Here is a 57,671-nt window from a genome sequence, read left to right as displayed (position 1 = left end):
GGCGTTGGGGCTGAGGTTCCGGGCGCGGCTAAGCGGCATGCCGGAGCGCACCCCGTGGGCGCGCGCCTCGTAGGAAGCGGAGCATACAACCGAACGGGGTCCCAGCGGCGCCACGATAATGGGTTCGCCACGCAGAGCGGGGTTTTCGAGGAGCTCGACGTTGACAAAGAAAGCGTCCATGTCCAGGTGCATAATGACGCGGCCGTTCCTTGAGCCGCTGTTCTTGCTGGTTCGTGCCTGCCCCATGTCGCCTCCTCTCATAGCTTCTACGCCTACCTACCGAAAATATAGCACATTTCTACGAAAAATAGAGGCAACTTACCGTAAACGTGTTCGCAAATGCGTTCTCTTGGGCTTTTCTCCACTAAGCTAGAAGAAGTGCACACCGCACCGCATCAGGACCGTACACAGCGACCATCAGCGAGGATAGTATGACTCCCCCTTCTCCTTCCGGAGCACCCACTCCCCAGGCGACCGAGAGCCTCACCGTAGCGGCACCGAATATCCAGGCGGATTCTGTACACCTCGCTGAGCGCATTGCTGAAGAACAGCGAGCCTACCTGCACGCTTTTGACACCCTCATGGCGGAGTTTTTTGCCCGCCAGCGCGAGCTACTCGAGGGCATTTCTGCCGAAACTCTACCTCTACTTGAGGCTATTGAGTCCCTCTCCACCGGCGGCAAGCGCCTGCGTGCCCTGCTGAGCTACTGGGGTTGGCGTGGTGCGGGCGGCGCACCTGTAACCGAGAACCGCGCATCCTGGTCTATTGTGAAGGCCGGCATGGCGGTGGAGCTGTTCCAGACCTCCGCACTGATTCACGACGACATTATCGACCGCTCCGATACCCGCCGCGGCGCTCCCTCCGTGCACAAGCGTTTCGAGGCGGCGCACGAGCAGAATGGTTGGCGCGGTGATGCTTTCAACTACGGTCTGACCGGCGGTATTCTTGCCGGCGATCTGACCCTGGCGTGGTCTGCCGAGGTTTTCGCGTCCCTGGGTGAGGGAGCGATTTATGGCGCTCCTGCGCGTACCATTTTTGACCGGATGCGCACCGAAGTTCTGGCGGGTCAGTACCTGGACGTCTACTCCGAGGTTCTCGAAACCGAGGACGCTCAGGCGGCTCTGCAGCGTGCCCTGAACGTGATTCGTTTCAAGTCCGCCAAGTACTCGTGCGAGCACCCCTTCACGATTGGTGGCGCTCTGGCTCTGCAGGCTGCCGCGCTGGAGAGCGGTGCCGATGCCGTGAGCGAGCAGCACCCGGTACTTGCCGGTTACCGTGCGTTCGGCCTGCCGCTGGGTGAGGGCTTCCAGCTACGTGATGACGAGCTGGGCGTCTTCGGCCAGCCCGAGGTGACCGGCAAGCCCGCTGGCGATGACCTGCGTGAGGGCAAGCGTACCGTGCTGGTGGCGCTCACCTCCGCTGCTCTCGATGAGAAGGACGCGGCGCTTTTGCACAATAGCTTGGGTGATTCCGAGCTGAGCGATGAGCAGGTGGAGCGCATCCGCGAGCTGATGGTTTCTTCGGGTGCTTTCGCCAAGCATGAGCAGCTGATTGAGCAGAAGTCTCAGGCTGTGTTTGAGGCGCTGGAGGCGATGAACCTGGACGAGCTGGCGCATGCGGCGCTGACCGATATTGTGGGCCGCGCGCTGCGTCGTAAGGCGTAGAAGTTCAACGCAGTTATAAACGTTAAACACGTTGAGGCGGCATACCGGAGTATGCCGCCTCAACGTATTGAGCTATCGTGCCGAGCCGATATCACCAAGCCAGATTACCAAGCCAGTGCCTGTGCACGGCGACGGATTTCAGTCTTACGACCGTCAATCAGTGCGTCGATGGGACGACCGGGCAGGGAATCATCATTGGTGTACAGCCACACGATGGCTTCTTCATCGCTGAAGCCGGAGTCCTTCAGGACAGCGAGGGTGCCCTTGAGGGATTCGAGAACTCGCGAACCGTTCAGGAACAGTGCGGGTACCTTGCGCACGTTGGTTTCCGGGTCGCGCAGCGCGATGAGCGTACCGTCAGAAATCAGGTTGTGTACGCGGGTCACCTTCAGGTCGAGGGCCTGCGCAATTTCGGGGATAGTTACCCACTCGCCGACGAGGGCGAAGGTCTGAGCAATATTTTCGTTAGTCACCTTTTAAGAGTGCCAGAGCCAGCACGTATTTACCACTTTTGACCCGCATCTGGCGCGGGAGCTCTACTGCGAACCTTTCCTTTTTACGCATTGCCGGCGGTTCTTGAGCTGGGTGCGGAGCCATCGGCACTTCTTAAGAATTCGCTGAGTGTTCACCTGCCCGGCTCCCTTTGGCATCGCTTCTGTCCAGGTGGGCGGGCTAAAATGTTGAGACGTATGAATACTCCCAGCCCACGCCGGACTTCTCCCGTGAACCCCCAAGCTTCCTCTTCTTCAAAGACTTCTATTCCTCCCGCCACTCGCCCCGCTGCCCCGGATACCGCTATCGGTTCTTCGCAGTGGCTCAGTGGCGCCATTATTGAGGGTCATTACCAGGTGGGTTCGCTCATTGGCCGCGGCGGCATGAGCGAGGTCTATTATGCGCTGGACCTGTGGTCGAATAACCCGGTTGCGCTCAAGGTTCTCTCCCCCGCTTTGGCTGAGGATGCAGCGAACCGTCAGAAGTTCCACCGTGAGGAACGCTCGATGCGCCAGGTGGGCGGCGGCGGGCATACGGTGGGTGTGATTTCGTCGGGTACCGAATATTTTTCGGGCGAGATGGTCATGTACATCGTCTTGGAGTATGTGCACGGTTGCACCCTGAGCCAGCTGTTGCGTGTGCGTAATGCCCTGTCCCTGGGTGAGGCTCTGGATATTCTCATTCCGGTGGTGGAGGCGCTCTCGGAGGTGCACGCGAACCGCTACCTGCACGGCGATATTAAGCCGGGCAATATTCTTCTCGACGCTAACGGTCAGGTGAAGCTCACGGACTTTGGTCTGTCCCGCCGTGACGATCAGGTGGATGCGGGCGCGCCCATGGGCACCCCCGCCTACGTTGCGCCGGAGGTCCTTGATCCGAAGGTGAAGGTCGGCGCGCAGGCTGATATTTTTGCGCTCGGCGTGATGATGTACCGCATGCTTTCGGGTCGTCTGCCCTTTGTGGGTTTGGAGAATGACCAGCAGGTGCTCTACCACAACGCCAACATTGAGATGCCCGCCCTGACGGATGTGGCGCCGGGTGCGGACCGCGATATTGCGGGGCTGATTTCGTGGTGTACCCGCAAGCAGCCTCACGCCCGTCCCGAGGATGCGACCGAACTATTCACTGCCCTGCTGGAGATTTCTGAGTCGCTGGGTGAGTCCGAGCGTGCTTGGCGTGCCCCCTCGTGCCCGGAGCCGGAGCTTCCCCTCTGGGAGGCTGTTGCCGATATTGCGGAGCGTAGCGGTGCCGCGCAGATGGTGCGTAACACCCCGATTAGCGCGTTTAGCGATGCCCGCGACCTGCTGGTCTACGATGTCTACTCCCCCGACAGCCTCGTGTACGACGCATCGGCGGCTGGTCAGGGTGTGCACCTTGCCGACGTTGACGCTGAGGACTCGGTGCTAAACCGCCAGGGTATTCCGCCGCTGGTCAGTTCTGCCTCCGATGCTGACGACTCTGAGGATGAGCCGGACGGCGCAAAGGGCAAATCCGGCAAGCGCGGCCTGGGCTCGTTCATGGGCCGCCGCGCCGCAGCTGCGAAGGGCCCGCTCACTCAGTCCGTTGGTATTGGCCCGCAGACAGAGCAGGAGTTTATCTCAGCTCACGGCGAGTACGCACCGATTCATGCCGAGCGTTCGTTGAGCCCCTCGGGTTCGCGCCGTTCGAAGGCTAAGAGCTCGGCGAGCGCTTCTGAGGCTGAGGAGTCTGCGGGTATTTCTGATGATTCCGCTCAGTCTTCGAAGAAGGATCCTCGCCTGCCCGCTAAGCAGTTTAGGACTCCGCCCTCCGGTATGGCGGTGGGCGGTTGGGCTCTCGCGCTCATTCTGCTGGGTATGGGTTCGAGCTTTACCGGCTGGTGGCTTGCGACCTCGCTCGTGCAGTCTCAGTGGTGGCGCAATATTGAGGCGTTCCTGACCTTCTAGCAGCGCGCCTTCCTGAGCGTCTTTTCCCCGTTTGTACCGCGCGCTACTTAAACGCACGTGCCCGGGTCTTCACTCAGTGTGAGTGAAGACCCGGGCATTGTCGCGTCTGCTACTCTCCGCCACCTATCGCGGCGAAAAGCGTGAGCGTTTTATGCGCGGTTCTTGAGGTACTCGGAGACCAGGAACGCGATTTCCAGGGACTGCGAGTGGTTCAGGCGCGGGTCGCACAGGGACTCGTAGCGGTCTGCCAGTGCTGCCTCGTCGATGGCGTCGGAGCCGCCCAGGCATTCGGTTACGTCGTCGCCGGTCATCTCCACGTGGATACCGCCGGGGAAGGTGCCCAGAGCCTCGTGCACCTCGAAGAAGCCGCGAACCTCGTCGAGCACGTCGTCGAAGCGGCGGGTCTTGTAGCCGGAGGGCACGGAGATGGTGTTGCCGTGCATCGGGTCGGTGACCCAGACGACCTTCGCGCCTTCAGCCTGCACGCCCTCAACGATTGCGGGCAGCTTCTCGCGGATGTTCTTTGCGCCCATGCGGGTGATGAAGGTCAGGCGGCCGGGTTCGCGGTTCGGGTCGAGCTTATCGATCAGTGCGAGTGCATCCTCTGCGGTGGTGGTCGGGCCCAGCTTCACGCCGATGGGGTTGCGGACCTTGGAGAGGAAGTCCACGTGTGCATCGTTGACGCCGCGGGTGCGCTCGCCAATCCACAGGAAGTGTGCGGAGGTGTCGTAGGGCAGCTGGGTGCGCGAGTCGATGCGGGTGAGGGCACGCTCGTAGTCCATTACCAGGGCTTCGTGGCCGACGTACATGTCGGTGGTCTTGAGTGCTTCGAAGTTAACGCCGCAGGCTTCCATGAACTTGAGGGCGCGACCAATTTCGCTGGCAGTCTTCTCGTAGCGCTCATGCGCGGGGTTGGAGGTGAAGCCGCGGTTCCACTGGTGTACGGCGCGCAGGTCTGCGAAGCCGCCCTTGGTGAAGGCGCGCACCAGGTTCAGGGTGGAGGCGCTGGTGTGGTAGCCGCGCAACATGCGCTTGGGGTCGTGCACGCGTGCTTCGGGGGTGAAGTCGAAGCCGTTGACGGTCTCGCCGCGGAAGGAGGGCAGGGTGATGTCGCCGCGGGTTTCCATGTCTGCGGAGCGCGGCTTGGAGAACTGACCCGCCATGCGACCCATCTTCACCACGGGCATGGAGGCGCCGTAGGTGAGCACTGCAGACATCTGCAGGATGGTCTTGACGCGGCCGGAGATCTTGTCGGCGGTTGCACCCGCGAAGGTTTCTGCACAGTCGCCGCCCTGCAGGAGGAATGCGCGGCCTTCAGCAACCTCACCGAGTGCCTGGCGCATGGCGTCGACCTCACCGGCGAAAACGAGCGGCGGTACCGAGTTCAGCTCGGCGATGGTGCTCTCAAAATCTTCGTGCTCGCTCCAGGTAGGCTGCTGGTCAATGTGCAGCTGACGCCAGGTGTCCAGGCCGTGGTCGGGGGCCTGCGAGGTGCTGAGGTTTTGATTGCTCATCTTCACTCCATTGGGATGGTCTTGTGCGTTTTCTGATTCAGCCGCCGTTTCGGGTGCTCGGCGCGCCGTGTGCGGCGTGCTGGCTTGCGATTCTTCAGGCTGAATAGACCTAATTGTACTCTTGCTTGCTTCAACACCTAACCCTGCAGTCAGGTACATCTCACATGTTTAGATGGCGCCACCTGGCGGCGGCGATAAGCGGGTTGATAAGTGCCGTTGCAGAACGGCATACGAAAGGGCGGGATGCGGCATGTACCGCATCCCGCCCTCTGGCGTATGTGCGCACCCGTTTGGGGTGCTGTCTCAATGTTTAGTGCAGCAGGTTTAGTGCTGCAGGTGTGCAACTGCCTCATCAGCGCTCATGTTCTTATCCGCCATGAGCTTCTTGACGCGGTCGGCGTACACGTCCACGTATTCCTGGCCGCTGAGGGCACGGATCTCGGAGCCAATACGGTCGGCGATTTCACGCTGAACGCGGTGGCTCAGGTCTGAGCCGTCGGTGTATTCCTCGAAGGTGAGGGGCTTGCCGATAATGGTACGCACCTGGATGGGCTTGCCGTCATGGCGCAGACGGATACGGTTCGAGCCGGAGGGCTGAATCAGGTCGGTACCGATCTGTCCGACGGGCACTACGGGCACGCCTGCTTCAACTGCGAGGCGGGCGACACCGACCTTGGGGCGGTAGCCGCGTCCGTCGGGGCTACGGGTGCCTTCGGGATAGATGCCGATGATGCCGCCGTCCTTGAGGACCTGCGCGCCGGCATTGAGGGATTCCTGGCTCTTCTGGCCGCCGGAGCGGTCCATGGGAAGCTGGCCGACGCCGCGGAAGAACGCCGCCATGGCACGGCCCTTCACGCCGGGGGTGGTGAAGTAGTCGCTCTTGGCGAGGAAGTTCACGGTGCGAGGCATGGCGAGAGGAATGAAAATGGAGTCACAGAACGCCAGGTGGTTGCTTGCGACAATGTAGGGACCCTCGGGCAGATTCTCAAGGCCCACCACGTCATGGTGGTACAGTCCCTGCAGCAGGGGGGAGCCAAGAATCTTGAGCGTTGAATAGAGGGCGGCGTTAGGCATGGGGTCTCCTCTCTGAATGTTCCCGGCTCAATTCTAGCGTGTCTGGAGAGGCGCGAGAGAACGCGCGATAATTAAAGAAAAGAGAACGATTTTTCTGCGCACCGGTGTATTGGGTGCGCTGGAGGCGATATACCAGCATCGGCGCTGTGCCCGCGGTAGCCGGTCGGGGTACGCTATAGAGCCTGCACCTGCGTTCATATTCGCGCAGGTTGGCTAAGGAGGACCATGAGCATTTTTGATAACTCGTTGGAGCCGCTCAAGCGGATGCACCGCAAGGCTCGCGAGCGCCGGCTTCTAGCAACCCAAAATGTTAAGGACTCCCTGGCGCGTCGCCTCGAGGGCGACCAGGAAGCGTTCGATCACTCCCCCGTTTCTTTTAGTCCTGACCCGGCGCAGCATTCTGTGGGTATTTTGCTGGTGCACGGTTTTACGGGTTCACCGCATAGCATGCGCCCGTTGGCTCAGCATTTTATGGAGCTCGGGTATGCGGTGGAGATGCCGTTGCTGACCGGTCACGGTACTCATTGGAAAGATTTGCGCGATAGCACCTATGAGCAGTGGCTAGCTTCTGCCGAGCAGGGGTACCGTCGCCTAGCCGATCAGGGTCTGCGTGTGGTGGTCGTTGGTATGTCGATGGGCGGCACGGTGGCGACCCATCTGTCGGCGCGCCTGCCGGTGGCGGGTACGGTACTCATCAACCCCTACATGGTGGATGTGAACCCGATGATGCGTCACGCCGGTAAGGTGTCGAAGGTTCTGCCGGTGCTCAAGGCGATCGGGTCTGATATTGCGGTTCCGGGTGTGAGCGAGGGCGCGTATTCTATCGTTCCAACGGCAGCAGTGCATCAGCTACATCTTTTGGGTGCTGAGACTCGTGCTCTGATCCCGCAGTTGAAGTCGCCGGTTCTGTATTTGCGTTCACTGGGCGATCATACTGTGTCGGATAGCTCCCATAAATATTTTCTCGAACATTGTTCAGTTCCTGTAGAATTTAGGTGGCTGACCCGCAGCTACCATGTGGCAACGCTCGACTACGACGCCGAGTATCTTCTCTCTACTGTTCAAGCTTTTGTCGCATCACTAAACCACTAAATTCTGACAGTTCCGCCCGCTGCACACCGGCGAATGCATCACCCGCCGCGGTGGACAGAACACTCAGAAAGCCATCACGGCACCTCGAGAAATCGAGGACAGCCCGCGGCACCGGACCGCCCGAGCTTACGCCCTGATTTGAAAGGCGCATTATGAAAGTCTTCTCCACTCCCGCTGAGGTTCTTGTCGACCCCTCGCTGAACCTGACAAGCATTGTTGAGCGCCACCGAGCCGATAGCTCCAACCCGGTGCTGTACCGCCGTCAGATGTCGCCGGGTAACTGGCAGCCGGTTCGAGCCCAGCAGTTCCACCAGATGGTGACCGACCTGGCTAAGGGCATGATTGCTGCGGGTATCCGCCCGGGTGACCGTGTGGGCATTATGAGCCGCACCCGCTTCGAGTGGACCGTCATTGACTTCGCCATCTGGTATGCCGGTGCTGTCTCCGTGCCGGTATATGAGACGAACGCTGCCGCCCAGGCTGCATGGGCGCTGTCCCATTCTGAGGCTGTCGCCATCTTCGTCGAGGATGAGAAGCTCCTGAATCGTGTGGCTGAGGCTGAAGAATACGCCGCTTCCACTTCTGAACCGTGCCAGCTCAAGCACCGCTGGGTCATTGAGAACGGCGACCTTGATACCCTCAGCGCTCGCGCGTCCGAGGTGAGCGATGAGCAGCTGGAGCAGGTACGTTCCGCTGCCGGCTGTGATGACATCGCGACCATTGTGTATACCTCCGGCACGACCGGCCGCCCCAAGGGTTGCGCGCTGACTCACGGCCACTTCCTAAACCTGAGTGTCAACACCAAAATGGTCGAACCCGAGATTGCGAACTCCCGCAACTCCTCCATTCTTTTCTTGCCGCTGGCGCACGTTCTGGCGCGTCTGATTCAGGTGCTGGCACTGGATGCCGGTCTGGTCATCGGTCACTCCCCCAATATTAAGAACCTGGCTGCTGACTTGGATAGCTTCAAGCCGACCATGCTGCTGGTGGTGCCCCGCGTCTTTGAGAAGGTGTACGAGGGCGCCATGGCGAAGGCGGCTAAGGGCGGCAAGTTCAATAAGTCGCTCTTTGAGCGTTCCACCGATATTGCGGTGCGCTGGTCACAGGCGAAGGTTGAGGGCCGTGTCCCGCTGAAGCTGGCGGCGCAGTACGCTCTCTACGACAAGCTGGTCTACTCGAAGCTGCGTGCGGCTCTGGGCGGCGAGCTGCGCTACGCGGTCTCCGGCGGCGGTCCCCTCGGCGAGCGCCTGGCGCACTTCTTCCACGCGGTGGGTGTGCAGGTGGTTGAGGGTTACGGCCTGACCGAGACCTGCGCCCCGATTGCGGCTGGCCGCATCAACCCGTACCAGATTGGCATGATTGGCCCGCTCATCCCCGGTTCCGAAGGCTATATTGCTGAGGACGGCGAGCTTCTGGTTCGTGGCGTGGGCGTGATTAGCAGCTACTACAAGAACCCCGAAGAGGACGCTCAGGCGTTCACTGAGGACGGCTGGTTCCGTACCGGTGACCTGGCTCATTTCGATGAGCGCGGCTACCTGAAGATTGTGGGCCGCAAGAAGGAAATCATTGTCACCGCCGGCGGTAAGAACGTGATTCCGGGTATTGCGGAGACTCATCTTCGTACCTCTCCCCTGGTTTCTCAGGCGATGCTGGTAGGCGATGAGAAGCCGTTCGTTGCGGCTCTGGTGACCCTGGATCCGGATACCCTGCCCGAGCAGTTGGAGCACTTGGGTCTGCCGCGTTCGCTCTCCATCCCGGAGGCTGCTGTTCACCCGGCGGTTCGTGCTGCAGTTCAGAAGCTCGTGGACGAGGCGAACCAGTTGGTTTCCCGCGCTGAGGGTATTCGCGAGTTCCGCATTATGAACCGCGATCTGACCGAGGCGGACGGCTATCTGACTCCTTCGCAGAAGTTGCGCCGCGCGAAGATTCTGCAGGACTTCTCCTCCTACGTGGATGAGATGTACGGCAAGGTTTCCGATAGCACGTCGGATTCTTTGGCTCGCCTGCAGGAGTACGCGGCGGAGCAGTCTGAGAAGTTCGCTGAACTGCGTGAGCAGGCTGCCGAACGTCTGCACGAGTACGCGGATCACCAGGCGGAGCGTCTTGCCGAGCTGCGTGAGCAGGCGGCTGAGAAGTTTGAGGAGCTGCGTGAACAGACCGCCGAGATGATGCAGAAGCCTCAGGAAGAGGAGGCTGAAGAGGTAAAAAAGGCTGAGAAGTCTTCCGCTAATGCTCCCGCTGAGAAGCCCGCGCAGACTGAGAAGAAGACTGTTGCAGAGCAGAACCCGCAGAAGTCTGACAGCGACAAGGCATAACCGGCTCTGGCCACCAATAACGAGAGGAGGGGGTCGTACCGCTTAGGTACGATCCCCTCCTCTCTGTTTGTTCGCTAGAAACCTCGATTTTCGGACGTTATCTAGCCGTCGTTAGATGGCGGGTTCTTAGTTTGCGGGCTCGTCGAATTCCAGACCGAGTAATGCGTTCTCAACGACTTCGGTCAGTGCCGGGTGGATCCAGTACTGGCCGCGTGCGAGGGTGCGCGCGTCCATGCCGAAGCTCATTGCCTGCAGTAGCGGCTGAATGAGCACGGAGGATTCTTCACCGACCAGGTGTGCGCCGAGCAGCTCGCCGTTGTCCTTGCGGGCAATGAGCTTGCACAGGCCGATCTTGTCTTCCATTGCCCAGCCGTAGGCGGTGTCGCCAAAGTTCTGCGCCTTGACGGTGATCTCAAAGCCTTCACGTTCAGCCGCCTGGCGCGCCTGCTCTTCGGTCATGCCGACCACGGCGATCTGCGGGTTGCTGAAGACCGCAGCCGGTACGTAGCGGTGGTCGCTGGCACGCAGGTCCTCGGGGTGGCTGAGGTTGTGCTGCACAACGCGTGCTTCGTGGTTTGCCACGTGCTTGAGCTGGTAGCGGCTGGACACGTCGCCGAGGGCGTAGACGCCGGGTACGGGCGCGCCGTTGTAGAGTACGCGCTGGTACTTATCGACGCTGAGCTGACCGCCGTCCTGCACGTCGAAGTAGTTCTTCGCGTTGAGGGTGTCGGTGTTGGGGCGGCGACCGGTTGCCACAAGCACAGCGTCTGCCGGGATTTCGAGCAGTTCTTCACCGTTCTCGGTAGTGTGCTTCGCTACAACGGTCACGCTGCCGTCGGCGTTCTCACGGATTTCGGAGAGAGACGCATTCTTGACAATGTTCCACTGCTTGCTTGCGGCTTCTTCGAAGCGTGCCACAACCTCTTCGTCCACACCGCGCAGCAGGCGGGAGGAGCGGTTCAGCTGGGTTACTTCGGTGCCAAATGCGGAAAAAACGTGGGAGAATTCTGCCGCAATCACGCCGCCGCCGATGACGACCATACGGGCGGGCAGCTCGTCCATGCGCATAACGTTGTCGTTGGTGTAGACCTTGGAAGAGTCGATACCGGGCACGGGAGGCAGCACGGCGCGCGAACCTGCCGCAACGACAATCTGGCGGCCCTGCAGGCGGGTGCCGTCGGTCAGTTCGACGGTGTGGGAGCCGACGAAACGCGCGTACTGGTCGTAGAAATCGACGTTGGGCAGACCGGCACGCCAGTTGCGGCCGCCTTCAACAATCTGGTCAATGCGGGAGGCAAAGATACGGTCACGAATCTGCGCCCAGTGCACGGCGTCTACGTGTGCGTCGACGCCCAGGTGCTTGACCTCGCGGGTCTTCTGCGCGATGGTCGCCGGGTAGACGTACATTTTGGTGGGGATGCAGCCAACGTTCAGGCAGGTGCCGCCGAAGATACCGCCGTCGATGAGGGCGACCTTCTTGTCGTCCCATTCGGGTCCGATGAGGGTGTTGCCGGATCCGGAGCCGATGACGATGAGGTCGTACTGTGCTACGCCGTCAATGCGTTCTACGTTCTCGATGCTCATGTGGTCCTCTCGTTGATGATGTTGAGGCTGGGCTCGTTCCCAGCGTGCCCCTCGATAGCGGGGTTATTTCTGTTACTGCCACTATAACGCGTGGAGGCTACCGGCTATTCCCACTATCTGGTGTCAATGTTGACGGATATGCGAAAGGTGCGCCGTCCCAAAGAACCACAGCGCTGAGAACACAGCGGTTCTTTGAGAAGACGCACTCAAGCGTTGAGACCTCAAGCGTTGAAACTATGTGAGCCCGCGGATTAGTGACGATTAGATGTCTGCGCTTAGAGGTCAGCCATGAGCCCAGCCAGCAGGCGGGTGAAGTCCATGGCGGGATCAACCGATTCTTCGTCGGGCCAAAAATGAATCGGGTACGCGGCACCCTGGGCGCGCTGCAGCACGGGGCTTTCAGCGAGCACGGGTTCTGCCACGAGCTCGCCGAAGAGGGAACGCATTTCGTCGCGTCGGTAGCGGTGTTCGCTGTCGTTGGGGCGCATCTTGTTGATAACTACTCCCGCACCGTCAATGCTGATGCCGCTTTCCTGTTGAAAACGCACGATGGCGCGCAGGGTTCGTTCGGTGCCCGCCACGGAGAAAAGGGAAGGCTCTGCGACCGAAAGGATGCGCTCGCTCACCGCCCAGCCCATCGAAGACAGGGTTCCGAGGAACGGCGGGCAGTCAATCAGGATGACGTCGTAGGCGTCCGCAGCCGCCTCCACCATGCGCTTGAATCGGCGGATGAACGGTGCCGCTTCCTGCCGGTCCACGAGGGTGGAACGAGCCGAACCGCGCGCCACCTTCACGCTACCGGTGGTCACGGGGTTATTGGTCAGCAGGGTGGGTTTGCCGACGAGCGAGTTCCAAGAGGAGCTACCGGCTTCCTCCGCGAAGGCACGCTCATTGGAGCTGGCGATCAGGGAGGCGACGTCGGGGATGGTTTCATCCACTGCCAGGCCGGTGCTGGCGTCGCCGTGGGGGTCGAGGTCAATAACGAGTGTGGAGAGTCCGCTGTGTAAAGCTGCGGACGCGAGCCCCAAAGTGATGGACGTTTTGCCGACGCCACCTTTGAGGCTGCTGATACTGACGATGCGGGGCATGCAGGTCCCTTTTATGAGTGAGGTGTAATGCCCCTTTATTTTAGCGAATCTTCGCTTTTCTTCCGGGTCTGACAGGGGTTTATCTTGAGTTTTTTCTCAAGTGAGCAATGAATATTCCCTCGGGTTTAAAACTTCTGCCCGCGCTCGCTACCCGATAGGTAGTGAGCGCGGGCTGATTCACGTTTTGTGTTTTATGCCTGTGCGCGGCGGGCACGGCGGGCGGCGAGTTCGTCGCCTTCGAAGTTTTCGTGCATCTCTTCGCCGGGCTGACCGTTGAGGTTCATTTCGATTTCGCGCCAGACGCGGCCGATAGCGATACCGAAGACGCCCTGACCGGCCTGAACCAGGTCAATGACCTCGCTCGGGGAGGTGCATTCGTAGACGGTGGTGCCGTCACTCATGAGGGTAATGTTCGCGAGGTCATCAATGCCGCGGGTACGCAGATGCTCGATGGAGGTACGGATCTGCTGCAGGGACACGCCGGTGTCAAGCAGTCGCTTCACAATCTTGAGCACGAGCACGTCGCGGAAGCTGTAGAGGCGCTGGGTGCCGGAGCCGGATGCGCCACGCACGGTGGGTACGACAAGATCGGTGCGTGCCCAGTAGTCGAGCTGGCGGTAGGTGATGCCGGCTGCCTTGCAGGCGACGGCGCCGCGGTAGCCGAGGTTTTCCTCGACGACAGAGACAGGGTCGGTGAAGAGTACGCCCTGTTCACCGCGCGGAGGCGGTGCTACGGGGAAGAGGGTATCGAAGCCGTCCAGGGGCTGGTCAAAGCCCTGGGGTGCGTGCGTGGTTGCGGCCTCGCCTGCATTTTCGGCTACCTGCTGCTCTAGCACGGTCCCTCCTTTTCGTTAAACCCTTTTAAGTGCTTCACCGCGCCCTATCAAATGCGGTCGTTATCGTTCCGGTGTAGCCCCGGTTGTCGGGGTGAGATTCTAGGGGTGAGCCTTAGAATCTGCGTCTATGACTCGCGTGGTCCCTCTCGGTTCCGGCGCGGTTTTCAATGCTACACATTGGTTCGACAATACGATTCGCGGAACACGATTCGATAGTGCGACCGATGCGCGATAGGCGCGGTTGTTCAATCTATTTTAACTGATAGAGGGCTCTACTTAAAATTGAACCCACCGGAGCGAATGATCTTTTCGCTATTCTTCATCCCTATCCTTCCCCTTATCCTTGGCCTGCTGTTCTATACATTTGGCGGGTCTATATACTCCGCGGGCGGCTCAGGACATCAAGGGTCGCGGATTCTAACGGGTTAAAAAGTGAATGCGTACGAACAGTGTGGTTCGTACGCATTCACAGCTGAGTTGAGTGAATAGCCTTGGCAGGCCGGGAGCCCCCTTGGTGAGAAAGCTCTTCGTGTTGGACGAAGGGGTAGAATTCCGAGCGTGCCGGCGTCGGCTTCGTCCAAATCTAGGGGCCGCTACCCCGCTGGCGCGAGATAGAGGCTAGAGGGATTCACCGTGGTCAGCGGTGCATCCTGTAGGGAAAACCCCGTTCGGGGTGCGGTAAAACCGCGGGATATGCGGGCAGGCTGTCCGGTAGCCTGCCGCATCGTACGCCTATTCGTAGGTAGGCATTGCCGATTCGACGAGCGTTGCGTGCAGCTGCAGGCACAACTTGCGAATCTTATCGGCACGTTCCTGCGCCTGAGCCTGGGAGGCTGCGTCGCGGCGCGATGCCAGCGGAGCCACCGCGATTTCCACGAGGGAGATTTCGCGGTCTGCTGCAGACTTGAACGCGCGCAGGTGGCGGGGCTGAATACCGTGCTGGGTCAGCTCTGCGCTCACGCGGGCAATCAGCACATCGTAGTCGGTGTACTCCACATCCGAGCCATCTTCGAGCAGTCCGAAATCAATCAGTTCACGGATCAGCTCGGGGGTGGTGTTAGCGTACTCTGCCAGCTCGCGCAGGGTGTAGGTGCGACCTTCCTGCTCATCCGGTCCAAGGACGCTGTCCAGGACGTCTTCGCTAACGGTGGCAGGCATGGAGTTCAGCACGCGACCGGCTTCCAGATCCTCCAGATGCTGACGGATGACCTTGAGCGGCATGTAGTGATCGCGCTGCATGGTGAGAATGTAGCGCAGGCGCTCAATGTCCGTCTGGGAGTACTTGCGGTAACCCGTTTCGGTACGGCTGGGGTGCACCAGGCCGCGCTCCTCCAGGAAGCGAATCTTGGATGCACTAATACCGGGGAACTCCAGGTCGAGCTGGCTAAGAACCTGACCAATGGTCCGGCTCTTAACGTCACGCGGGTTACGGTCAGAGTCGCCGTTCTCCACGTCCTCTAGTTCAACCTCAGCGTTAGTGAGGTTTTCATCGATGCGTGAGGTCATCTATGTCTTTCGGGTACTTTGTTCAGCCGATGTCGATACGAGCCGAAATTTGAGTGAGTGGCTCGTTCCCCCGGTCGGGAGTCTCGCTTCGTGCCGAACATCTTTGCTTAGTGTTGAGAGTGTGATAGATAAGTTCAGTTGTTTATCACGAAATGATAAACCGCAAACCTTCGAGACAATCTTATAGCCTCACAAGGCATTTTGCTATTCAGTTCGCCCTTTTCAGGCGCATTTTGAACCCAAAAATAGCCACACAATCAAACACTATCCAGTAGAGACAGTACCAATTTTAGCAAAATTCCAATGCTTCAAACACGTATATCTCATATTGGACTGCTTTACGGGGAAAATTTTATCTTCTCGCGATAGTTGAAGTTTTCATCACATTTAACTTGAAAGAGGCTCCCACTAGGGGTTTAGCCTTCTTTCAAGCCCCTCAGACGGCTTCAGAGACCCTCAAGATGAACCTTATATGCGCCCGTTTATTTGCGTTTGTGTGCACTTTAAATGAAAAACGGCGAGACCAATCGGTCTCGCCGTTTCAACACTACGTACCTCTTACACGAGGCCGGTAGAAAACTAGACGTCTATCGGCTTAGAGCTTGTCCAGCTCAGCCTGGTAGCCCTCTGCGTTCAGCAGGTTAGCCAGGTCGTCAGCGTTCTCGGGACGAATCTCAACGATCCAGCCCTCACCGTAAGGATCGGAGTTAACCAGTGCGGGGTCATCCTCCAGACCCTCGTTGACAGCAACAATCTCACCGGAGATGGGAGCAAAGAGGTCAGAGACAGACTTGGTGGACTCAATCTCACCGAAGCTATCCTCAGCAGCTACAGAGTCGCCAACGGAGGGAAGGTCGACGTAGACGACGTCACCCAGTGCATCCTGAGCGTGGTCGGTAATACCAACACGGACGGTGCCCTCAGCGGTGAGAGCGGAAACCCACTCGTGCTCAGAAGTGTAAGAGAGTTCTGCGGGAACGTTGCTCATAGCAGCGGTGTCCTTTCAGTGTGTTCTTGCGTAGCGCGGACCTTCCCGCGCACGGTTCCGTTCCGCGTGTGGGATTGCGAAACGTCCTACACCAATTATCACATAAGAAGTAACGCGGGGCACGTCCAAACACCCCCGTACCATTTCTATGACGCTATTTTTCCTCTTCTTACTCGTGCACCTAAGCATCCGTCTCTTATCGACCTCTAGGCGCCTCTCTATTAATCACTTTTACGCCCCTGGGTCCACTCCCCTATATCGGGGAGTAGCAGAGACGCAAAAAGCTCAGGACCCCACATCACAAGGGTGCAGGGCCCTGAGCCTAAAGACTAGAGAGCTAAGCTCTCACAGCGTCTTAGCGGGAAGAAATGACGCGCTCGGAGAAGCGGTTCGGGTTACCGAAACGGTGTGCGGTAATCGAAACAGCCTGCTCGCGGAGGAAGGGCAGCATCTCGATACGGCCAGCCTCGGTGACCGGTGCGAAGTACACTGCAACATCCGGGCGACCACCCAGTGCCGAGTAGATGGACTTCACATCGTTACCGATGTAGCGGATACGGGTGCCTTCCAGCGGGGTACCAGCCAGTGCGCGAACCGGGGTCTTAGCGTTCGAAGCCAGGTACTCGCGGAACTGAGCGTCCGACTTGACCTCGTACTTGATGCCCTTGTTCTCCAGAACACCACGGACGTCGACCGGCAGGTCCTTACCGACGGACAGAGCAACCGGTGCGTTAGCTGCCAGACCGGCGAGCACAACGCGCAGGGTCTCTGCTGCGGATGCGGACTCGTCTGCACGAACCAGAACCTGAGTGGGTACGTAGCGCAGGATGTTGCGCTCGACGCCCAGCTTCGAGGGATCGTGGCCGAAGCCGAACTCGGTGTCCCAAGCGTGTGCGTCAGAGGAGACGCCGCGCTTGATGAATGCGAAGTCATCGCGCTTGCCGAGCTCAGAGTTCTCGATGGTAGCCAGGGTCTCGCGGACGGTCACCGACTGGGTGGTTGCGGTCGCGGTTGCCTGTGCGGGCTCCCAATCGGACAGAGCGATCAGGTAGCTGGGGCCACCAGCCTTGGTACCGGAACCCACGGTGGACTTCTTCCAACCACCGAAGGGCTGACGCTGAACGATTGCACCGGTAATTGCACGGTTGACGTACAGGTTACCTGCCTGGACCTTGGAGAGCCACAGCTCGAGCTCGTCAGCATCCAGCGAGTGCAGACCTGCGGTCAGACCGTAGTCGGGTGCGTTCTGCAGCTCGATTGCCTCTTCCAGGGTGTCAGCGGTCATGATGCCCAGGATGGGGCCGAAGTACTCGGTCATGTGGTACTCAGAACCGGGCTTGACGCCTTCGCGAACACCGGGGCTCCAGAGGCGACCGGTCTCGTCCAGTTCCTTGGGCTGAACGAGCCAGCGCTCGCCCGGGCCGAGGGTGGTCAGACCGCGCAGCAGCTTCTCTTCCGGCTTCTGAACAACGGGGCCCATCTGGGACTCAATGTCCTGCGGGTGTGCCACGTGCAGCGAGTTGACGGAGTCAAGCAGCTGACGGCGGAAACGCTCAGACTGTGCCACGGAGCCAACCAGGATGACGGTCGAACCAGCGGAGCACTTCTGACCTGCGTGGCCGAATGCCGAGTAGACGACGTCCTTGACAGCCAGGTCAATGTCAGCGTTCGGGGTAACGATGATGGAGTTCTTACCCGAGGTCTCACCGAACAGGGGCAGATCATCACGCCAGGAGCGGAAGAGCTCAGCAGTCTCGTAACCACCGGTCAGGATCAGGCGGTCAACCTCGGGGTGCGAGATGAGCAGCTTGCCTGCAGCGCGGTCAACAACCTTGACGAGCTTCAGAACTTCCTTGGGAACGCCTGCATCCCACATGATCTCTGCGATCAGGGCACCGGTGCGAGCGGTGATGGTTGCGGGCTTGAAGATGACAGCAGAACCTGCAGCCAGACCAGCCAGAACACCACCGGCGGGGATAGCGGTCGGGAAGTTCCACGGGGGAACAACCAGGGTCAGGTCAACGGACTTGGGCTTTGCGCCGTCGATCTTCTCGAGGTCCTCAGCCAGCATTGCGTAGTAGTATGCGAAGTCGATTGCCTCGGAGACCTCGGTGTCGCCCTGCTCCAGGGTCTTGCCAGCCTCAGCTGCCATAACCTCCAGCAGGTCGCCACGACGCAGGGCGATAGCCTTACCGACCTTGCGCAGAATCTCTGCACGCTCGTGGCCGGAGAGCTTACCCCATGCCTTGCCAGCCTCTTCGGTTTCCTTGATCAGCTTCTCTGCGTCAGCTTCGCTGGTCAGCTCGTTAGCCTTGAGGGTGTCGATGCCCAGCTTGGTGGTCTTGGAGCGCTCGAGGATTGCGCGGCCCCACTCGCGGTTACCTGCCAGTGCGGGGTCGGTGTCGGGGGTGTTCTCGAAGCGGCCTGCCGGTACGAAGACGTTGTCCTCGTTCTCGGTCAGACGGTTCTGGGTGCGCTTGGATGCGGGAACCTCGTCGGTGACGGAGTTCAGTGCACGCATGAAGCGGTCCTCTTCGCGCTTGAAGATGGACTCGTCGGTTGCCAGGTCGAAGATACCGGACATGAAGTTCTCGGAGGAAGCGTTCTCCTCGAGACGACGGATCAGGTATGCGATAGCAACGTCGAATTCCTTGGGGTTCACGACGGGCACGTACAGCAGCAGGTGGCCAACGCGGCGGCGGATAATCTCTGCCTGCTGCTCAGCCATACCAATCAGCATCTCGAACTCGACGCGGTCCTTAACACCGCGGTCCTCGGACAGCAGCAGTGCGAATGCAACGTCGAAGAGGTTGTGGCCTGCAATACCAAGGCGGATGTTCTTCACGTGCTCGGGGCGCAGTGCGTAGTCCAGAACGCGCTTGTAGTTGGTGTCAGCAGCCTGCTTGGTGTCCCAGGTGGTCAGCGGCCAGCCGTGCATAACAGCTTCCACAATCTCCATGGAGAGGTTTGCACCCTTAACCAGGCGGACCTTGATGCCTGCGCCGCCAGCAGCAACGCGCTTAGCAGCCCACTCCTGCAGGTGCTGCATTGCAGCCAGGGTGTCGGGCAGGTATGCCTGGAGCACGATACCGGCTTCCAGGTCCTTCAGGTGAGGCTGGTCCAGAATCTTGGTGAACACCTCAATGGTCAGGTCGAGGTCCTTGTACTCCTCCATGTCCAGGTTGATGAACTTCTTGGGGGAGGAAGAAGCAGCCAGCTCGTACAGCGGGGTCAGGCGGCGAACAGCGGTCTCGACAACCTCGTCGAATGCCCAGTGCTGGTGGGGGCCAGAAACAGCGGACACCTTAATGGAGACGTAGTCAACGTCGTCGCGTGCCAGCAGGCGCTTGGTCTCAGCCAGGCGGTGCTCTGCTTCCTTGTCACCCAGAACTGCCTCACCGAGCAGGTTAACGTTCAGGCGGTTACCGGTCTTGGTCAGCTCTGCGATAGCGTCGCCCAGCTTCTCCTCGGAAGCGTCAACGATCAGGTGACCGACCATCTCGCGCAGCACGCGGCGTGCAACAGGAACGGTGGGCCATGCGACCTTACCAGCCAGCTTGCCACCGAAGCCAACAGCGGACTTCATGTACCAGGGCAGGAAGGAAGGTGCCAGACCGGAAATGCGGGAGAGGTTGCGACCGGAGACGTTGTCATCCTCGGGGCGAATAACGCCATCAACAAAGCCGACGGTGAAGGGAAGACCATTGGGGTCCTTCAGAACACCGGCGAGCTGCTCAGCCGCGAAGGTGGGCTTGATCGACTGGGACTCGTTTACCCACTGACGAACAAGCTGACGAGCTTCCAGAGCCATCTTCTGGTAGTGCTCAGATGCGAAAGGATGGGTCATCCTTGACTCCTAACTATCTTACTGTGTGCGGTGCACACCACGTTTGGCGATGTCTCTATTTCACCACAAAAGGGTAATAAATACCTCATTAGAAAAACTGAATGTTTTTTCCAAAATCCATTTAGTTTTTCTAAATAATTGTGCGGCGTGGTTCCCGCCCGGCATCCCTCCGAACACCGAGCCCAAAGAGAAGAAACGAAGACCATAGCAACATCGCTATCCATCCCTCTCAGGCTAGCACTTTCAGAACGCAAATACCGAACCGATTTCGTAACAATCGAACACTTCAAAACCATTCCCAAAAGCATCTTCGACCCTGAGAATCATCACGTTCACGCAAAATACCCGCCACACAAGCCAACACGCGCATCCACAGCTCCCGCCGTCTCAAAAAGAGCCACAACAAAGCCCACGCGGTACCATAGACAAGAGTCCACAATGAGAGACGCACCACGGAAGAGTTCGGGAGCGCAACCCACCCGAACAACCGGGCGCATCAGGGAGGAAAAACGTGTCAATCTACGACATCCGACGCATGCAAATGCTCCTCGAAATCCAAGAACGCGGCACCATCATCGCCGCCGCAGAAGCGCTCAGCCTCACCCCCTCCGCCGTCTCCCAGCAGATTGCCACCCTCGAAAAAGAAACCGGAACCCCGCTGTTGCAACGCATCGGCAGGCGCGTACAGCTCACCAGCGCCGGACTCATCATCGTCGACAGCGCCCGTAGCATCCTGCGCGAACTCGACCGCATGCAAACCTCCGTCGCCAACCTCACCGGCGAACCCGCAGGCATGGTGCGCCTCGCCATCTTCCAGTCCGCTGCCTTCGCGCTACTGCCGGAAACCCTCAGCTACCTTGCAGAACACGCACCCTCGCTCACCCTGCAGGTACTGCAAATCGACCCCGAAACCGGCACCTCCCTGACCCGAAGCCGCGAATACGACATGGTGCTCTCCGAAGCCTACCCGCACCACCACATCCCCGAATACCCCGAGCTGCACTCCGAACTGCTCACCGAAGACCCGCTCAGCCTGATTGTGCCTAGCACCTCCACCATCACCTCCATCGAGGAGGCGCACGCACTCCCCTGGGTTCTCGAAATGGAGCAGAACACCTCCCGCAGCTGGGCGCTCAACCAGTGCCGCACCGCGGGATTCGAACCGGTCATCCGCTACAGCGCCAACGACATGATCACGAACTCCAACCTCGTCAAGGCTGGATTCGCCGTCACCATCGTGCCCGGATTCATCCTCTCTTCCCTCTCCACCACCGAGGGGCTACGCATCGTGGAGCTCCCCGGCAAGCCCTCCCGCAAAATCTTTACCGCCGTACGCCGAGAGTCCGCCGCCAACCCCGCCATCGCCATGGTGCGTGAAGCGCTGCACCACGCGGTCAAGGTAGCATTCGGTGAACACGACGCCACCGAAACCGCATAGGAAAAATCAGCCGCCGCACATGCCGGCACACTAGACAACGCAAAGGTCGGGGCCGTTCCCACGAACGACCCCGACCTTTCACTATGCCTTTTTGAACAGGCGCCTATATATATGAGGTATAAAAGTACAGGCAGCGGAGCTACTCCCCCGCCGTGCCCCTCCTTCGTAGGAGCTATAGGAGCCAGCTTAACTGCTAGTTCAGCGAAGCAACCACAGCCGAGCTCTGAACCTCATAGAACGACGACGACAAACCAGCCGCAGCCATATCCAGCACAGCGCTCACATGAACCTGCTTCAATGCAGAACCGGCAACACCCGAAGCCACCTGATAATTCAGCTGAACATCCAGACGGTGACCGCGAGGAATAGCAGTACGCAACTCCAGAACGCTCTCACTGCCAGAACCAGCCTGACCGGTCTGCTCGCTACGGCGCACCGCATCAAGATTCAGCGCATCCACCGGAGCCACCAGGGCCGAAGCACCCAAGTTGCCCGAAGGCAGCACCGCCTGACCAGAGGTCACGCGAAGAGTCACCGCAGGATTCAGCAACAAGCCGGTCTTCGGATCCTGCGCGCGAGCGCGCACCATCAGGCGAGTACCCACCGGCAGGGTCGAATTACCCTCATTAATAATGCTCAGGCGAGTCGGCAGATTCTTGAACGCAACAGTACGCGCAGGCTGGCTCTGCATAGACACAGCCTGTACACCGGACGCCGCCTTCAACTCCAGGCGGATGCACGACTCGTTATAACGCATCGGCACCTGCACCAGCGCGGAGCTCGCCGCGCCGCCATGCTGTCCACGCTGGCCACCACGATGTCCGCCGGGACGCTGAGTCACCGGAGTACCGTGCGCGCCGCGCCTGCCGCCCGAACGAGTTGCCGCCTCCGCAGCGCTCACGCCACCAGCTACCAGGGCAGCCGAAGCACCCGCAACCTTCAACGCGGTACGGCGAGAAGCGTTCATCAGATTATTCTTAGTCATTTTCTACTCCCCTAAGCCTTCGCGATACGGTACACGCCGCTAATCGTGCCTTGCCACCAGGTGCCGTAACGGTCAATCGTGCCCACCATCTGCAGGGTGTCACCGCCACCAAGCAGCAGGCTCACATGCTGAGGCAGGCGCTGCTCGTGCATCGTCTTACCGGTTTCCATATCAATCGCGACAGCCCACGCGTAGGCACCATTCGCCAAACCAGCAGGACCACGGCGACGCTCACAGGTGTAAATCAGCCCGTCAGCCGTGGAATAGCGAGGAACAGCCGAAGAGTAAACGTCCTTACGGTCCCAAATCTTACGCAGACCACGGTTGGTAATATCCCAACGCTCCATACCGGGGGCAAAAAGCGCATTCGCAGGAACCGACGGGCCGGCGCCCTCAGGGTACTTCGGGTAGGGGTAGCCGTAGGTGCTTGCACCGACCATCGTGTTACCCACACCGATCATGGAATTCTCAGTGCCAGAGGTACCGGCAGTAAACAGGCCAGCGCTACCGACCTTCACACCGTTATCAGTGCGGTACACAATGACCGACTCCTGAATATCAGAGTTATCGGTCAGCATCACGTAATCCGAACCGTTCGGGCCAAAGAACGTCGGGGAGGCGCCGGAACCCCACGCGAGCTTACCGGGCTTGCGGGCGCTACCTCGATCGTACGCATGCCACCACTTGAGGGTGGGCGCACCGGTTGCGGTAGCGTTCAGCATATAAATAGCGTGGGAAGTAACCACACTCACGCCCTGCGGGCACGCCGAAATCGAGTTATCGATACGTTCACCCGCAATCGACGCCTTATTCAGGCGCATCGAGCGAATCGTGCCGCGGGCAGAATCAATCACCGCAATGTAGCCGTTCTTCGTCGCAACCCAAATGCGACCGGACCAGTCGGGTACCAGGCCAACCACAGCGTCATTGGCGCTCTGGGCGAGCATGCGGCTCAGGTCAATACGCTCATCAACGCGGATGCTGCGTCCGTCAGCAGAGTGGGAGAGGCGCAGCAGGCACTGAGAGCCATCCACCAGAACCATACGGTCCTGCGCGTCAAGGTAGGCGTACACACCACCGAGCAGCGCGCCCTTCGGGATGTCCAAGTGGGAGAGCTCGCGGCCGGTATGCGGGTCAAGGATAGAGAGCTTCGGGGTGATGAACTCGCCGTGGGCGAAGACCTGGGTGCAGAGCACCTGAATGAAGCCGTCACGTCCGGCAAGAATCGTCGGGCAGGCGCCGCCGAGCTTCGTGCCGGTAATCTTCCAGTCACCGGCGCCGGGGCCGGCAAGAGGAGTAGCGTCGGAAGACTGGGCATCACCGTGCATGGTGGTAATGCCGGGTGCGCCCAGGTGCGGATTCGCCTGGGCGTTATAGGTGGGGGTCATGGTTGGTTCTTTCTAACGGTGAGTGGCGCACACCTTCAATGGAGTGCACAAATATGCGCTTTCACATGCGCAAACGTTTCACATTGTAGGGTCAGAAAGCAGTTTTTGACGACACTAAAGGACACCTTGAAACATTGTTCAGGCGACGCTTGAGATCTTCACCTGGAAAGCTCTCAAGCACTACCTTTCAGATTCAAGGCGCCCCTTTACCCCATCACCACGGACTCTCATACCCGCGGCGATTATTTTTAGCTATTTCTCCATGAGCGCCTTTGCCAGGGCATCATCAAGAACCAAGTCAGTAATTGCGCCCGTACGCAACGCGCCGCGCAAAGCACGCACACGGTGAGTACCGGACGCAACGCAAATACGGCGCGGAATGCGGGCAAGCTCCTTCGGAGTCGGACCGGACGCACGCTTATTCAACTCAAGATCAGCCCACGAGCCGTCCTCACGCAGAAGAATCGTGCACATATCCCCCACAACGCCCAGCTCACGCAACTGACGCTGCTCCTGCACCTCAAAATAGCCACCCGAATACACGTGAGAAGGAATAGGTCCACCAAAAGCACCCACGCCAAAAATAGCGAGGTCAACATTCTGCTGGGCATGCAGATTCTTCTGCACGCTACGCTCACGCCACATGGCGGTCTTCGTGTCCGCATAGTCAAAGAACGCGGGAACCGGAAAATGGATAGTCTGCGCATCATAGGCATTCACCAACTGCCCCAGCAGGGAACCCAGGTACGGAATGCCCGAATGGTGCGCGTTACCGGCACCATTCATCTGCACCACAGTCACGCCCTTCAGAGGGCGGCGCGGCAGATGACGAGAAATCTCGGTCATCGTTGAACCCCACGCCACACCCAGGCTCGTTCCATTATCAATCAGGGAATCAAGTAGAGCCGCCGCAGTACGGGATACCTGGCTCATGCGGGCGATGGGGGTGGCATCCGAACGAACATTCACGAGAGTAACGCGCACCTTATAGCGCTCGCCGATGCGGCGCTCCAGTTCGCTGCGGGTACGGAAGGATTCGTCCAGGCGGATCTGCACCATGCCGCTTTCACGAGCACTTTTGAGCAGACGCGATACAGTGGCTCGAGAGACCCCCAGACGGGCCGCGATAGCGTCCATCGTCATGTTGTGGATGTAGTACAGCTGCGCCGCCTCGTAGGTATGGTTAGCGCGTTCGTTCATAGGTCCCAGACCCCCATTGAAAATCCGTTCATATGGCTTGGTTATTATTTCACCATTGGGTTTTACTATTTGCAAGATGAAACCCCACGCCGCTCACGCGGCACGACAAGAAAGAGCACTACATGAGCTCCCAGCACTTTGCACAGCAGTCTCAGCTGACTGCTGAGTCTCGCGCCCAGGCACTCAAGAGCATGGTCAACGAAGAACTCGACGTCCTGGTCGTCGGTGGCGGCATTACCGGTGCAGGTATTGCCCTCGACGCAGCAACCCGCGGTCTGCGCACCGGCATCGTCGAAGCAGGCGACTGGGCTGCAGGCACCAGTGCATGGTCCTCCAAGCTCGTCCACGGCGGCCTGCGCTACCTCTACAACCTCGACTTCAAGCTCGTGACCGAAGCACTGACCGAACGCGGCCTGCTGCTGAACAAGATCGCTCCCCACCTGGTACACGCACAGCCCTTCCTGTGGCCCCTGAAGATGCCCGTCATCGAGCGCGCATACTCCGCAATCGGCATTGGCATGTACGATACCCTGGCGTTCCTCGGCTCCCGCGGTCACAAGGGCGTTCCCTCGCAGCGTCACTTCACCAAGGCAGGCACCAAGACCGTCTTCCCCGACATCAAGGACTCCGCATTCAGCGGCGCAATCCAGTTCTACGATGCACGCGTTGACGACGCACGCCTCGTCATCGACGTCGTCCGCACCGCTGCAGGCTACGGCGCACTGGCTGCATCCCGCACCCAGGTTGTCGGCTTCACCAAGGACGCATCCGGCCGCGTCATCGGCGCCGAGCTGGCAGACCTGGAAACCGGCGAGCGCCTGAACGTGCGCGCAAAGCACGTCATCAACGCAACCGGCGTGTGGACCGAAGAATCCGAGTCCCTCGCTAACCCCGAGGGTGGCCTGGAGGTTCTGGCATCCAAGGGTATCCACATCGTGGTTCCCCGCGACCGCATCAACGCAACCAGCGGTATCTTCACCAAGACCGAGAAGTCCGTTCTCTTCATCATCCCCTGGCAGCGTTACTGGATCATCGGCACCACCGACACCCCCTACTCCGAGGACCGCGAGCGCCCCGTCGCAACCAGCAAGGACATCGACTACGTGCTGATGCAGGCTAACAAGCTGATCGCTAACCCGCTGACCCGCGAGGACATCATCGGCACCTACACCGGTCTGCGCCCGCTGCTGCAGCCCAAGGTCAAGGACGGCGCAGCATCCACCAAGGTTTCCCGCGAGCACACCGTGACCGAGGTTGCACCCGGCATGAGCGCAATCGCAGGCGGCAAGCTCACCACCTACCGTGTCATGGCTGCCGACGCTGTCGACTTCGCACTGGGCGAGCAGGCTAAGCAGAACCCCTCCGTGACCGCAAACATCGGCCTGGTCGGTGCAGACGGCTACCACGCAATCGCCGCTAACCGCGCACGCTACGCAGAGCGTTACGGCTGGGACGAGGACCGCATCACCCACCTGCTCGAGCGTTACGGCGCACAGATTGAGGACCTCGGCGCTCTCATCGATGCTGACCCCTCCCTCGGCGCTCCCCTGGCTAAGGCACCCCAGTTCCTGCGCGCAGACGTCGTCTTCGCTGTCCGCTACGAAGGTGCACTGCACCTGGAGGACGTGCTGGTCCGCCGCGTACGCCTCGACCTCGAGCAACGCGACCGCGGCCTGGCAGCGGCAGAGGAAATCCTCGACATCATGCGTTCCGAGCTCGGCTGGGACGACAAGAAGGTCAAGGAAGAGCGCGACCTCTACGCAGCACGCGTACAGGCTATCCGTGAGGCGGAGTCCACCTCCACCGACGCTGAAGCATCCGCAAAGATTGAGGCTGTCACCCCCGTGGCACCCCGCGTGAAGCTCTAATCCTTAGAGTTTTCACACACCTTTCGTGGCCGGTTATCTGGTACGAACCGACCGTTCACCCCTCACCGAGCATGGGTTAGCTCATATTCTTCGGTGAGGGGTGAGCGGAAGGTTAAATAACCGTTTACGATAATCCCCTGCATAAGAAGCCGCGAGCTAAATACAGGGTTAGCCCACTGGTACGATCTGCTTCTCAACCAGAAACATCTATCAACTTTTCGTAGCAACCGCTACACATTTCAGCACAGCGTTGTGCCCCGATCCGCCCGTGCGGTGAGGACGCACGGGAACACGCAAGCAAAGGTTCGCTTGCCTTCCAGGCGCTTCGTCTTCAAGGAGCATCAATGTCTCTTCTTGCTTCCGCAGGAACTGTACTTGCAGCCGGCTCTTCCGCTCTCGTGGATGCATCCGGTGCCCCCACTACCCTCGGAATCTTCGCTTCCGAGTTCTTCGGCACCTTCATCCTGATTCTGCTCGGTGCCGGCGTATGTGCCGCAGTGACCCTCAAGAAGTCCTACGCTAAGGACGCAGGCTGGGTTGTTATCACCTTCGGATGGGGTCTGGCAGTGTTCACCGCCGTGTACCTCTCCTTCCTCTCCGGTGCGCACCTGAACCCCGCAGTGACCGTTGGCCTGGCAACCGCAGGCAAGGACCTGGCAACCGGCGTTCCCGCAACCCCCGGCAACATTGCCCTGTACATCGTCGCTCAGATGCTCGGCGCAATGGCCGGTGCAACCGGAGCGTACCTCACCTACAAGAAGCACTTCGATGAGGACCCCGGCGACCGCCTCGGTATCTTCTCCACCGGCCCCGCCATCAAGTCCTACGGCTGGAACGTCGTCACCGAGATTTTCGGTACCTTCGTCCTGATCGGCTGGATCATCGCATCCGGTAAGACCCCTGCACAGCTCGGCCCCCTGGCTGTTGCCCTGGTCGTTGTTTCTATCGGTATGAGCCTCGGTGGCGCAACCGGTTACGCTATCAACCCCGCACGTGACCTCGGCCCCCGTATCGCCTACACCTTCCTGCCCATCCCCGGTAAGACCGGCTCCAACTGGTCTTACGCATGGGTTCCGGTTGTTGGCCCGATCATCGGCGCAATCCTCGCCGGCCTGATCGTTCCGGCAGTCCTGCCCCTCTAAACCTCTCTAAAACCTCCGTTCTTTTGTTCTAAGGAAAAATCAATGACGACTTCTCTGCACTCCGCAACCCTCAACGTCGAGCGCAAGTACATCCTCTCCATCGACCAGGGCACCACCAGCTCCCGCGCAATCCTGTTCAACAAGGCAGGCGAGAACGTAGCGCACGGTCAGCTCGAGCACGAGCAGATCTTCCCCAAGGCCGGCTGGGTCGAGCACAACGCAACCGAGATTTGGCAGAACGTCCGTAAGGTCGTAGCAATGGCTATGGCAAACGGCGAAGTCAACCACCACGAAATCGCTGCAGTCGGCATCACCAACCAGCGTGAAACCACCGTCGTGTGGGACAAGAACACCGGTGAGCCCGTCTACAACGCAATCGTCTGGCAGGACACCCGCACCCAGGAAATCGTTGAAGAGCTCGCAGGCGAAGAGGGCGTTGGCAAGTACCACGACATCGTCGGCCTGAACCTCTCTACCTACTTCTCCGGCCCCAAGATCAAGTGGATCCTGGACAACGTTGAAGGCGCACGCGAGCGCGCAGAACGCGGCGACCTGCTCTTCGGCAACACCGACACCTGGCTGGTCTGGAACCTGACCGGTGGTGTTGACGGCGGTGTTCACGTCACCGACGTAACCAACGCATCCCGTACCCTGCTGATGAACATCCGCACCCTCGAATGGGATCCGCAGATCGCTGCAGACATGGGCATCCCCATGAGCATGCTGCCCGAAATCAAGTCCTCCTCCGAGGTGTACGGCTTCGGCCGCGCAACCGGTCTGCTCGCAGGCACCCCCATCGCGGGCATCCTGGGCGACCAGCAGGCCGCAACCTTCGGTCAGGCTTGCTTCGAGAAGGGCATGGCGAAGAACACCTACGGTACCGGTAACTTCATGCTCATGAACACCGGCAACGAGCCCGTCTTCTCCAACAACGGTCTGCTGACCACCGTCGCATACAAGATTGGCGACGCAGCACCCGTCTACGCTCTGGAAGGCTCGGTCGCAATGAGCGGCTCCCTGATCCAGTGGCTGCGCGACAACCTGCGCATGATTGAGCACGCTGCAGAGTCTGAGGAACTGGCTACCTCCGTCAAGGACTCCGGTGGCTGCTACGTTGTTCCCGCGTTCTCCGGCCTGTTCGCACCTCACTGGCGTTCCGACGCTCGCGGCGTCATCGTTGGTCTGACCCGCTACGTGAACCGTGCACACATCGTGCGTGCGGCGCTGGAAGCAACCGCATTCCAGACCCGCGAGGTTCTGGACGCAATGAACGCTGACTCCGGTGTTGAGCTCTCCGAGTTGCGCGTGGACGGCGGCATGACCGCTAACGAGTTCCTCATGCAGTTCCAGGCTGACATCCTCGGCGTTCCCGTAATCCGCCCGAAGGTTGTTGAGACCACCGCTCTGGGCGCAGCATACGCTGCAGGTATCGCTGTTGGTTTCTGGAGCGGCGAGCAGGACGTTGTGGACAACTGGGCTGAGGACAAGCGCTGGCTGCCCTCCATGGAGCCCGCAGAGGTTGACCGCCAGTACCGCCTGTGGAAGAAGGCTGTCTCCCGCACCCTCGAGTGGGTTGACGAGGACGTTCCGACCGCCTAATCACAGCACCCGTTGCCTAACGGCACGGCCCGCGTACTAGCGACGCCCCGGCTGCTTCTCCCCCGCTATGGGGTTGAAGCAGCCGGGGCTTTTCGCTGTTTTATGACGCTCAATTCAGCGTTTATTGCGGCGTAATTTCTACAAAAATTAGTGCTGGGGTACGGTGGGTGATTGTAAATGCAGTATCTTCCGCCGGCTGCTTCCCGCGGTATTGTTCGTGAGGTGTCAGTACCGTGCAGGATCCCGTTGACATATTCTGGGTTTCCTCACGCAACCAGCGGTTCGCGCTGATACTTATTTACGCTCCTATCACCGTCCGCCGTGGTTCCGGATACCGCGGCGGACGGGCTTTTAGCTCTTGTTACAGGCTTCTCTGTATTAACGATGAGTGGGGTTTCGCTTTTCTTGGTGCAGTTCTCACCGTAAAAATCACTCGTTTTATGTCTCTTCTTGAGATACCCGTTCACCTGGCATGTGGGGTTTATCTAATGGTGTTTGTACGCCTTTTATGTCTACTTCTCGCGCCGTATCATAGATGTATAGGCTTATTGGTCCTACTCTAACCGCGAAGATGGCGGTTAGTTAAGCATCTGGCACCTACCCGGTGCTCACGAGAGCGGAGGTACGCTCCGCTGGAAGGAGGGAGCGGGTTATCCCGCACCGATTATGGTTGATGTCCGTCGCCGCAAGCTTGCAATTATTGCTATGAACGTTTCGGTTCTTGCAGCTGCTCTCTCCTGGTTGCTGGTGCTCTTCTCCGCCCTGTACTCTGCCGCGGCTGTGCCGTGGGCTCTGGGCGTTGCTATCGTGCTGACGGTGATTGGCGCCTACGCGCTGTACCGCTACTACTCCAAGTACTCGCACGTGCTCCCGAACGAAGACCCGGATGCGCACGATGTGCTTGGCCACGACCTGCACTCGACCCATCTGCCGCACCTGCACCACACGGAGGGCAATACCAACGGAGTAGCCGCTAAGTAGCGAGCTCCTCATCCCCCAGACAATATAAATGTGCCGCCTCACTGATACCGGTGAGGCGGCACATTTGCATTAAAATCGCGGTTCAGAGTCCGACCCTACACTCAAAATTATTTCTGGTTTGAGTCAGTGCTCCGCTGCGCTTCAGCTTCGGCTCTGGCTAGTTCTATCTTTTTGTTCTTTTCGACGATCAGAGCGTTATATTTCCAGCCGGGGATTCGTTCAAAAAGCCACCCAACCCAGAGAAGCGCAGCGGTAATGAGAGTGACAGGAATCAGAAAAATGAGGGCTCTCGGGTCCCGGGTGTGGTCTGAGGTGCTCCCCGCGGTAAGTTCCCACAGCGCAAGGATTGGTACCGCCATTATAGGCATCACTATAAAAAGAATGAGGGCATAGTAAATGCCCATCTTACTGCCGGGTTTACCTCTATTCATACGAGCTTGGGTAACGGCTCTCTCCAGGCGTTTGTATTCCTGCAAGGTTTCGCCGTCTAGAAGCGAAGCGTTAGGGATCTTGGCCATGACGTACCGTACGGCTTCTAAATCTGAGGGCGAGCAAATAAAGATATGTCCCTGGGACGTAACGGTATATTCTTTCGCAATGTCGAGGCACGCCTGCGCGTAACGGTTATTGAGTTCTCGACTCTCCGGGTTTTCCTTGAGTTGCCGGCGGATGTCTTTCAGCTCTTCCATGTTTCTCCTTGCAATTTCAGTCGTCGTTGAGCCCATCGTTGAGGCACGAGAAACACAGGCCATCCCCTACCCGCTGCGGGGTGGAGAAGCCGGAGTATTGAATTGCGGTGTATCGGTGTGTACTTCACAGAATGCCAGCTCTTCAGGTTCAGGCAAAATTGACGGGGCATCCTGAGATGCTTCAACGGCGGTGCATACATCTCATATATAGCGGTCAGTTATAGACAAAACCCACTACGGGTACGGTACGGAGGCACCCCTCCCCTATGATGGTTGAAAGGGATATTTATCTCTAATACCATCTGCAGTACACGCCCTGGAGCCAACGAGGAAGAGCATGACCAAAGCGACCGATTCGCCGCAGCCGCCGGAAGCGCTCGCGCGCTGGTACACTCGCTATTCGAGCCCCGTCGGCGTGCTCTACCTTGCCGCCCGTGCGGATGCAATTGTGGGTATCTGGTACGAGGATCAGGTGCACTTCCCGCTCCCCCATGAGCTTGGTGGACTGATTGAGAATCCTGACGCCTGTCTGCGGGAGCACGGCGTCGCAGATGGTGAAGAGCCAGCCGGTGAGTATGCTGCGGCGCGGCTGCTGTCGCGTGCTGAGGCAGAGCTCTCCGAGTATTTTGAGCGCAAGCGCACTTCTTTTACGTTGCCGCTAGATCCTGAGGGCACCGATTTTCAGCTGATTGTGTGGGAGCATCTGAAGACTGTTCCTGCCGGGTACACCACCACTTACGGCGAGATTTCGCGTGCGGTTGGTCCCGGTGCTCCGGCGCAGGCTGTGGGCCAGGCGGTCGGCCGCAATAAGGTTTCTATTATGATTCCGTGTCACCGCGTTATTGGTGCTGATGGTAGTTTGACCGGCTACGCTGGCGGTGTTGAGCGTAAGCAGTTCCTCCTCGATCTGGAGGAGCCGGAAGAGGTGCGGGAGGCGCGGCTCTTCTAGCGTCTGCCGGCTAGTCTTCGAAGCTCATGACGGGGTGGGGTATGCATCGGATGCGTATCCCGCCCTTTTTCGTACCTGTTTTCGGTTTCAATGCCCTGCAACACGACATGAAATCGAATATAGTTGCGATTACCACAGGTTGGGGTTAGTGTTTAAGTAGAACATGATTCCGAAATACTCGGATAAGCCCAGTAATCTCAGAGAGGAGAAACCATGACCTCGCAACCTACTATTCCCGCCGACCCCCTCGAAAACGCCCCGAGCTACCCCACGTGGGTGACCGATGAGCTTCTGCGCGACTACTATGACACCGAATGGGGCATGCCCGTCACCGACGAGCGTGGACTCTTCGAAGCCCTGAGCCTTGAAGCTTTTCAGGTGGGGCTCTCCTGGCGCACGATTCTTGCCCGCCGCGAGGCTTTCCGTCGCGCTTTCGAAGGTTTCGATCCCGAACGCGTGGCTGCGTTCACCGACCAGGATGTTGCGCGCCTCCTTCAGGATGAAGAGATTATCCGTAACGAGAGGAAGATTCGCGCGGTCATCTCCAATGCACGGCTGACCCTTCGGATGCGTGAGCTTGCGACGACACCACACGACGCTTCAGCTGATGAGGTTGTTCTTCCCCTCATTACTCCAGTGTCTACCTCAGCTAATGCAGACAATACCGAAGCGGTAGCCACTCGCCGCGGCCGAGTTCGTACGCTAAGCCACGAAGACTTGGACCGGATGCGCGAGCGTACCCTATCTGACGGCACACGGGTGCCGAGCGGACTGGCCGCGTGGCTGTGGTCCTTCGCACCGAGCGAGACTATCACTCCGCATACTTTGGAGGATATTCCCACCGATACCGCTGAGTCCGCGCTTCTTGCAAAGTCTTTTAAAGCTCTAGGAGGGGTGTTTCTGGGACCGGTGACCGCCTACGCACTCATGTGTGCGGTCGGCATGGTGGACGCTCACCTGGTGGGTTCGCATCGGCGCGGCTGTTCGAGTCTCTTCGACTAAGCTTTTGAGTCTCTGGTGCGAAGGCCGCTCCCGGGCGTAGAAACCCGTGCATAGAAACCCGGGGCATAGAAAAGCCGCGTGCTACTTCCTGAGAAGCAGCACGCGGCCCCAAAAACTCGGAGGTTCCTCTCCGCATAGCTAGGTTGCTGGCTCTATTAGATCGTCACAAAGAGGAAAATCAGAGACAGCAGCGGCGGGGTCAGCTGGATTAGCGCGGGCTTGCGCTTTGCCGGGGAGGTGAGGAACAGGTAGATACCTGCAATCGCCATGGAACCCAGGCCTGCGAACATGAGCGCCACGCCGACCTGCGGGGAGCCGAACCAGAAGGCAAGCAGGCCGGTTGCGGCGATCCAGGCGAGCATCAGGTTGTACAGGCCTTGGTTTGCTGCCATCTCCTTGGTGGACTCGGCGAATTCTTCGGTCATGCCGAAGGTTTCGCGGCCCTTGGGCTTAGCCCAGAGGAAGGACTCGATGATCCAGATGTACACGTGAATAGCGATTGCGACGAAGGCAAAAACGGTGGTGACCGTTGCGAGTGCCTGCATTGTTTCTCCTTAAGCAGTAGGTGTTCTATTAGGCACCTGCCCGTTCTTTATTCTGGAGCACAACCTGTGGTGATGTTCAGAATCATGCAGGAGCAAGCACAAGAAGTAATTCTACGCTTCTTCCCGGTTTATCGGAATTTCCCTGAATATGCGTGAAACCCCTCGATTCGTCGTCTGCAGAGAAATTTGCAGGGTTCTCATCGAGGGGTTTCTTACGCGGGGTTACGCTGAATCCGGTATCGGTCTTTAGCCCATCATGAGTGAGAGAGCAAAGGACCAGACGCAGACCAGGCCCAGCAGAATAGCGCTGTACTTGATGGACATGGAGGTGATCTTCGATTCTTCGCCGGCGCTGTTCACAGCCGCCGCCGCAATCGCGATGGACTGCGGGGAAACAATCTTACCCATCACGCCACCGGCGGTGTTTGCGGCAACGAGCAGGGTCGGATCAACAGCAATCTGGGCTGCGGTGGTGGACTGCAGGCCCGCGAAGAGCACGTTAGCGTTGGTCACCGAGCCGGTCACGAACACGCCAATCCAACCGATGATCGGGGACAGCAGCGGGAAGACCGGGCCTGCTGCCGCGAGCGCGAGCGCAATGGAGGTGGTCATACCGGCGTAGTTCATCACGTTTGCGACGGACATGACCAGGCAGATCATGAGGATCGGCATCTTCAGTTGGTTCCAGGTGCCGCCGAGTTCTTCGAAGGCTTCGCCCCAGCTGATGTTCGAGGTCAGGACGGTAATGATTGCAGCCACCAGAATTGCGGTGCCGGATGCGCCCAGGGTGTTCCAGGAGAACATCGCGGTCACGGTCTTGCCAGCACCGGTGGTGATGGCTTCGTGAATGCCGGGGATGGGGAACGCCAGGGTTGCGGCACCGAGCAGGCCGTTGGTTGCGAAGAGCGGCTTCAGTGCGGTGGACCAGAGCAGGATGGTTGCGGAGAGGAAGATGAAGGGGCTCCACGCCTTAACGATCTCAGCGCCGGTGTGCTTGACGTTCTGCTGTGCCTGGGCTTCTTCGAGGCTGGGTGCGGTGGGTTCGCGGTAGATGTGCTTGGGCTGCCACTTCTGCATCACGAGCGCCAGGGCTACCAGGGAGAGCAGCGGCGGGATGATATCGACCAGTTCGGGCGAGCCGAGCAGCATCAGGATAGCCACCTGACCGCCGGAGAAGATGACGCCGGTCATGAGCGCTACGAGACCGACTTCGCGGATGCCGCGCATACCGTCCTGGATTGCAACCATCAGCAGCGGCACGATTGCCACGAAAATCTGCAGTACCGGAACCATGCCTGCGGACAGGTGTGCGGTGTCCAGGCCACCAACCTTAGCTGCGGTGGTCACGGGAATACCGATAGCGCCGTAGGCGCCGGAGGCGGCGTTGGCTACCAGCGCGAGCATGGATGCCTTGAGGGGGTTGAAGCCCAGGGATACCAGCAGTGCCGCGGAGATAGCAATCGGGATACCGAAGCCTGCCGCGCCTTCGATGAAGCCGCCGAAGCAGAAGGCGATCAGCAGCACCTGGATGCGCTGGTCATTAGAAATCGAGGAGACGGAGGAGCGCACGATGTCGAAGTTACCGGCGCGTACGGCAATGCGGTAGAGCCACACCGCCATGAGCACGATCCAGCCGATGGGCCATGCACCGGAGAGGAAACCGGAGAGGATAGAACCGGCGCCTGCGGTGATGGGCAGCCCGAAGACGGCGCAACCGATGATGAGGGTGGTACCGAGGGTCAGCAGTGCTGATTTGAGGCCGCTGAGTTTCAGGACGGTCAGGCCCAGCAGGAAGAGGACGATGGGTACTGCTGCGACCAGTGCGGAGAGCACCGGTGCGTTCAGCGGGTCGTAGGTTTGCTGCCACATGGGGCGGGGTGTTCCTTTCGGTCTGTGCTTTAGGCGGTCGCTTCTTCCGGTACGGCGTCTGCGCTGTATGGAAGCGTTCGGGCCGCATAAAAACCGATGGGCCCGTCCTGTGTCTCATGGACGGGTCCATCGGTGAAGCGTGATGGTCTTGAGCTGCCGGGCGTTTGGTGATTTGCCGTGGCGATGTACCGAGGCAATGTACCGTGGCGATATACCGTAGCGCGGCGGCGGTGAGCGGGATCTTTCCCGTTCACTAGGTGCTCTTGACTTTATCTGTCTAAGCTAACAGGTCTCTCCCTAGACTTCAGGATAGGGTGACCTTAAGTGTGCACAAATGAAACTTATATGCATATTTGCACCCGGCGCCGCTCTCCCCGGCGCCGCTCTCCCCACCCCTCCGCCCCCGTCCCTCCCCCAGCACCCAATCCTAGATACGCGAAAGCCCCCTCCTACTTCACGTAGAAGGGGGCTTTCGCTAAACCGTGTTGCGGGTACCTAACTCTCACAGAAAGTGAGTTACACGCATCGGGGTTTCACGCTGTTTAGGCAACGACCAGAGACAGCACGTAAACCCAAACACAGGTGACAACCAGCAGGGCTGCACTGTACTTGATCGCCATGGAGGTAATCTTCGATTCCTCACCGGAGCTGTTCACAGCCGCCGCCGCAATCGCGATGGACTGCGGGGAAACAATCTTCGCCATCACACCACCGGCGGTGTTAGATGCAACCAGCAGGGTCTGGCTGACGCCAATCTGCTGTGCGGTGGTAGCCTGCAGGCCTGCGAAGAGGATGTTGTTGTTCACCACGGAACCGGTCACGAACACGCCGATCCAACCGATGATCGGGGACAGCAGCGGGAAGATTGCGCCCACGGCGGCAACAGCCAGTGCGATGGAGGTAATCATACCCGCGTAGTTCATGACGTTAGCAACGGACATGACCAGGCAGATCATGATGATCGGGGTCTGCAGCTGCTTCCAGGTTGCGCCGAGTTCCTCGATAGCCTCGCCCCAGCTGATGGAGGAGGTCAGGATGGTGATGATTGCAGCCACCAGAATTGCGGTACCGGAAGCACCAAGGATGTTCCAGGTGAAGGCCACGTCGATAGGCTTGGGGGTTGCAACGATCGGTGCCGCCTGCTGGATGCTCTGGTGCAGACCCGGGATGTTGAAGGTGATGTTGCTGAAGGCCAGCAGACCACCCTTAGCAAAGAGCGGCTTCATCGCGGTGGACCAGAGCAGAATCACGACGGACAGGTAGACGAAGGGGCTCCATGCCTTGAGGACCTCGCCACCGGAGTGCTTGACGCTCTGCTGAGCCTCAACCTCTTCCAGGGAGGGAGCGGTGGGCTCGCGGAAGATGTGCTTGGGCTGCCACTTCTGCATGATGAGCGCCAGGGCAACCAGGGAGAGCAGCGGCGGGATGATGTCGACGAGCTCGGGGTTGCCGAGGCCTGCGAGCAGGACGGACTGGCCGCCGGAGTAGATCAGACCAACGATCAGTGCCACCAGACCGACTTCGCGGATACCGCGCAGACCGTCCTGAATAGCGACGAGCAGTACGGGGATGAGACCTGCCATAATCTGGAGAACCAGGACCATTTCGATGGACAGTGCGTGCAGGTCCACGCCACCGCGGGTTGCTGCGGTGGTCACGGGGATACCGATAGCGCCGTACGCACCGGAGCTCACGTTAGCAATCAGTGCGAACATTGCGGCCTTGAGCGGGTTGAAGCCCAGGGACACGAGCAGTGCAGCACAGATAGCGATCGGGATACCGAAGCCTGCAGCACCTTCAAGGAAGCCGCCGAAGCAGAATGCAATCAGCAGCATCTGGACGCGCTGGTCGGTAGAGATGGAGGAGATGGAAGAGCGAACGATCTCGAAGCCGCCGGAACGCACGGAAATGCGGTAGAGCCACACTGCCATGAGGACGATCCAGCCGATGGGCCACATGCCCGAGAGGAAACCGTAGAGGATGGAGCCTGCACCTGCGGTGACGGGCATGCCGAAGATAGCGCAACCGATGACGAGTGCGAGCGCCAGGGAGATGACGGCAGATTTAATACCGCTGAGCTTCAGGACGGTGAGGCCCAGAAGGAAGAAAATAATCGGGACTGCTGCCACGAGTGCGGAGAGTGCGCTCGAGTTCAGCGGGTCGTAGACTTGCTGCCACATGATGTACTGTGTTCCTTTCCGCGTCCATATAGAACGGGATCGAGTTGTGTCGTAAAGCCATCCCAATGGTGCGCGTGGCGGTGTGTGTGCCGTATGCATCAGGCGTGTTTTCCCGTTGCTTTGTGCGGTGGGGAGGCTACCCCACGGGGATATTTGCCTTTGCTTGGGTTCGTGTTGGTTTTACGACTATGAAATTTAGTGTGAATGAAGCCGTGTTCTAGTCACAGAAACCTAATTAATCCTTGATTTGTCAAGGAAAAATCAGTACCGAAGTTGAAGTTTCTGGTTCCTAAAACGCGGTTCCTTGATTACCAATGTACCACCCGTCACCCACAAAATCGGGCATATTCCAACATTTAGATTGAAGCTCATAATTGCACACTAACCTAAAGCCCACCCCGGTTTGAGGGCTGGTCTAAGTCACTCCCCCGGTATCTCAAGGAAGAGAGTGCACTCCGGTGCTTCCAGCTGTGTCTTTGGCGCTGACTCCCGCATTTCCTCGATCGAGAGGGCAAACCATAAAACCCCTGAACGGCATGCAAAAAAGCTCCGGAAGGAAAATCCTTCCGGAGCTTTATCTGTCGGGTTGACAGGATTTGAACCTGCGACCCCTTGACCCCCAGTCAAGTGCGCTACCAAGCTGCGCCACAACCCGATTCGTTATTCACGATATTATTTTCGAGGTTTCCCCCGAACACTCGAATAACTATACCGGGGTTTTGACCCCCGCGCAAGCCAGATTCACCATTTTTAGAAAAAATCTTAAAAATCTTTTCCTCGCAGATTTTCCGTACAGATTTTCCGCACAGAATCCAGCACGCGGGGGTCAACCCCAGCATCAAGGCATCGAGCAGGCACCCCGCTATTAGCGGCGGCCGCCCTTACCCTTCTTAGCCTTCGCGCTCTGACGCTCGCCCAGGGAACGGCGCTCACGCACACGCATCGAAATCTCAATCGGGGTACCCGTGAAGTCGAAGGTCTCACGCAGACGACGCATAATGAAGCGGCGGTAACCCGGATCCAGGAAGCCGGTGGTAAACAGCACGAACTTCGGCGGGCGCGACGACACCTGAGTACCGAAGAGAATACGCGGCTGCTTACCGCCACGCAGCGGGTGCGGATGCGCAGCCACAATCTCACCGAGGAACGCGTTCAGGCGGCCGGTCGGAATACGCGAATCCCACGACTCCAGCGAGTGCTCCAGGGCGGGCACCAGCTTGTCCTTGTGCCAGCCGGTCTTCGCCGAAATGTTCACGCGAGGCGCCCACTGCACGTGTGCCAGGTCGCGCTCAATCTCGCGCTCCAGCATGTAACGGCGATCCTCATCGAGGGTATCCCACTTGTTGAATGCCAGAACCATCGCGCGACCCGAATCAATCACAGTCTGCACGATGCGCACATCCTGCTCAGAGATCGGCTCGGAAACATCCAGCAGCACCACGGCAACCTCAGAACGCTCCAGGGCAGTCTGGGTACGCAGCGAAGAGTAGAACTCCGCGCCCTTAGCCATGTGCTGGCGGCGGCGAATGCCCGCGGTATCCACGAAACGCCAGGGGTAGCCGCCCAGCTCAATAATCTCGTCAATCGGGTCACGAGTCGTACCAGCCAGGTCGTTCACCACGGCACGCTCAGAACCAGCCAGCTTGTTCAGCAGCGAAGACTTACCCACGTTCGGGCGACCCACCAGAGCCACACGACGCGGGCCGCCCAGCGCCTCCGGCTGAGCGAACTGCGAGTGCTCCGGCATGACCTCAAGAATCTCATCCAGGGCGTCCGCCAGGCCACGGCCGTGCAGACCCGACACCGGGAACGGCTGACCCATACCCAGCGACCAGAGGTTATAAATCTCCGGCTCCAGGTGAGCGTCATCAATCTTGTTAGCAATCAGAATGATCGGCTTCTTCACGCGGCGCAGCATACGCACAATCTGCTCATCCGAAGCGGTCACACCCACGCGGGCATCAACCACCAGGACCACCACATCGGCCTGCTCCACAGCGATCTCAGCCTGCTCAGCAACCTGAGCGTCAATACCGCGGGCGTCAGACTCCCAACCACCGGTATCAACCAGGGTGAAGCTCTTACCCAGCCACTCAGCCTTGTAGGACACGCGGTCACGGGTCACACCCGGCTTATCCTCAACCACAGCCTCGCGACGGCCCAGAATACGGTTAATGATGGTGGACTTACCCACGTTCGGGCGACCAACAATCGCCACTACCGGATCAGCGAGCTGCTCTTCCTCTTCCTCAATGTCGAAGCCCCAAGCACCCAGCAGGGCGCGGTCCTCTTCATCCAGGTCGTAGTCCTCAAGGCCCTCAAGCAGAGCCTGAGCACGCTGGTCAGCGGTCTCATCATCAATCTCAGCGAGGCGCTCGGTAACGTCGTCCTCGCCACCGCCCAGGTACTTCTCTTCGTAATCGTCGCGGATAGCGTCCTCAGCCATGCGCATTCCTTTCTCTACCCGCCCCCGCGCCCAACCCTATGGTCAGCACGCGAGCGCGGCTCAACGTCTTATCGGGAGCGGACGCACCACTCCCCCAGCGTTCGGCGGGGCCTAGCCCGCGCGCTTCGCCTTCAACTGGTCATTCACAGCGTTAATCACTGCAGAGACCGTCGCATTAAAATCAAGATCCGAGCTGTCCACCAGGGTCACGCCCTCGGCAGCTTCCATAAAGTTATTGACCTTCGAGTCCTTTGCATCACGCTCAGCGATCTGCTTGCTCAAATCACCCGAAGCGCCCGACTTCTCGGAGTTCTCCAGGCCGCGGCGCGCCATGCGCACCTCTTCAGAAGCAGTCAGCAGGATGCGCGCGTCAGCATCGGGGGCGACCACGGTGGTGATGTCGCGGCCCTCAGCGACCATGCCGTTAATAGCGTGGTCAATCATCCAACGCTGCAGGCCAATCAGGTGCTCACGAACCGCCGGAACCGAAGCCACAGCAGACACAGCCGAAGAAATGCGCTCGCTACGAATCTCCTCACGGATATCGGCCGAGCCCATCAGAATCTCTTCTTCCTTAATGTTCGTACCGAACACCAGGGGCATCTCCTCGACAGCCTTCGCAATCGCCTCAGCGTCGTTCAGGTCAACGCCAAGTTCCAGCACACGGTAGGTTGCGGCACGGTACATTGCACCGGTGTCCAGGTACGCCAGACCAAAGTGGCGCGCAACTTCCTTAGACACAGACGACTTACCGGAACCGGAGGGACCGTCAATAGCAATCGTCAGTTTAGGGTTCTCGTGCATCAGCACTCCTTCAAATTCGTCTCAAACTTTATGCCGGAAAATACAGCTTTAACTCTACTTCACAACACGCCAACCGCGAGCCGACAAATCGCGGACCAGCGCCTCATGAATAGACGGATTGACCGAGATTTCAGCCATACCCACCGGGGCACCCGTTGAGTGCTCCAGCCGCAAATCCTCAAGGTTCGCGCCCAGCTCACCAATCTCGGCAAGCAAACGAGCCAGCGTGCCGGGGGTGTCGTCCACCAGCACCGTCATCTTCGCGAACGCGGCGGGCGCCGTACCGTGCTTACCCGGAATACGGCTCACACCCGCGTTGCCTTCGCTCATCAGCTGCGCCAAATCCAGGCGAGCGCCGGATGCCGTGGGGTTCTCCAGCGTCGCGATGAGGCGGTTCAGGTCGTCGCGCACCCCGTAGAGGGTCTTCACGATCGGGTCGGCGTTCGCCGCGAAAATCTGCACCCACAGCGTCGGGTCCGACGCCGCGATACGCACCGTATCGCGCAGGCCCTGACCCGCCAGGGACAGCGCGTACAGCGGAGTGTCCTGCAGGCGCGAAGCCAACAGCGAGCTCATCGCCTGCGGCACATGCGAAATCAGAGCAACCGTCTGATCGTGCTCCTCAACGCTCAGAGACGTCACAATCGCACCCAGCTCAACCGCCACAGAACGCACCAGACGCACACACTCGGGGCGAACCGAATCGTGCTCGCAGATAATCCACGGACGCGCCTGGAACAGCTCACCGCGAGCAGCCACCGGGCCCGACTTCTCACGCCCAGCCATCGGATGCGAACCCACGTAACGGGACGCATCCGCACCCGAGGCAAGCACATCAGCCAGCGGCTGCACCTTCACCGAGGCAACATCCGTCACCACGGCACCGGGGTAGCCCGCCTCCGGTCGAGGCGCGTAGGTGTTCAACGCGCGAGCGCACACGGCACCGGCACTATCCGGAGGCGCAGCCACTACCACCAGCTGCGGGGCGAGGGCGGCGCGTTCCTCCTCCGACAGGGTGGAGAAGCTTGTACCGGCACCGATATCCTGCGCCACAGCCTCGGCGGTGGGAGAAATATCTTGGACGTACACGTCCTCGCATCCTGCCGCACGCAACCCCAAACCAATCGAGGCACCCAGCAGACCCGAACCGATAATGAGTACCGGACCGGTCAGCGTTGAGTCGATGGGCAGCTCAGATGCAGAAAGCTCAGCGGGCGAGCTCATGACAACTCCTTAGCGTTATTACATGTCCACCGAAGCGAGCAGGTGACCGATCTCGACCTTGGAGAGGTTACGGACGGTACCCTGCTTCTGCGAACCAATACGGATCGGGCCCATTTCAACGCGGACCAGGCGCTCAACCGGGTAGCCGACGGCGTCGAAGAGGCGGCGCACGATGCGGTTCTTACCGGAGTGGATGGTCACCTCAACGAGCACGTGGCCGGGGGTGGAGTCCACCAGCTTGAACTCGTCAACGCGGGTCACGCCGTCTTCCAGGCGAATGCCCTTCTTCATGGCTGCGCCGACGCCGGGCTCCATCGGGCCGGGAACCTGCACCAGGTAGGTCTTGGGCACCTCGTAGGAGGGGTGGGTGAGGCGGTTCGCCAGTTCACCGTCGTTGGTCAGCAGCAGCAGACCCTCAGTTTCGACGTCCAGGCGGCCCACGTGGAACACGCGCTCGCTCATGGAGGAACGCAGGAAGTCAGAGATGCAGGGGCGACCTTCGGGATCTTCCATGGTGGAGACCACGCCGGCGGGCTTGTTGAATGCCATGTAGACGAGCTTGTCGTTGGTCTGAACGGTCATGCCGTCCACCTGCACGGTCACCTTGGAGGGGTCCACGCGCACGCCCAGCTCGGTCACGACTTCACCGTTGACGGTGACGCGGCCTTCGGTAATCATTTCTTCGCAGACACGGCGGGATGCTACACCGGCCTGAGCCAGCAGCTTCTGCAGGCGCACGCCGTCGTGGTCATAGAACTCATAGTGGTCTACCGGGGCGTTGCGGGGGCGGCGGGGGCGGTGCGGGCCAGCGTAGTTGCTGACGCGGTATTCGCCGCGCTCGTTTGCGAAGGCTTCACCGGAGCGGTAGGGGCGGCCCGGTGCGCGGCGTTCGCGCTTGGGCAGTTCGGTGCCGCGGCCTCGGCCGGAACCTGCGCGGCCTGCGCCGAACTTCTTCTCGCCAAACTTCTTGTCACCGAACTTCTTCTCGCCGAAGCCCTTTGCGCCGCCCTTGCCTGCGCCACTCTTCGGTGCGCCGGGACGACCGCCGCGTGCGGATGCACCCTTAGCGCCGGGCTTACCGCCCTGACCGGGACGAGTAGCGCCGGGACGGCCACCGCGGGAGTTCTGGGGGCGACCGGATGCAGAGCGGCCGCCGCGGGAGGAGTTTCCATATGCCATGGTGTTCTTCTCTTTTCTGTCGTATAGTGCAAACGTTTCAGGCTTTTCCCGAACGTTCCTTCGTCTTATTGATTCGTTGTCTTAGTCGTTGCCCTCGGCAAGCACTGCGGCTTCCGTATCATCGGGCAGGAAGGGCGCGAGCGCCGGCAGCTCCTCCAGGGAGTTCAACCCGAGCTTCGCCAGCAGCAGCTCCGTGGTTTCGTAGAGGGTCGCGCCGCTTCCGGCTTCTCGCCCTGCTTCACGAATCAGCTGCCGTTGTAGCAGCTGGCGGATTGCCGCGTCCGCGTTTACGCCTCGGATGGAGGCTACCCTCGCCCTGGTCACCGGCTGCTGGTAGGCAATCACGGCGAGCGTCTCGTAGGCGGGCTTGCTGAGGGTCGCGCTCTTGGAACGGGTCACGAAGCGTGCCACCCAGGGGGCGAAGTCGTCACGGGCGTAGAGCTTCCAGCCTCCTGCAATGTTCCGCAGCTGGAATCCGCGAGGTTCGGGCACCACCCGGTTTTCGTCTTCTCCGTAGCCGCTTTCTTCGCCGTTGTACTCGCGGTACAGCTGGTCGAGCGCGTGCTCAACAGCTCGTTCGCTGACGATGAGCGCGGCGGAGAGTTCACACACGCTCACGGGTGCTTCGGCAACGGCGAGGATTGCTTCGATGGCGCTTTTGACGCCGCCGGGGATTGCCTCGACCTTGGAGAATTCGGCTTCGGCATCGACCGCCACGCTGGGTGCGGTGGCGGGGCCTCCCGCAGGAATCTTTACCGGTTTCGTTGCCGGTTCCTTCGACTCGCGGGATGCAGTTTCCTGCGATTCCTCGGAGCTGCCGGAAATGTCGGAACCATCGGAGTCCTCTACCGTTTCAGCGGCTTCAGCCTCCTCAGCTTCTTCGGTCACCTCATCCAGAGGAGCTGCCGCTACCTCGTGCTCAGCCGGCTCAGCTTCCGCCTCAGCAGGCTTTGAAGACTCAGCCTCTACCGCTTCTACCGGCACCGAGTCAGCCTGTTCCGAATCCTCATCTGCGTTCGGATCCCAGTAGCCCATGTTCACGATGGCAAGGTCGTCAGGGGTGAATTCACGGTCAAAGCGTGAGCCGTGATTACTCATAATCCTCCTCTACCGGTCCCGTGTTAGCTTCAGATTCGTTCGCTTCGGGTGATTTAGACGCTTCACTGGTTTCGTGCTGGGTGTCTGTTTCTTCACGGATCACGAACTGTGCCGCGCTCGCAAGTACCCGAATGACTCCGAGCGGTGCGTCCTGTTCCACGTGCAGGGCACCTTCTTTGTAGAGCTCGAGCAGGGCGAGAAAACGAACCACCGCGATTTCTAGTTCGCCGGATCCTTGAACCAGTTCGGCGAAGCTCAGTTCCCGCGCCGCCGTATCGAGCAGGCTGTGCAGAATGTAGTGTTCTTCAGCCGCGATGGTGGTTAGCGGAACGTGCAGGTGCTCGTTGAGTTCTTCAACGATTTCTTCGGGTTCCGGTTCAGGCTCTTTGGGGGTTCGGCTCAGCGCTGTTGCGGCGATGCGGGCGAACTCTTCGGCGCCTCCGGTAAAGACCAGCTCGGGAAGCGCCTGGGCGAATCGTTCTTCGAGGGCTACCGCGCGGGGAAAACGCTGTGCTTCTTGCGCCCAGCGTTCAGCAAAAATATCGGCGACTTCGCGGTAGGCGCGGTATTGCAGCAGACGGGCGAAAAGCAGGTCGCGTGCCTCCAGCAGTGCAACGTCCTCTTCGAGGGGTTCACGATGCTGCGGGAGCAGGCGTGCGGTTTTGAGTTCCAGCAGGGTTGCGGCGGTGACCAGAAATTCGCTGGCTTCGTCGAGTGCGCGTTCGGTGCCTTCAGCGTAGAGGGCGTGCAGGTATGCGAGGAACTCGTCGGTGACCTCTGCGAGCGCCACCTCGGTAATGTCGAGTTTGCGGCGCGAAATCAGGGTCAGTAGAAGATCAAAGGGACCCTCAAAATTACTGAGGGTGAGGGTGAAACCGCGTTCCGGGTTCTGCAGGCCGCGGCCCTCAGTCCGGGCGTTCGCGGCGGTGTCTGCGTTCGGTGTCGGTACCCTCACGGCAGCGACGTTCGTGGTCATAAACGACCTATTCTCCTTAGGTTTATTCTCCCCGGCTTTGTTGGTGCCGTCTCAGATGCGGCTTCTACTTCGCCTATTTTCGGGGCAAGTAGTGCGCGGGGGTCTTTAGAATCCACACAATTATACGCCCTCTACCGGTGCGACTCAAGGGTGAGAGTCACCTCAGCAGAGGGCGTATAGGTGCAGGGGGCTTTAGCGTGCGCCGCCCTTGTAAATCAGTTCGCGTGCCACCTGGCGGTATGCTTCCGCACCGGGGTGGCTGGAGGCGTAGCTGAGAATCGGCTCAGCGGACACCGATGCGTCCGGGAACTTCACGGTGCGCTTGATGACGGTGTCGAAGACCTTGTCGCCGAATGCGTCAACGATGCGTGCCAGAACTTCCTTGGAATGGATGGTGCGCGCATCGAACATGGTAGCGAGCACGCCGGAGATTTCGAGGTCGGGGTTCAGACGGTCCTGAACCTTCTCGATGGAGTCGACCAGCAGTGCGACGGCGCGCAGTGCGAAGAACTCACAAATCAGCGGAATGATGACGCCTTCGGAGGCGGTCAGCGCGTTGACGGTCAGCAGGCCCAGGGAGGGCTGGCAGTCGATGAGAATGACGTCGTATTCGTCGCGGACCTTGCGCAGCGCCGAGGCGAGAACCTGCTCGCGAGCAACCTCGTTGACCAGCTGAACTTCAGCTGCGGAAAGGTCAATGTTGGCGGGCAGCAGGTCGATGTTCTCCACGCCGGTGGGCAGGATGACATCCTTAATGTCGACCTTGCGGTCCATCATGACGTTGTAGACGGTCAGGTCCAGTTCGTGCGGGTTCGCACCGAAACCGGCGGAGAGAGCACCCTGCGGGTCGAAGTCGACCAGCAGCACCTTACGGCCGCATTCTGCCAGTGCCGCGCCCAGGTTAATGGTGGAGGTGGTCTTACCCACGCCGCCCTTCTGATTCACCATAGAGATAATGCGGGCGGGACCGTGGCTGCTCAGCGGAGCCGGGTCGGGGTATACGCGCAGGGGTCGACCGGTGGGGCCGAGTTCTTGAGCCTGAGCTTCAGTCAATGGTTCACCTTCATCAATGAATTCGAAGTTTTAAAGTTTAAGCGTTGTCTATAAGGTTACCTCAAGAGCGGCTGTTCCGCGGATTGGCGGGGTTTTATCCCCGCTCGTGAGCACGCGGATGCGCCATGCGGTACACCTCCATGAGCCCCTCGGGCGTGACCTTGGTATACACCTGAGTGGTGGCGATGGAGGCATGCCCGAGCAGTTCCTGCACCACGCGAATATCGGCGCCGCCCTGTAGCAGGTGCGTTGCGAAGCTATGCCGCATGGAGTGCGGAGAGAAGTCAGAGCTGAGCCCGGCGGCTTCGGCGGCTTCTTTGAGGATGAGCCACGCGCCTTGGCGTCCGAGCCTGCCGCCTCGTCCGTTGACGAAGAGCGCGGCGGTGCCTTTACCGTGCGCTACGAGGGAGGGCCGGCCGCGCACCAGGTAGTCTTGGATTGCTTTTTGGGCGTAGCTACCAATGGGTACGAGTCGCTCTTTATTTCCTTTGCCGAAGAGTCGAACGTAGCCGGGCAGAGTGATCTGGTTGCCGTCTTCATCGGTGAGAGTCCCTTCGAAGTGAACGTCATCGATATCGGCGTTGAGCATTTCGCTCACGCGCGCACCGGTGGCGTAAAGGAATTCGAGCATGGCTCGGTTGCGTAGCCCGGTGGCGGTTTCGCGGTCGGGTACGGCGAGTAGCCGTTGGATGTCTTCTACTCTGTCTGCTTTGGGTAGGCGTTTAACGTTCTTGGGCGGGGTGACCGGTGCCGCCGGGTCGGTGGGCACGATGAGCGCGGAGACCCAGAAGGCGTGTGCTCCGCGGACTGCCGCCATGGTGCGGGCGATGGAGTTCGGGCCCAAGGGCAGGGGAAGGCTCGGCGCCCCTTCAGCGGTTGGCGCTTCTTTTTCTGGCGCCCCGGCTTTCTCCGGCTGCCCGGCGCGCCCGTTTCCAGCACGTCCTTTCCCAGCACGCCCGTTTCCTGTCCCTCGCCCCGATTCGGAGGCAATCATCAGCGCCAGCGATTCTGCGGCTTCTTCCTGCGCTTCCCGAGATTCCTGCGCGTTCTGGTTGTGTTTCTCCCCCGCTTCGAATCCTGCAAGGGGCACGGTGGGGGCGGCGAGTTCCCGCATGAAGGAACGCACCTGCGCGGTGGTGATGCGTTCGGGGTCGATGACGCCGAGGGCCGCCATGTAGGCGCTGTATCGTCGCAAATCGCGCGCGTAGGAGGCGATGGTGTGCTCGCTGCTTCCTCGTTCCACGCGCAGGTGGATGAGGTACTGGTCAATGGCTTTCTGGAGCGGGGTCTGCGCCTCCTGGTGGGAAGACCCCGGAGTAGAACCAAGGGCAGAAGAACCCAGCACGGAGGAACCGGCAGAAGAGGTCACGCCGAGCAGACCCGCGCCGCGGGGCGCCTTGCTCACCGTGCTTTTTGCCTGCTTCACGCTATCTCCTCTGCCGGTTCTGTTGACGTTTGGGCCTCTTGATATTTGGGTTTGCCGTAGGCGGGGCTACTCCCCCGCTCTACGTTCCGTTCTTAGTGGTTGCGGAAGTTCTCCGGCTTTTCGCGGCGCTGCCCCATGTAGGGGTGGAACTCCCAGCCGCCCTCGGCGGGGCGCAGGCCTTCAAAGTTGTTCTGCGCCGCCGCGTAGGTGGCGAGTACCGCCTGGATAGCGAGCGCGTTGTGAACCTTTCCGCCCAGCACCAGCTGTACTGCCTCGGCGAGGGGCACCCAGCGGTAGGTCATTTCTGCTTCTTCGTCGGTGCGTTCGCTACGTTCTTCGGCGGGCAGTTCCGAGAGGTTACGCGCCAGGTAGACGCGGCCTGCTTCGCTGGTTGCGCCGGGGCTGCTGAAGTAGTCGGTCAGTGCGTTCCAGGTGTCTGCCTGCAGGTCGGCTTCTTCGGCAAGTTCGCGCTGCGCGGCGACCAGGGGGTCTTCACCGTCGATGTCGAGCAGTCCGGCGGGTACTTCCCAGAGGTTCATGCGCACCGGGTGGCGGTACTGGTTAAGCATCAGCAGTTCGTTGTTGTCGTTGAGGACCGCCACGGCGACGGCGCCGGGCATTTCCACGACGTCGCGGGTCAGCACGGTGTTTTCGTTGAGTTCGTACTCTTCAACGGTCGTTTCAATCACGTAGCCGCTGTACTTCACGGTGCGGGTGCGGATGGTGCGTTCGGAGGGTGCATCAATAATCTGCTGGTTGTTGCTCATTCTTTCATTGTAGGCGGCTTCTTAGCCCCGCTACGTTTGGCGCGTCAGGTACGGGCACGGAATAAGACACGTTCAGGTTTAAACGAAAGCATCCCGCCCTCCCCTGCGCGGGGTGAGCGGGATGCTGAACGTTTGTGCCTAGATGTTAGGCGCCGCGGCGCTCCAGAGCAGCCTTAATCAGGCCGGAGAAGAGCGGGTGCGGGCGGGTCGGACGCGAGCGGTACTCGGGGTGTGCCTGAGTTGCCACGTAGTAGGGGTGTGCCTCTGCGGGCAGTTCCACGTACTCGACCAGCGAGGAGTCCGGGGAGGTACCGGAGATGCGCAGGCCTGCTTCTTCAAGCTGCTCGCGGTACTCGTTGTTCACCTCGTAGCGGTGGCGGTGACGCTCTGCAACCTCGGTTGCACCGTACGCCTTAGCAACCTGAGAGCCGGGAACCAGGTTTGCCTTGTACAGGCCCAGGCGCATGGTGCCGCCCAGGTCGCCTGCACCTTCGACGAACTGCTTCTGCTCTTCGATGGTTGCGATGACCGGTACGGAGGTTTCCGGATCGAACTCGGTGGAGGATGCTTCGGTCAGACCCAGTACGTTGCGTGCGTACTCGATGACCATAGACTGCAGGCCGAGGCAGATACCCAGGGTCGGGATCTTGTGCTCGCGTGCGTACTTGAGGGCGCCGATCTTGCCGTCCAGGCCGCGGATGCCGAAGCCGCCGGGCACGAGGATTGCGTCCATGTTGCGCAGCTGGTGGTCTGCATCTTCGTCGGTTGCGCACAGGTCGGCTGCAACCCACTTGATGTTGACCTTCACGTTGTTTGCGAAGCCGCCGGCACGCAGAGCCTCGGAGACAGACAGGTATGCGTCGGGCAGGTCGATGTACTTACCGACCAGACCAACGTTGACCTCTGCTGCGGGGCGGTGCACTGCGTCGAGCAGGCGGTCCCACTGGGTGAAGTCCGGTGCGGGAGCCTCAATGCCGAAGTAGTCGAGGATGTAGTCGTCGAGCTTCTGGCTGTGCAGGGTCTTGGGGATGTCGTAGATGCTGGGTGCGTCGGCGCAGGAGATGACTGCGTCGCTGTCCACGTCGCATGCGTTACCGATCTTGGTACGGTGCGAGACGGGGACCTCACGCTCACAGCGCAGGATCAGACCGTCAGGCTGGATGCCCAGGCCGCGCAGTGCTGCGACGGAGTGCTGGGTCGGCTTGGTCTTGAGCTCGCCGGAGGGGCCGATGAAGGGCACCAGGGAGACGTGCAGGAAGAAGACGTTCTTGCGGCCAACATCGCGGCGTACCTGGCGTGCTGCCTCCATGAAGGGCAGGGACTCGATATCGCCGACGGTACCACCGATTTCGGTGATGATGATGTCGGGTGCGTTGTCAATTTCCGCTGCGTGACGCATGCGGGCCTTGATTTCGTCGGTAATGTGAGGGATGACCTGGACGGTGTCGCCGAGGTATTCGCCGCGGCGTTCCTTTGCGATGACGGAGGAGTAGACCTGGCCGGTGGTCACGTTAGCGGACTGGTCGAGGTTTTCGTCCAGGAAGCGCTCGTAGTGTCCGATGTCGAGGTCGGTTTCAGCACCGTCGTCGGTGACAAAGACTTCACCGTGCTGGAAGGGGTTCATCGTACCGGGGTCGACGTTCAGGTAGGGGTCGAACTTCTGCATGGTCACAGAGAGGCCACGTGCGCGAAGAAGCTGACCGAGGGAAGAGGCCGACAGGCCCTTACCGAGAGAAGATGCAACGCCGCCGGTCACGAAAATCTGGCGGGTTACCTTGTCGTTAGAGGACGCGTTCAGAGCGTTATTTTTTTCATTCACCACGGAATTTAAGCCTACCATTTTCTTGTCTGCTATCCAAGCAGAGGGTTTTGCCGCGAGAGGATTCTCTCAGGCGGCTTTCCCTCCCCTATTTGTCCTTATCACCACTGTAAACGGAGCCGGGGATTTATTATTCCCGCCGCGCCGTGTAGAAGCCGGTGTAGGAGCATTCACAGAGTATCTCACATCCTCTGGGCTCCATGCGCCGCTATTGGTCACCGGCACGGGCTGTACTGGCAACTTTCCGAGGCACGCTCGCGCGCTTCACCCCCTTTGATGGTCTTTAGTGCGAAAGATGCCACCTTTCGGCGCTTTTGCCAGCACTTTCCTCATGCTTTTCCCTGCCGGTTTGCCGCCGGTTTGCCGTCAGCTTCAGCGTCCCTGGGGCACTTCTCGACCGGCGGCCAGCAGCTCTCGGGCGTGCTCTCGCGCCGATTCTGATTGATCGTGCCCGGAGAGCATTCGCGCCAGTTCCACCACGCGTTCTTCTTCGGAAAGTACCTTGACCTTTGAGAGGGACGCGTCATCGTTTTTCAGCACGAGGATGTGCTGGTCCGCGAAGGCTGCGACCTGCGGCAGGTGGGTGACCACCAGAACCTGCACGTGTCGGGCGAGCATGGCGAGACGGCGACCAATTTCAATAGCTGCCTTACCGCCCACACCGGAGTCCACCTCGTCGAAGATGAAGGTGGGTACGGGGTCCACTTCGGCAAGCACTACCTCCAGGGCGAGCATCACGCGGGAGAGCTCACCGCCGGAGGCGCCCTTACCGAGCGGGCGCGGCACGGCGGTTCGATGGGGCGCCAGCATGAAGGTCACGGTGTCTCGACCGTGTACCGAGAACTTTTCGGCTTCGGCAACTTCCACGACCAGGGAGGCGTTCGGCATGGCAAGAGCAGTGAGCTCTTCGCTGACGGCGTCCGCCAGTTTCTGCGCGGCGGCACGGCGCAGGGCGGTCAGCTCTTCTGCTTGGGCACCAAGCACCTTGCGTAGCTGTACCAGCTCGGTTTCCAGGGTTTCCTGTCGCTGCGGGTCATCCACCAGGGTCTCGAGGCGTGCACGGGATTCTTCGGCCCATTCGAGGACCTCAGCAATATCGGCACCGTACTTGCGAGTGAGGGTCGCCAGCTGGGCGCGGCGAGTCTGCACCTGCGCCAGACGTTCGGGGCCCTCAACATCCAGGGAGGCCATGTAGGAGGACAGATCCGAGGAGATATCGGTGGCAAGAATCAACAGTTCATTGACGCGCGCGGCGAGGGAGGCAAGCTCTTCGTCAGCGTCTGCCTGCGCCTGTAGAGCGGAGCGGCTTGCATCGAGCAGGCTCATGACGCTCTGCTCGTCACCGGTGGAGTATTCGCTACCGCTGAGCGCCGCGGAGGCGGTTGCCGACGCAATGCGTAGCGCTTCAACGTTCATGAGCTTCACCATTTCGGCTTTGAGCTCTTCTTCTTCACCCGCCTGCGGGTTGACGGCGCTGATTTCTTCGAGGGCGCCCTGCAGGGTCTGCGCTTCGAGGGCTCGTGCGCGCGAGTTTTCGCGTACTTCCTTCAGCTCTGCGGCGGCGGCGCGGTATCGCTCGTAGTTTTCGCGGTACTTCTCCAGCAGGTTGGCAAGCTCTGCACCGGCGTACAGGTCGAGGGACTGGCGCTGCTCTGCCGCTGATTTGAGGCGCAGCTGATCGGACTGGCCGTGGACTGCAACAAGAGTCTGACCAATCTGAGACAGGGTTCCGATGGGCGCGGAGCAACCGCCGACGTGGGCGCGGGAGCGTCCCGAGGCGTTGACGGTGCGTGCCAGAAGCAGCTCGGAGGTCTGTTCGTCGATGTCTTCGGCGGTGCCGCCGGCTTCTTCGGCAAGCTCGAGGGCTCGGTGCCCGTGGGGCAGGCGAATCACGGCTTCGGCAAGGGCGCTCTTGGCGCCATTGCGCACGCTGGATGCGTCGGATCGGGCGCCCAGGAGCATGCCGAGGGCGGTGACGACCATGGTTTTACCTGCGCCGGTTTCGCCGGTCAGCACGGAGAATCCGGGTTCGAGGGGGAGCCTCGCATCGGTGATGATGCCGAGGTCTCGAATATGGATTTCCTCAATCACGAACGTTCATTCCTTTTCTTTAGTGCTTCTCGGTATCCTGCGGGCCGCGCCAGCCACGGATCGGAAGCTCAAATTTACGCACCAGTCGCTCAGAGAAGGGAGCCGGGTGGATACGGGCGAGTAGCACCGACTTTTCGGAGCGTCGCACCTCAATACGGGAGCCGGGGTCCAACTCCACGGTTCGGCGGCCATCGCACCAAAGCACACCGGAGGCGCCGTTTCCGGGCATCATTTCTACCGCCAGAGTGGAGGTCGGCGCTGCTACCAGCGGGCGTGCGAAGAGCGCGTGAGCCGAGAGGGGCACCATGAGAATTGCTTCAACTTCGGGCCAGACGACCGGGCCGCCGCCGGAGAAAGCGTAGGCGGTCGAGCCGGTGGGGGTTCCCATGACCACGCCGTCGCATCCGAAGCTGCTGAGCGGGCGGCAGTCCACCTCGATAATGACTTCAATCATTTTTTCGCGGTTGCCCTTTTCGACACTGGCTTCGTTCAGCGCCCAGTCGCTGTGCACGCGCTTGCCGTCGTTCCAGACTTCCACATCGATTGCCATGCGTTCTTCAACGGTGTATTCGTTGTTGACGATGCAGCGAACGGTTTCGGTCAGGTCGCTCTCTTCAGATTCGGCGAGGAATCCGACGTGTCCCAGGTTCACGCCAATGAGCGGAACGCTGGTTCGGCGTACCATTTCTGCGGCGCGAAGAATCGAACCGTCACCGCCGAGCACCACGCCGAGTTCAATATCGATGAGCGCCACGGATTCGTGGACGACCTGCACGGGGACGGGCTCGTCCCAGTTTTCGCTCAGGGTCTCCAGATCGGAGCGAGTCATGACGGGTGCGAGTCCCGCTTCGTAGAGCTGGGTGCATGCCTGTCGGGCGGCATCTCGTGCTTCTTTGCGCCCCACGTGGGCGAAGACGAGAATCTTACGGTGACTCTGCCCTACCGAGTCTTCGGAATCATGGCGCGCGCTGATTGTGGGCAACTGCGAGAGGTCAAAATCTCGCGTTACACGACTTTCCTGTTTTGCCATAACGACTCTCTCCCATCGGGTGTTGAGATGGTGTATCTACACCTATCATACCGAATATGTTCTCGAAGATTTTCTAAATAGCTATATTTTTAGAAAATTATTTCGAATAGCGTACAGCTGGAGTATCCCTAAAATACCTGCGAATAGCGCGGCAGCCTGAGAAAGCCCCGCCCTCAACGCGTCCTGCGTTACCGAGCGGTTTTTCTCAGACTGCCTTAGCACTATTATTTTTGGCACTATATTTATTTTCGGCACCATAGGAAGTACTCTACGTTGCCGTCCTGTCCGGGGAGCGGGCTGGGTTCCATACCCATCACACGCAATCCGTGGCTGACCGCAGATGCCTGAACTTTTTCTACTGCTTCACGGCGGGCGGATTCTTCGTGCACCACTCCCCCACGTCCGATGCGGTGCTTGCCGACCTCGAACTGCGGCTTGACCATGAGCACCAGGTCGCCGCCGGTTTCGGTGGCGTTCGCTAGCGCCTCCATAACCAGGGTCAGCGAGATGAACGAGAGGTCAGAAACCGTCAGTTCGACCTGCCCGCCAATATCTTCGGGCTTCATGTAGCGGACGTTGAGTCCTTCGTACACGCCAACTCGCGGTTCTTCACGTAGCGCGTCTACAAGCTGTCCGTGTCCCACGTCCACGGCAGCCACATGGGCGGCGCCTCGGCGAAGCAGTACGTCGGTAAAGCCTCCGGTGGATGCTCCCGCGTCCAGGCAACGTTTGCCTTCCACCTCGATATCGGGGAATGCATCGAGGGCACCGGCGAGCTTGTGACCTGCGCGGCTGACGTATTCAGTCAGCTCGCTCTGGCGCACGTAGAGGGTGTCCTCCGGGCCCACGATCATAGATGCCTTGCGCGCGGCCTTGCCGTTGACCTGCACGTCCCCGGCGGCAATAAGCTTTGCGGCGAGGGTTCGGGAGCTCACGAATCCGGCTTCGACCAGGTATTTATCGAGGCGCACGTGTCCTTATCTTCTTTCTGTCGTTGTCTGGCGACGGGTTATCTAGTGCAGGTGAACCCTCAGAGCTTTGCTGTCTGAGGGTTCACCGCCGCGAGCTAGGAGAGGTTTTCGAGGTCCTTTTCCAGTTGCTCGCTCATCGTTTCGAGGCGCTTGACGCGCTCTACAGGGTCCATGGCGAGGGTCACCGCGAGTTGGCGCTCGAATTCTGCGTCAAGCTCAGCGGTTTCCTCCGCTTTGTTGTTAGTGTCCTGGTCCTTAGGCACCGGGAATCCCCTGAATGTTGGGGCGTGCTGCCTGCTCGGGGTTTGCTGCCCACCATGCTGCGCAGGCTACGCGCCATGCTTCGGCTTCACTCTCGCTGCCTGCGAATGCTTCGGCGTCTTCAACCTCGGGGCCGGTCAGGCTCAGGTTTTCACCGCGGACTCGTGCCTGCCAGGTGGGGCCGGTTGCGGTGACTTCGTAGCCTTCGTAGAGCACCTCAATTTCGGGGTAGGGTGCGAAGAAGTCCTCGAGGGTGCGCAGAATATAGGTCGGACGCTGATTCGGTACTGCCTCGATGACGTCCTGGTAGGTCTGTACGCCGGTGAGGACGAGGGCACCGTCCATCTTTGCGTTGTTGGCACCGAGAATGTCGGTGTCCAGGCGGTCGCCCACAATGACGGGGCGGCTGGAGTTCACGGCCTTTGCTGCAGTGTGGAAGATGGGCGCTTCGGGCTTGCCCGCAACGAGCGGGGTACGGCGTGAGGCGGTTGCTACGGCAGCAACGAGAGTTCCGTTGCCGGGCGCCTGACCGCGCTCCTTGGGGATGGTTTGGTCGGTGTTGGTTGCGATCCACAGCACATCGGGGTTTGCGAGGGTGTAGGCGGCTTCTGCGAGGTCTTCCCAACCCATCTTCGGGTTGAAGCCCTGGATGAGGGCTACGGGGCCTTCTTCTTCCTTGCGTACGGTTTCGAGGCCTACCGCACGAACGCAGTCGGCGAGTGCTTCGGTGCCGGTGATGAGTACTTTGGAGCCTGCGGGTACGTGCTGTGCGAGCAGTGCGGCGCCTGCCTGTGCGGAGCTGACGACTCGTTCTGCTCGGGTGTGCACGCCCAGTTCGCGCAGGTGCTCTGCTACGGATTCTACGGAGCGCGATGCGTTGTTGGTGACGAAGATGACCGGTACATTGAGTTCTTCTTCGGCACGGTTGAGCGCTTCGGGTGCGCCTTCGATGGCGAAGGGACCCGCGTAGACCACGCCGTCCAGATCGGAGAGGAGGGCATCGTAGCGGGATAGGAGTGCGTTCGTGGTCATAGAGTGTTCCTCTCGGGGGCTCTGGCGGTTGTCGCTATTAATCGTACCTGTTAGACACTCATACGTAGGTGCCTTCCGGTGATTATGTGCGAAACCGCTGGACGCTCTCCCCTGCTTGGGTGTGGCGTCCAGCGGTTTCACGCTGACACTTAGGTCACGTATTTAGAATTCTTAGATTCTCTGCAGTCTTATTCTGCGGAGGTTTCTTCTGCTTCTTCAGACTTAGGCGCATCAGACTTAGGCGCTTCGGTCTTCTCGTCCTCAGCTACTTCTTCCTGAGCTTCGTTTGCTTCCTCTTCAGCGGAAGCATCCGCGGTCCCTTCAGCGTCTTCTGCGGTTTCAGTGAGTTCTACGGACTTCTCTTCCTGTTCGAAGAGGCCTGCTTCACCGAACATGTCGAAGATTTCGGGTTCTGCGAAGTTGCCCTGGCCCAGTGCTGCTTCTGCCATGAATGCGAGGCGTGCCCAGCGTTCTGCTTCCTGGTTACGGCCTGCGTTAGCCAGCGCGTCGGAGTATGCGCTGAACAGACGGGGGCTGTACTCGAAGGCACGCTTGGGGTTCAGCTGAGGAATCTGCAGCGCTACGACAGCTTCAGACTTCTTGCCCTGATCACTGAGGATGCCGGATTCAACGATGGCGAGCTCTACGCGCACGTTGGCGGGCAGTTCTTCCTTCTTGAATTCTGCAATCATTTCCATTGCCTTGGGCAGACGGCCGAGTGCACGTTCGCAGTCCACCAGCAGTGCCAGGTGATCTACGGAGCCGCTAATACGGCGGTGGGTGCGCAGTTCGCGCAGTGCCAGTTCGAAGTCTTCTGCAACGTATGCGGCGACGCCAACGGCTTCACGTACTGCGGCAATACGGCCTGCACTGCGGGATGCTGCAACGGCGTGTTCCAGCGCGAATTCGGGGTCGATGTCGAGGTAGCGACCGGCCATGGCGAGGTGCTTTGCAACGGTTTCTGCGTTGCGGGGTTCCAGAGCACGCAGCTGACGGAAGGTTGCACCGTCCAGCTCGCGACCGGTGATGTCATCGTCAATTTCCGGTGCCTTGGGCTTTGCGGGGCGGTAGCCTACACGGCCACCGATGCTGCGTACTTCTTCGCGAGGTGCTTCTGCTTCGGGACCGTTGGAGCGAGGTGCCTTGGAACGGGAGTCGGAGCGACGGCCGTCGAACTTCTTGCCTCCGCGGTCGTTACGCTTGAAACCGCCCTTGCCGCCAAAGTTCTTGCCGCCCTTCTTGGAGCGGAAGTCCTTTCCTCCGCTGTTCTTGCGGTGCTGGCGGGGGCCGGAGCCGTTAGACTCGTGACGGGGGGTCTCAGACATGAATCTCCTTGGGAGGTATCCGCTCTTGGGCGGGTAGGGTATGCAGTCGATTCGGGCGAACCGCTGCCTGAGGCATCAACTCTATGAGGGGTGCTTAGATGCACCCGCTAATGCCTAAACATAAGCCATACCATTCTAGTATAGAGAACACCTTCCGTGCACCCGTACTGATGGGATGTTAAAGACAAATGGGGAGGCGGTTAGGCCTCCCCAAACAAAAATAGCCCCGGCGAAGCCGGGGCTATTGAATAATAAAGCGGCGATGACCTACTCTCCCACACCCACAAAAGTGCAGTACCATCGGCGCGAAGAGTCTTAGCTTCTGGGTTCGGAATGGAACCAGGCGTTTCCCTCTCGCTATAATCACCGCAAACCTACGGGATTGTTATCCAAAAACCATACAGTGAAC

Annotated in this window: 44 protein-coding genes, 1 tRNA gene and 1 rRNA gene (1 of these 46 running past the window's edge); 11 read left to right on the top strand and 35 right to left on the bottom strand. The window is 59.8% G+C overall.

Annotated features, from left to right (window positions below):
* Positions 1 to 246 carry the 5' portion of a DNA polymerase IV gene (dinB, locus tag HMPREF2682_RS00275; RefSeq protein WP_070830450.1) on the bottom strand. Its footprint begins 1,152 nt before the window's first position, so 246 of the gene's 1,398 nt are visible here — the first part of the coding sequence; the start codon lies at positions 244 to 246; the stop codon falls past the left edge of the window.
* A 185-nt stretch (positions 247 to 431) separates the two neighbouring features.
* Between dinB and HMPREF2682_RS00270 the strand changes: the two genes are divergently transcribed.
* Positions 432 to 1,664, top strand: coding sequence for a polyprenyl synthetase family protein (locus HMPREF2682_RS00270; RefSeq protein ID WP_070830448.1), 1,233 nt, complete (start codon positions 432 to 434; stop codon positions 1,662 to 1,664).
* 104 nt (positions 1,665 to 1,768) lie between these two features.
* On the opposite strand, the gene HMPREF2682_RS00265 is transcribed toward HMPREF2682_RS00270, so the two are convergent.
* Positions 1,769 to 2,137, bottom strand: coding sequence for an Rv2175c family DNA-binding protein (locus HMPREF2682_RS00265; protein ID WP_049337550.1), 369 nt, complete (start codon positions 2,135 to 2,137; stop codon positions 1,769 to 1,771).
* 249 nt (positions 2,138 to 2,386) lie between these two features.
* Here HMPREF2682_RS00265 and HMPREF2682_RS00260 point away from each other — a divergent pair, with 249 nt between their 5' ends.
* Entirely contained in the window at positions 2,387 to 4,081 is a 1,695-nt protein-coding gene (locus HMPREF2682_RS00260) for a serine/threonine protein kinase (RefSeq protein ID WP_246827225.1), read from the top strand.
* A 149-nt stretch (positions 4,082 to 4,230) separates the two neighbouring features.
* Here HMPREF2682_RS00260 and HMPREF2682_RS00255 read toward each other — a convergent pair whose 3' ends face one another.
* Together HMPREF2682_RS00255 and HMPREF2682_RS00250 are read right to left on the bottom strand one after the other, a co-directional pair.
* Positions 4,231 to 5,595 (bottom strand): class II 3-deoxy-7-phosphoheptulonate synthase, encoded by a 1,365-nt coding sequence (locus HMPREF2682_RS00255; RefSeq protein WP_049350364.1) that lies wholly within the window; start codon positions 5,593 to 5,595, stop codon positions 4,231 to 4,233.
* 324 nt (positions 5,596 to 5,919) lie between these two features.
* Positions 5,920 to 6,669 (bottom strand): lysophospholipid acyltransferase family protein, encoded by a 750-nt coding sequence (locus tag HMPREF2682_RS00250; RefSeq protein WP_070830445.1) that lies wholly within the window; start codon positions 6,667 to 6,669, stop codon positions 5,920 to 5,922.
* A gap of 225 nt (positions 6,670 to 6,894) precedes the next feature.
* Here HMPREF2682_RS00250 and HMPREF2682_RS00245 point away from each other — a divergent pair, with 225 nt between their 5' ends.
* Positions 6,895 to 7,761: an alpha/beta hydrolase gene (locus tag HMPREF2682_RS00245; RefSeq protein WP_049359865.1), complete on the top strand. Its 867-nt coding sequence runs from the start codon at positions 6,895 to 6,897 to the stop codon at positions 7,759 to 7,761.
* A 152-nt stretch (positions 7,762 to 7,913) separates the two neighbouring features.
* Positions 7,914 to 10,076: an AMP-dependent synthetase/ligase gene (locus tag HMPREF2682_RS00240; protein WP_070830443.1), complete on the top strand. Its 2,163-nt coding sequence runs from the start codon at positions 7,914 to 7,916 to the stop codon at positions 10,074 to 10,076.
* A gap of 126 nt (positions 10,077 to 10,202) precedes the next feature.
* Here HMPREF2682_RS00240 and HMPREF2682_RS00235 read toward each other — a convergent pair whose 3' ends face one another.
* From HMPREF2682_RS00235 to HMPREF2682_RS00210, 6 genes are all read right to left on the bottom strand, one after another.
* Positions 10,203 to 11,660 carry a mycothione reductase gene (locus HMPREF2682_RS00235; RefSeq protein WP_070830441.1) on the bottom strand — a complete coding sequence of 486 codons (1,458 nt, stop codon included), beginning with the start codon at positions 11,658 to 11,660 and terminating at the stop codon, positions 10,203 to 10,205.
* A gap of 275 nt (positions 11,661 to 11,935) precedes the next feature.
* Positions 11,936 to 12,748 carry a ParA family protein gene (locus HMPREF2682_RS00230; protein ID WP_005506586.1) on the bottom strand — a complete coding sequence of 271 codons (813 nt, stop codon included), beginning with the start codon at positions 12,746 to 12,748 and terminating at the stop codon, positions 11,936 to 11,938.
* 191 nt (positions 12,749 to 12,939) lie between these two features.
* The gene (locus tag HMPREF2682_RS00225; protein ID WP_005507725.1) at positions 12,940 to 13,584 is read right to left on the bottom strand and encodes a MerR family transcriptional regulator; all 645 of its coding nucleotides are present in this window, start codon (positions 13,582 to 13,584) and stop codon (positions 12,940 to 12,942) included.
* 732 nt (positions 13,585 to 14,316) lie between these two features.
* The gene (locus tag HMPREF2682_RS00220) at positions 14,317 to 15,090 is read right to left on the bottom strand and encodes a transcriptional regulator FtsR (protein WP_070830439.1); all 774 of its coding nucleotides are present in this window, start codon (positions 15,088 to 15,090) and stop codon (positions 14,317 to 14,319) included.
* Positions 15,091 to 15,685: 595 nt separating this feature from the next.
* Positions 15,686 to 16,078, bottom strand: a complete 393-nt coding sequence (gene gcvH / locus HMPREF2682_RS00215) for a glycine cleavage system protein GcvH (protein WP_070830437.1) — start codon at positions 16,076 to 16,078, stop codon at positions 15,686 to 15,688.
* A 355-nt stretch (positions 16,079 to 16,433) separates the two neighbouring features.
* On the bottom strand, positions 16,434 to 19,925 hold the full coding sequence (locus HMPREF2682_RS00210; RefSeq protein WP_070830435.1) for a bifunctional proline dehydrogenase/L-glutamate gamma-semialdehyde dehydrogenase: 3,492 nt from the start codon (positions 19,923 to 19,925) through the stop codon (positions 16,434 to 16,436).
* A 511-nt stretch (positions 19,926 to 20,436) separates the two neighbouring features.
* Here HMPREF2682_RS00210 and HMPREF2682_RS00205 point away from each other — a divergent pair.
* Positions 20,437 to 21,363, top strand: coding sequence for a LysR family transcriptional regulator (locus HMPREF2682_RS00205; RefSeq protein WP_070830433.1), 927 nt, complete (start codon positions 20,437 to 20,439; stop codon positions 21,361 to 21,363).
* A 193-nt stretch (positions 21,364 to 21,556) separates the two neighbouring features.
* On the opposite strand, the gene HMPREF2682_RS00200 is transcribed toward HMPREF2682_RS00205, so the two are convergent.
* The 3 genes from HMPREF2682_RS00200 to HMPREF2682_RS00190 form a co-directional block, all read right to left on the bottom strand.
* Positions 21,557 to 22,348 carry a transcriptional initiation protein Tat gene (locus HMPREF2682_RS00200; RefSeq protein WP_070830431.1) on the bottom strand — a complete coding sequence of 264 codons (792 nt, stop codon included), beginning with the start codon at positions 22,346 to 22,348 and terminating at the stop codon, positions 21,557 to 21,559.
* Between the two features lie 11 nt (positions 22,349 to 22,359).
* On the bottom strand, positions 22,360 to 23,736 hold the full coding sequence (locus HMPREF2682_RS00195) for a 6-pyruvoyl tetrahydrobiopterin synthase (RefSeq protein WP_070830429.1): 1,377 nt from the start codon (positions 23,734 to 23,736) through the stop codon (positions 22,360 to 22,362).
* A 252-nt stretch (positions 23,737 to 23,988) separates the two neighbouring features.
* The gene (locus HMPREF2682_RS00190) at positions 23,989 to 24,936 is read right to left on the bottom strand and encodes a sugar-binding transcriptional regulator (protein ID WP_070830427.1); all 948 of its coding nucleotides are present in this window, start codon (positions 24,934 to 24,936) and stop codon (positions 23,989 to 23,991) included.
* Between the two features lie 122 nt (positions 24,937 to 25,058).
* Here HMPREF2682_RS00190 and HMPREF2682_RS00185 point away from each other — a divergent pair, with 122 nt between their 5' ends.
* From HMPREF2682_RS00185 to HMPREF2682_RS00170, 4 genes are all read left to right on the top strand, one after another.
* Complete coding sequence (locus HMPREF2682_RS00185) at positions 25,059 to 26,804, top strand: glycerol-3-phosphate dehydrogenase/oxidase (RefSeq protein ID WP_070830425.1); 1,746 nt, start codon at positions 25,059 to 25,061, stop codon at positions 26,802 to 26,804.
* Between the two features lie 344 nt (positions 26,805 to 27,148).
* Positions 27,149 to 27,946, top strand: coding sequence for an MIP/aquaporin family protein (locus tag HMPREF2682_RS00180; RefSeq protein ID WP_070830423.1), 798 nt, complete (start codon positions 27,149 to 27,151; stop codon positions 27,944 to 27,946).
* A gap of 42 nt (positions 27,947 to 27,988) precedes the next feature.
* Complete coding sequence (glpK, locus tag HMPREF2682_RS00175) at positions 27,989 to 29,545, top strand: glycerol kinase GlpK (protein ID WP_070830421.1); 1,557 nt, start codon at positions 27,989 to 27,991, stop codon at positions 29,543 to 29,545.
* 666 nt (positions 29,546 to 30,211) lie between these two features.
* Positions 30,212 to 30,526 carry an N-acyl-D-glutamate deacylase gene (locus HMPREF2682_RS00170; protein WP_246827224.1) on the top strand — a complete coding sequence of 105 codons (315 nt, stop codon included), beginning with the start codon at positions 30,212 to 30,214 and terminating at the stop codon, positions 30,524 to 30,526.
* A 107-nt stretch (positions 30,527 to 30,633) separates the two neighbouring features.
* Here HMPREF2682_RS00170 and HMPREF2682_RS00165 read toward each other — a convergent pair whose 3' ends face one another.
* The gene (locus HMPREF2682_RS00165; RefSeq protein WP_070830417.1) at positions 30,634 to 31,215 is read right to left on the bottom strand and encodes a hypothetical protein; all 582 of its coding nucleotides are present in this window, start codon (positions 31,213 to 31,215) and stop codon (positions 30,634 to 30,636) included.
* A gap of 337 nt (positions 31,216 to 31,552) precedes the next feature.
* Here HMPREF2682_RS00165 and HMPREF2682_RS00160 point away from each other — a divergent pair, with 337 nt between their 5' ends.
* On the top strand, positions 31,553 to 32,164 hold the full coding sequence (locus tag HMPREF2682_RS00160; RefSeq protein WP_070830415.1) for a methylated-DNA--[protein]-cysteine S-methyltransferase: 612 nt from the start codon (positions 31,553 to 31,555) through the stop codon (positions 32,162 to 32,164).
* 213 nt (positions 32,165 to 32,377) lie between these two features.
* A complete protein-coding gene (locus HMPREF2682_RS00155) occupies positions 32,378 to 33,166 on the top strand; it encodes a DNA-3-methyladenine glycosylase I (RefSeq protein ID WP_070830413.1) in 789 nt (262 codons plus the stop codon).
* Positions 33,167 to 33,321: 155 nt separating this feature from the next.
* On the opposite strand, the gene HMPREF2682_RS00150 is transcribed toward HMPREF2682_RS00155, so the two are convergent.
* The 21 genes from HMPREF2682_RS00150 to rrf all read right to left on the bottom strand — a co-directional run bounded on the left by HMPREF2682_RS00150 (position 33,322) and on the right by rrf (position 57,633).
* Positions 33,322 to 33,711 (bottom strand): DUF1304 domain-containing protein, encoded by a 390-nt coding sequence (locus tag HMPREF2682_RS00150; protein WP_070830411.1) that lies wholly within the window; start codon positions 33,709 to 33,711, stop codon positions 33,322 to 33,324.
* A 246-nt stretch (positions 33,712 to 33,957) separates the two neighbouring features.
* On the bottom strand, positions 33,958 to 35,580 hold the full coding sequence (locus HMPREF2682_RS00145; RefSeq protein ID WP_070830409.1) for an L-lactate permease: 1,623 nt from the start codon (positions 35,578 to 35,580) through the stop codon (positions 33,958 to 33,960).
* 542 nt (positions 35,581 to 36,122) lie between these two features.
* Positions 36,123 to 37,760, bottom strand: a complete 1,638-nt coding sequence (locus HMPREF2682_RS00140) for an L-lactate permease (protein WP_070830407.1) — start codon at positions 37,758 to 37,760, stop codon at positions 36,123 to 36,125.
* 581 nt (positions 37,761 to 38,341) lie between these two features.
* A tRNA-Pro gene (locus HMPREF2682_RS00135) sits at positions 38,342 to 38,415 on the bottom strand.
* A gap of 210 nt (positions 38,416 to 38,625) precedes the next feature.
* A complete protein-coding gene (der, locus tag HMPREF2682_RS00130; RefSeq protein ID WP_049361980.1) occupies positions 38,626 to 40,206 on the bottom strand; it encodes a ribosome biogenesis GTPase Der in 1,581 nt (526 codons plus the stop codon).
* Positions 40,207 to 40,317: 111 nt separating this feature from the next.
* On the bottom strand, positions 40,318 to 41,010 hold the full coding sequence (gene cmk / locus HMPREF2682_RS00125) for a (d)CMP kinase (protein ID WP_070830405.1): 693 nt from the start codon (positions 41,008 to 41,010) through the stop codon (positions 40,318 to 40,320).
* Positions 41,011 to 41,064: 54 nt separating this feature from the next.
* Positions 41,065 to 42,234 (bottom strand): prephenate dehydrogenase, encoded by a 1,170-nt coding sequence (locus HMPREF2682_RS00120; RefSeq protein ID WP_070830403.1) that lies wholly within the window; start codon positions 42,232 to 42,234, stop codon positions 41,065 to 41,067.
* Positions 42,235 to 42,252: 18 nt separating this feature from the next.
* Entirely contained in the window at positions 42,253 to 43,413 is a 1,161-nt protein-coding gene (locus HMPREF2682_RS00115) for a pseudouridine synthase (protein WP_070830401.1), read from the bottom strand.
* An 81-nt stretch (positions 43,414 to 43,494) separates the two neighbouring features.
* Entirely contained in the window at positions 43,495 to 44,511 is a 1,017-nt protein-coding gene (scpB, locus tag HMPREF2682_RS00110) for an SMC-Scp complex subunit ScpB (RefSeq protein ID WP_070830394.1), read from the bottom strand.
* Entirely contained in the window at positions 44,504 to 45,487 is a 984-nt protein-coding gene (locus tag HMPREF2682_RS00105) for a segregation and condensation protein A (RefSeq protein WP_070830392.1), read from the bottom strand. The genes scpB and HMPREF2682_RS00105 overlap by 8 nt, the downstream gene beginning before the upstream one ends.
* Positions 45,488 to 45,679: 192 nt before the next feature.
* Positions 45,680 to 46,540, bottom strand: coding sequence for a ParA family protein (locus tag HMPREF2682_RS00100; protein ID WP_005506637.1), 861 nt, complete (start codon positions 46,538 to 46,540; stop codon positions 45,680 to 45,682).
* A gap of 94 nt (positions 46,541 to 46,634) precedes the next feature.
* The gene (locus HMPREF2682_RS00095) at positions 46,635 to 47,966 is read right to left on the bottom strand and encodes a tyrosine recombinase (protein WP_070830390.1); all 1,332 of its coding nucleotides are present in this window, start codon (positions 47,964 to 47,966) and stop codon (positions 46,635 to 46,637) included.
* 92 nt (positions 47,967 to 48,058) lie between these two features.
* The gene (locus tag HMPREF2682_RS00090; protein WP_049337504.1) at positions 48,059 to 48,733 is read right to left on the bottom strand and encodes an NUDIX domain-containing protein; all 675 of its coding nucleotides are present in this window, start codon (positions 48,731 to 48,733) and stop codon (positions 48,059 to 48,061) included.
* Positions 48,734 to 48,878: 145 nt separating this feature from the next.
* Positions 48,879 to 50,573, bottom strand: a complete 1,695-nt coding sequence (locus HMPREF2682_RS00085) for a CTP synthase (protein ID WP_005506644.1) — start codon at positions 50,571 to 50,573, stop codon at positions 48,879 to 48,881.
* A 351-nt stretch (positions 50,574 to 50,924) separates the two neighbouring features.
* Complete coding sequence (recN, locus tag HMPREF2682_RS00080; RefSeq protein WP_070830388.1) at positions 50,925 to 52,643, bottom strand: DNA repair protein RecN; 1,719 nt, start codon at positions 52,641 to 52,643, stop codon at positions 50,925 to 50,927.
* A gap of 19 nt (positions 52,644 to 52,662) precedes the next feature.
* Positions 52,663 to 53,673 (bottom strand): NAD kinase, encoded by a 1,011-nt coding sequence (locus HMPREF2682_RS00075; protein ID WP_083321731.1) that lies wholly within the window; start codon positions 53,671 to 53,673, stop codon positions 52,663 to 52,665.
* Positions 53,674 to 53,915: 242 nt separating this feature from the next.
* Positions 53,916 to 54,644: a TlyA family RNA methyltransferase gene (locus tag HMPREF2682_RS00070; RefSeq protein WP_070830386.1), complete on the bottom strand. Its 729-nt coding sequence runs from the start codon at positions 54,642 to 54,644 to the stop codon at positions 53,916 to 53,918.
* Positions 54,645 to 54,739: 95 nt separating this feature from the next.
* Positions 54,740 to 54,907, bottom strand: a complete 168-nt coding sequence (locus HMPREF2682_RS00065) for a hypothetical protein (RefSeq protein ID WP_049353034.1) — start codon at positions 54,905 to 54,907, stop codon at positions 54,740 to 54,742.
* Positions 54,900 to 55,937: an HAD-IIA family hydrolase gene (locus HMPREF2682_RS00060; protein WP_070634473.1), complete on the bottom strand. Its 1,038-nt coding sequence runs from the start codon at positions 55,935 to 55,937 to the stop codon at positions 54,900 to 54,902. Before HMPREF2682_RS00060 ends, HMPREF2682_RS00065 begins: the two co-directional genes overlap by 8 nt.
* 188 nt (positions 55,938 to 56,125) lie before the next feature.
* Complete coding sequence (locus HMPREF2682_RS00055) at positions 56,126 to 57,262, bottom strand: tetratricopeptide repeat protein (protein ID WP_049354921.1); 1,137 nt, start codon at positions 57,260 to 57,262, stop codon at positions 56,126 to 56,128.
* Positions 57,263 to 57,516: 254 nt separating this feature from the next.
* Positions 57,517 to 57,633, bottom strand: a 5S ribosomal RNA gene (gene rrf / locus HMPREF2682_RS00050).
* Positions 57,634 to 57,671 lie beyond the last annotated feature (38 nt).

It is taken from the genome of Rothia sp. HMSC061D12 (assembly GCF_001836735.1).
Lineage (GTDB): Bacteria > Actinomycetota > Actinomycetes > Actinomycetales > Micrococcaceae > Rothia.
This window is presented reverse-complemented; position numbering and strand designations above follow the sequence as displayed.

What these genes read in the sequence shown, in the direction of transcription:
- HMPREF2682_RS00270 (WP_070830448.1), top strand. Translation starts at nt 432, where the DNA reads ATGACTCCCCCTTCTCCTTCCGGAGCACCCACTCCCCAGGCGACCGAG.
- HMPREF2682_RS00255 (WP_049350364.1), bottom strand. Translation starts at nt 5,595, where the DNA reads ATGAGCAATCAAAACCTCAGCACCTCGCAGGCCCCCGACCACGGCCTG.
- HMPREF2682_RS00250 (WP_070830445.1), bottom strand. Translation starts at nt 6,669, where the DNA reads ATGCCTAACGCCGCCCTCTATTCAACGCTCAAGATTCTTGGCTCCCCC.
- HMPREF2682_RS00245 (WP_049359865.1), top strand. Translation starts at nt 6,895, where the DNA reads ATGAGCATTTTTGATAACTCGTTGGAGCCGCTCAAGCGGATGCACCGC.
- HMPREF2682_RS00240 (WP_070830443.1), top strand. Translation starts at nt 7,914, where the DNA reads ATGAAAGTCTTCTCCACTCCCGCTGAGGTTCTTGTCGACCCCTCGCTG.
- HMPREF2682_RS00235 (WP_070830441.1), bottom strand. Translation starts at nt 11,660, where the DNA reads ATGAGCATCGAGAACGTAGAACGCATTGACGGCGTAGCACAGTACGAC.
- HMPREF2682_RS00230 (WP_005506586.1), bottom strand. Translation starts at nt 12,748, where the DNA reads ATGCCCCGCATCGTCAGTATCAGCAGCCTCAAAGGTGGCGTCGGCAAA.
- HMPREF2682_RS00220 (WP_070830439.1), bottom strand. Translation starts at nt 15,090, where the DNA reads ATGACCTCACGCATCGATGAAAACCTCACTAACGCTGAGGTTGAACTA.
- gcvH (WP_070830437.1), bottom strand. Translation starts at nt 16,078, where the DNA reads ATGAGCAACGTTCCCGCAGAACTCTCTTACACTTCTGAGCACGAGTGG.
- HMPREF2682_RS00210 (WP_070830435.1), bottom strand. Translation starts at nt 19,925, where the DNA reads ATGACCCATCCTTTCGCATCTGAGCACTACCAGAAGATGGCTCTGGAA.
- HMPREF2682_RS00200 (WP_070830431.1), bottom strand. Translation starts at nt 22,348, where the DNA reads ATGACTAAGAATAATCTGATGAACGCTTCTCGCCGTACCGCGTTGAAG.
- HMPREF2682_RS00195 (WP_070830429.1), bottom strand. Translation starts at nt 23,736, where the DNA reads ATGACCCCCACCTATAACGCCCAGGCGAATCCGCACCTGGGCGCACCC.
- HMPREF2682_RS00190 (WP_070830427.1), bottom strand. Translation starts at nt 24,936, where the DNA reads ATGAACGAACGCGCTAACCATACCTACGAGGCGGCGCAGCTGTACTAC.
- HMPREF2682_RS00185 (WP_070830425.1), top strand. Translation starts at nt 25,059, where the DNA reads ATGAGCTCCCAGCACTTTGCACAGCAGTCTCAGCTGACTGCTGAGTCT.
- HMPREF2682_RS00180 (WP_070830423.1), top strand. Translation starts at nt 27,149, where the DNA reads ATGTCTCTTCTTGCTTCCGCAGGAACTGTACTTGCAGCCGGCTCTTCC.
- glpK (WP_070830421.1), top strand. Translation starts at nt 27,989, where the DNA reads ATGACGACTTCTCTGCACTCCGCAACCCTCAACGTCGAGCGCAAGTAC.
- HMPREF2682_RS00170 (WP_246827224.1), top strand. Translation starts at nt 30,212, where the DNA reads ATGGTTGATGTCCGTCGCCGCAAGCTTGCAATTATTGCTATGAACGTT.
- HMPREF2682_RS00165 (WP_070830417.1), bottom strand. Translation starts at nt 31,215, where the DNA reads ATGGAAGAGCTGAAAGACATCCGCCGGCAACTCAAGGAAAACCCGGAG.
- HMPREF2682_RS00160 (WP_070830415.1), top strand. Translation starts at nt 31,553, where the DNA reads ATGACCAAAGCGACCGATTCGCCGCAGCCGCCGGAAGCGCTCGCGCGC.
- HMPREF2682_RS00155 (WP_070830413.1), top strand. Translation starts at nt 32,378, where the DNA reads ATGACCTCGCAACCTACTATTCCCGCCGACCCCCTCGAAAACGCCCCG.
- HMPREF2682_RS00150 (WP_070830411.1), bottom strand. Translation starts at nt 33,711, where the DNA reads ATGCAGGCACTCGCAACGGTCACCACCGTTTTTGCCTTCGTCGCAATC.
- HMPREF2682_RS00145 (WP_070830409.1), bottom strand. Translation starts at nt 35,580, where the DNA reads ATGTGGCAGCAAACCTACGACCCGCTGAACGCACCGGTGCTCTCCGCA.
- HMPREF2682_RS00140 (WP_070830407.1), bottom strand. Translation starts at nt 37,760, where the DNA reads ATGTGGCAGCAAGTCTACGACCCGCTGAACTCGAGCGCACTCTCCGCA.
- der (WP_049361980.1), bottom strand. Translation starts at nt 40,206, where the DNA reads ATGGCTGAGGACGCTATCCGCGACGATTACGAAGAGAAGTACCTGGGC.
- cmk (WP_070830405.1), bottom strand. Translation starts at nt 41,010, where the DNA reads ATGCACGAGAACCCTAAACTGACGATTGCTATTGACGGTCCCTCCGGT.
- HMPREF2682_RS00120 (WP_070830403.1), bottom strand. Translation starts at nt 42,234, where the DNA reads ATGAGCTCGCCCGCTGAGCTTTCTGCATCTGAGCTGCCCATCGACTCA.
- HMPREF2682_RS00115 (WP_070830401.1), bottom strand. Translation starts at nt 43,413, where the DNA reads ATGGCATATGGAAACTCCTCCCGCGGCGGCCGCTCTGCATCCGGTCGC.
- scpB (WP_070830394.1), bottom strand. Translation starts at nt 44,511, where the DNA reads ATGAGTAATCACGGCTCACGCTTTGACCGTGAATTCACCCCTGACGAC.
- HMPREF2682_RS00105 (WP_070830392.1), bottom strand. Translation starts at nt 45,487, where the DNA reads ATGACCACGAACGTCGCTGCCGTGAGGGTACCGACACCGAACGCAGAC.
- HMPREF2682_RS00090 (WP_049337504.1), bottom strand. Translation starts at nt 48,733, where the DNA reads ATGAGCAACAACCAGCAGATTATTGATGCACCCTCCGAACGCACCATC.
- HMPREF2682_RS00085 (WP_005506644.1), bottom strand. Translation starts at nt 50,573, where the DNA reads ATGGTAGGCTTAAATTCCGTGGTGAATGAAAAAAATAACGCTCTGAAC.
- HMPREF2682_RS00075 (WP_083321731.1), bottom strand. Translation starts at nt 53,673, where the DNA reads ATGGCAAAACAGGAAAGTCGTGTAACGCGAGATTTTGACCTCTCGCAG.
- HMPREF2682_RS00060 (WP_070634473.1), bottom strand. Translation starts at nt 55,937, where the DNA reads ATGACCACGAACGCACTCCTATCCCGCTACGATGCCCTCCTCTCCGAT.
- HMPREF2682_RS00055 (WP_049354921.1), bottom strand. Translation starts at nt 57,262, where the DNA reads ATGTCTGAGACCCCCCGTCACGAGTCTAACGGCTCCGGCCCCCGCCAG.